The 55,787-nt window shown below is 61.6% G+C and carries 59 protein-coding genes and 1 tRNA gene (2 of these 60 only partly in view); 23 read left to right on the plus strand and 37 right to left on the minus strand.

Annotated elements, in window-relative coordinates:
- From hisS to trmJ, 16 genes are all read right to left on the minus strand, one after another.
- On the minus strand, window positions 1-605 hold the 5' end (the start) of the coding sequence (hisS, locus tag KHO49_RS23780) for a histidine--tRNA ligase (protein ID WP_102860401.1). 685 nt of this gene lie to the left of the window's left edge; only the first 605 of its 1,290 coding nucleotides appear in the window; the start codon lies at window positions 603-605; the stop codon falls past the left edge of the window.
- Between the two features lie 23 nt (window positions 606-628).
- On the minus strand, window positions 629-1,738 hold the full coding sequence (ispG, locus tag KHO49_RS23785; RefSeq protein WP_016968333.1) for a flavodoxin-dependent (E)-4-hydroxy-3-methylbut-2-enyl-diphosphate synthase: 1,110 nt from the start codon (window positions 1,736-1,738) through the stop codon (window positions 629-631).
- Window positions 1,739-1,741: 3 nt separating this feature from the next.
- Window positions 1,742-2,764, minus strand: a complete 1,023-nt coding sequence (locus tag KHO49_RS23790) for a RodZ domain-containing protein (RefSeq protein WP_213665900.1) — start codon at window positions 2,762-2,764, stop codon at window positions 1,742-1,744.
- Complete coding sequence (pilW, locus tag KHO49_RS23795) at window positions 2,764-3,522, minus strand: type IV pilus biogenesis/stability protein PilW (RefSeq protein WP_102860399.1); 759 nt, start codon at window positions 3,520-3,522, stop codon at window positions 2,764-2,766. Before pilW ends, KHO49_RS23790 begins: the two co-directional genes overlap by 1 nt.
- Before the next feature lie 12 nt (window positions 3,523-3,534).
- Window positions 3,535-4,683 carry a dual-specificity RNA methyltransferase RlmN gene (gene rlmN, locus KHO49_RS23800; protein ID WP_102860398.1) on the minus strand — a complete coding sequence of 383 codons (1,149 nt, stop codon included), beginning with the start codon at window positions 4,681-4,683 and terminating at the stop codon, window positions 3,535-3,537.
- A 28-nt stretch (window positions 4,684-4,711) separates the two neighbouring features.
- A complete protein-coding gene (gene ndk, locus KHO49_RS23805; RefSeq protein ID WP_025129556.1) occupies window positions 4,712-5,137 on the minus strand; it encodes a nucleoside-diphosphate kinase in 426 nt (141 codons plus the stop codon).
- Between the two features lie 94 nt (window positions 5,138-5,231).
- The gene (gene iscX, locus KHO49_RS23810) at window positions 5,232-5,432 is read right to left on the minus strand and encodes a Fe-S cluster assembly protein IscX (protein WP_102860397.1); all 201 of its coding nucleotides are present in this window, start codon (window positions 5,430-5,432) and stop codon (window positions 5,232-5,234) included.
- A gap of 14 nt (window positions 5,433-5,446) precedes the next feature.
- A complete protein-coding gene (gene fdx / locus KHO49_RS23815; protein WP_025129554.1) occupies window positions 5,447-5,788 on the minus strand; it encodes an ISC system 2Fe-2S type ferredoxin in 342 nt (113 codons plus the stop codon).
- Between the two features lie 3 nt (window positions 5,789-5,791).
- The gene (gene hscA, locus KHO49_RS23820; RefSeq protein WP_102860396.1) at window positions 5,792-7,654 is read right to left on the minus strand and encodes a Fe-S protein assembly chaperone HscA; all 1,863 of its coding nucleotides are present in this window, start codon (window positions 7,652-7,654) and stop codon (window positions 5,792-5,794) included.
- A gap of 51 nt (window positions 7,655-7,705) precedes the next feature.
- Window positions 7,706-8,227, minus strand: a complete 522-nt coding sequence (hscB, locus tag KHO49_RS23825; protein WP_011063215.1) for a co-chaperone HscB — start codon at window positions 8,225-8,227, stop codon at window positions 7,706-7,708.
- An 8-nt stretch (window positions 8,228-8,235) separates the two neighbouring features.
- Window positions 8,236-8,559: an iron-sulfur cluster assembly protein IscA gene (gene iscA, locus KHO49_RS23830; protein WP_007929524.1), complete on the minus strand. Its 324-nt coding sequence runs from the start codon at window positions 8,557-8,559 to the stop codon at window positions 8,236-8,238.
- 42 nt (window positions 8,560-8,601) lie between these two features.
- Entirely contained in the window at window positions 8,602-8,988 is a 387-nt protein-coding gene (iscU, locus tag KHO49_RS23835) for a Fe-S cluster assembly scaffold IscU (protein ID WP_007929523.1), read from the minus strand.
- Between the two features lie 94 nt (window positions 8,989-9,082).
- Window positions 9,083-10,297, minus strand: a complete 1,215-nt coding sequence (locus KHO49_RS23840) for an IscS subfamily cysteine desulfurase (RefSeq protein WP_102860394.1) — start codon at window positions 10,295-10,297, stop codon at window positions 9,083-9,085.
- 50 nt (window positions 10,298-10,347) lie between these two features.
- Window positions 10,348-10,839, minus strand: a complete 492-nt coding sequence (gene iscR / locus KHO49_RS23845; RefSeq protein ID WP_011063217.1) for a Fe-S cluster assembly transcriptional regulator IscR — start codon at window positions 10,837-10,839, stop codon at window positions 10,348-10,350.
- A gap of 235 nt (window positions 10,840-11,074) precedes the next feature.
- Window positions 11,075-11,851: a serine O-acetyltransferase gene (gene cysE / locus KHO49_RS31315; RefSeq protein WP_102880807.1), complete on the minus strand. Its 777-nt coding sequence runs from the start codon at window positions 11,849-11,851 to the stop codon at window positions 11,075-11,077.
- On the minus strand, window positions 11,851-12,624 hold the full coding sequence (gene trmJ / locus KHO49_RS23855) for a tRNA (cytosine(32)/uridine(32)-2'-O)-methyltransferase TrmJ (RefSeq protein ID WP_213665901.1): 774 nt from the start codon (window positions 12,622-12,624) through the stop codon (window positions 11,851-11,853). Before trmJ ends, cysE begins: the two co-directional genes overlap by 1 nt.
- A gap of 245 nt (window positions 12,625-12,869) precedes the next feature.
- On the opposite strand from trmJ, the gene suhB reads away from it, so the two are divergent.
- The gene (suhB, locus tag KHO49_RS23860; protein WP_011063220.1) at window positions 12,870-13,685 is read left to right on the plus strand and encodes a type III secretion system regulator SuhB; all 816 of its coding nucleotides are present in this window, start codon (window positions 12,870-12,872) and stop codon (window positions 13,683-13,685) included.
- A 132-nt stretch (window positions 13,686-13,817) separates the two neighbouring features.
- On the opposite strand, the gene KHO49_RS23865 is transcribed toward suhB, so the two are convergent.
- The 6 genes from KHO49_RS23865 to queA all read right to left on the minus strand — a co-directional run bounded on the left by KHO49_RS23865 (window position 13,818) and on the right by queA (window position 19,930).
- On the minus strand, window positions 13,818-14,372 hold the full coding sequence (locus KHO49_RS23865) for a glycine zipper 2TM domain-containing protein (protein ID WP_102880808.1): 555 nt from the start codon (window positions 14,370-14,372) through the stop codon (window positions 13,818-13,820).
- Between the two features lie 122 nt (window positions 14,373-14,494).
- A complete protein-coding gene (gene secF / locus KHO49_RS23870) occupies window positions 14,495-15,409 on the minus strand; it encodes a protein translocase subunit SecF (RefSeq protein WP_102860390.1) in 915 nt (304 codons plus the stop codon).
- A gap of 9 nt (window positions 15,410-15,418) precedes the next feature.
- Window positions 15,419-17,287 (minus strand): protein translocase subunit SecD, encoded by a 1,869-nt coding sequence (gene secD / locus KHO49_RS23875; protein WP_102860389.1) that lies wholly within the window; start codon window positions 17,285-17,287, stop codon window positions 15,419-15,421.
- Between the two features lie 62 nt (window positions 17,288-17,349).
- Complete coding sequence (gene yajC / locus KHO49_RS23880; RefSeq protein WP_102880809.1) at window positions 17,350-17,688, minus strand: preprotein translocase subunit YajC; 339 nt, start codon at window positions 17,686-17,688, stop codon at window positions 17,350-17,352.
- Window positions 17,689-17,735: 47 nt separating this feature from the next.
- Window positions 17,736-18,851, minus strand: coding sequence for a tRNA guanosine(34) transglycosylase Tgt (gene tgt / locus KHO49_RS23885; protein WP_161799191.1), 1,116 nt, complete (start codon window positions 18,849-18,851; stop codon window positions 17,736-17,738).
- A 14-nt stretch (window positions 18,852-18,865) separates the two neighbouring features.
- A complete protein-coding gene (queA, locus tag KHO49_RS23890) occupies window positions 18,866-19,930 on the minus strand; it encodes a tRNA preQ1(34) S-adenosylmethionine ribosyltransferase-isomerase QueA (protein ID WP_102860388.1) in 1,065 nt (354 codons plus the stop codon).
- Window positions 19,931-20,038: 108 nt separating this feature from the next.
- On the opposite strand from queA, the gene KHO49_RS23895 reads away from it, so the two are divergent.
- Window positions 20,039-20,123: transfer RNA gene (locus tag KHO49_RS23895), tRNA-Leu, on the plus strand.
- Between the two features lie 87 nt (window positions 20,124-20,210).
- On the opposite strand, the gene KHO49_RS23900 is transcribed toward KHO49_RS23895, so the two are convergent.
- Together KHO49_RS23900 and KHO49_RS23905 are read right to left on the minus strand one after the other, a co-directional pair.
- Entirely contained in the window at window positions 20,211-20,678 is a 468-nt protein-coding gene (locus KHO49_RS23900) for a hypothetical protein (RefSeq protein ID WP_102880822.1), read from the minus strand.
- Window positions 20,679-20,783: 105 nt separating this feature from the next.
- Complete coding sequence (locus KHO49_RS23905; protein WP_102860386.1) at window positions 20,784-21,668, minus strand: LysR substrate-binding domain-containing protein; 885 nt, start codon at window positions 21,666-21,668, stop codon at window positions 20,784-20,786.
- A gap of 104 nt (window positions 21,669-21,772) precedes the next feature.
- Between KHO49_RS23905 and KHO49_RS23910 the strand changes: the two genes are divergently transcribed.
- The 9 genes from KHO49_RS23910 (at window position 21,773) to KHO49_RS23950 (ending at window position 32,764) form a co-directional block, all read left to right on the plus strand.
- Window positions 21,773-23,017, plus strand: a complete 1,245-nt coding sequence (locus KHO49_RS23910; RefSeq protein ID WP_102880824.1) for an MFS transporter — start codon at window positions 21,773-21,775, stop codon at window positions 23,015-23,017.
- Window positions 23,018-23,157: 140 nt separating this feature from the next.
- On the plus strand, window positions 23,158-24,159 hold the full coding sequence (locus KHO49_RS23915; RefSeq protein ID WP_249735712.1) for a Fe(II)-2OG oxygenase family protein: 1,002 nt from the start codon (window positions 23,158-23,160) through the stop codon (window positions 24,157-24,159).
- Window positions 24,160-24,214: 55 nt separating this feature from the next.
- A complete protein-coding gene (locus tag KHO49_RS23920) occupies window positions 24,215-25,390 on the plus strand; it encodes a pyridoxal phosphate-dependent aminotransferase (RefSeq protein WP_213665902.1) in 1,176 nt (391 codons plus the stop codon).
- Window positions 25,391-25,434: 44 nt separating this feature from the next.
- Window positions 25,435-27,339 carry an FAD/NAD(P)-binding protein gene (locus KHO49_RS23925; RefSeq protein WP_213665903.1) on the plus strand — a complete coding sequence of 635 codons (1,905 nt, stop codon included), beginning with the start codon at window positions 25,435-25,437 and terminating at the stop codon, window positions 27,337-27,339.
- A gap of 27 nt (window positions 27,340-27,366) precedes the next feature.
- The gene (locus KHO49_RS23930) at window positions 27,367-27,957 is read left to right on the plus strand and encodes a cysteine hydrolase family protein (RefSeq protein WP_162884085.1); all 591 of its coding nucleotides are present in this window, start codon (window positions 27,367-27,369) and stop codon (window positions 27,955-27,957) included.
- Between the two features lie 13 nt (window positions 27,958-27,970).
- Window positions 27,971-28,396, plus strand: coding sequence for a cupin domain-containing protein (locus tag KHO49_RS23935; RefSeq protein ID WP_102860381.1), 426 nt, complete (start codon window positions 27,971-27,973; stop codon window positions 28,394-28,396).
- Window positions 28,397-28,480: 84 nt separating this feature from the next.
- On the plus strand, window positions 28,481-30,442 hold the full coding sequence (locus KHO49_RS23940) for an aconitase family protein (protein WP_268562061.1): 1,962 nt from the start codon (window positions 28,481-28,483) through the stop codon (window positions 30,440-30,442).
- Window positions 30,443-30,880: 438 nt separating this feature from the next.
- A complete protein-coding gene (gene ppk2, locus KHO49_RS23945) occupies window positions 30,881-31,777 on the plus strand; it encodes a polyphosphate kinase 2 (protein ID WP_181430861.1) in 897 nt (298 codons plus the stop codon).
- Window positions 31,778-32,026: 249 nt separating this feature from the next.
- The gene (locus KHO49_RS23950; RefSeq protein WP_110596403.1) at window positions 32,027-32,764 is read left to right on the plus strand and encodes a hypothetical protein; all 738 of its coding nucleotides are present in this window, start codon (window positions 32,027-32,029) and stop codon (window positions 32,762-32,764) included.
- Between the two features lie 100 nt (window positions 32,765-32,864).
- On the opposite strand, the gene KHO49_RS23955 is transcribed toward KHO49_RS23950, so the two are convergent.
- A complete protein-coding gene (locus KHO49_RS23955; protein WP_300242051.1) occupies window positions 32,865-34,205 on the minus strand; it encodes a sensor histidine kinase in 1,341 nt (446 codons plus the stop codon).
- Window positions 34,202-34,912, minus strand: a complete 711-nt coding sequence (locus KHO49_RS23960) for a response regulator (RefSeq protein ID WP_047305971.1) — start codon at window positions 34,910-34,912, stop codon at window positions 34,202-34,204. Before KHO49_RS23960 ends, KHO49_RS23955 begins: the two co-directional genes overlap by 4 nt.
- 167 nt (window positions 34,913-35,079) lie before the next feature.
- On the opposite strand from KHO49_RS23960, the gene KHO49_RS23965 reads away from it, so the two are divergent.
- Entirely contained in the window at window positions 35,080-35,403 is a 324-nt protein-coding gene (locus tag KHO49_RS23965) for a hypothetical protein (protein ID WP_016968355.1), read from the plus strand.
- Window positions 35,404-35,472: 69 nt separating this feature from the next.
- Here the strand turns inward: KHO49_RS23965 and KHO49_RS23970 are convergent, their stop codons facing one another.
- Entirely contained in the window at window positions 35,473-35,670 is a 198-nt protein-coding gene (locus KHO49_RS23970; RefSeq protein WP_170001464.1) for a DUF3077 domain-containing protein, read from the minus strand.
- 96 nt (window positions 35,671-35,766) lie between these two features.
- Here KHO49_RS23970 and gcvA point away from each other — a divergent pair, with 96 nt between their 5' ends.
- The 4 genes from gcvA to KHO49_RS23990 all read left to right on the plus strand — a co-directional run bounded on the left by gcvA (window position 35,767) and on the right by KHO49_RS23990 (window position 39,877).
- Window positions 35,767-36,696, plus strand: coding sequence for a transcriptional regulator GcvA (gene gcvA, locus KHO49_RS23975; protein ID WP_110596400.1), 930 nt, complete (start codon window positions 35,767-35,769; stop codon window positions 36,694-36,696).
- 125 nt (window positions 36,697-36,821) lie between these two features.
- Window positions 36,822-37,430, plus strand: coding sequence for a LysE family translocator (locus KHO49_RS23980; protein WP_110596399.1), 609 nt, complete (start codon window positions 36,822-36,824; stop codon window positions 37,428-37,430).
- A gap of 103 nt (window positions 37,431-37,533) precedes the next feature.
- Complete coding sequence (locus KHO49_RS23985; protein ID WP_213665905.1) at window positions 37,534-39,462, plus strand: alkaline phosphatase D family protein; 1,929 nt, start codon at window positions 37,534-37,536, stop codon at window positions 39,460-39,462.
- A gap of 52 nt (window positions 39,463-39,514) precedes the next feature.
- Entirely contained in the window at window positions 39,515-39,877 is a 363-nt protein-coding gene (locus KHO49_RS23990; protein ID WP_170001467.1) for a DUF7079 family protein, read from the plus strand.
- A 9-nt stretch (window positions 39,878-39,886) separates the two neighbouring features.
- Here KHO49_RS23990 and KHO49_RS23995 read toward each other — a convergent pair whose 3' ends face one another.
- From KHO49_RS23995 to KHO49_RS24005, 3 genes are all read right to left on the minus strand, one after another.
- Window positions 39,887-40,456 (minus strand): hypothetical protein, encoded by a 570-nt coding sequence (locus KHO49_RS23995; RefSeq protein WP_213665906.1) that lies wholly within the window; start codon window positions 40,454-40,456, stop codon window positions 39,887-39,889.
- A 136-nt stretch (window positions 40,457-40,592) separates the two neighbouring features.
- Window positions 40,593-42,641: a c-type cytochrome gene (locus tag KHO49_RS24000; RefSeq protein ID WP_123394020.1), complete on the minus strand. Its 2,049-nt coding sequence runs from the start codon at window positions 42,639-42,641 to the stop codon at window positions 40,593-40,595.
- A gap of 214 nt (window positions 42,642-42,855) precedes the next feature.
- Window positions 42,856-43,521 (minus strand): ArsR/SmtB family transcription factor, encoded by a 666-nt coding sequence (locus KHO49_RS24005; RefSeq protein WP_102880838.1) that lies wholly within the window; start codon window positions 43,519-43,521, stop codon window positions 42,856-42,858.
- Window positions 43,522-43,630: 109 nt separating this feature from the next.
- Between KHO49_RS24005 and KHO49_RS24010 the strand changes: the two genes are divergently transcribed.
- Window positions 43,631-44,140: a DUF2938 domain-containing protein gene (locus tag KHO49_RS24010; RefSeq protein WP_102880839.1), complete on the plus strand. Its 510-nt coding sequence runs from the start codon at window positions 43,631-43,633 to the stop codon at window positions 44,138-44,140.
- Window positions 44,141-44,561: 421 nt separating this feature from the next.
- Entirely contained in the window at window positions 44,562-45,809 is a 1,248-nt protein-coding gene (locus KHO49_RS24015) for a 2-aminoadipate transaminase (RefSeq protein ID WP_213665907.1), read from the plus strand.
- A 24-nt stretch (window positions 45,810-45,833) separates the two neighbouring features.
- Here KHO49_RS24015 and KHO49_RS24020 read toward each other — a convergent pair whose 3' ends face one another.
- From KHO49_RS24020 to KHO49_RS24030, 3 genes are all read right to left on the minus strand, one after another.
- On the minus strand, window positions 45,834-46,418 hold the full coding sequence (locus tag KHO49_RS24020) for a hypothetical protein (protein ID WP_102880841.1): 585 nt from the start codon (window positions 46,416-46,418) through the stop codon (window positions 45,834-45,836).
- A gap of 4 nt (window positions 46,419-46,422) precedes the next feature.
- Window positions 46,423-46,863 (minus strand): DUF3592 domain-containing protein, encoded by a 441-nt coding sequence (locus KHO49_RS24025; protein ID WP_170001471.1) that lies wholly within the window; start codon window positions 46,861-46,863, stop codon window positions 46,423-46,425.
- Window positions 46,864-46,987: 124 nt separating this feature from the next.
- The gene (locus KHO49_RS24030) at window positions 46,988-47,818 is read right to left on the minus strand and encodes an amidohydrolase family protein (RefSeq protein WP_213665908.1); all 831 of its coding nucleotides are present in this window, start codon (window positions 47,816-47,818) and stop codon (window positions 46,988-46,990) included.
- A 152-nt stretch (window positions 47,819-47,970) separates the two neighbouring features.
- Here KHO49_RS24030 and KHO49_RS24035 point away from each other — a divergent pair, with 152 nt between their 5' ends.
- Entirely contained in the window at window positions 47,971-48,597 is a 627-nt protein-coding gene (locus KHO49_RS24035) for an SMI1/KNR4 family protein (protein WP_213665909.1), read from the plus strand.
- Window positions 48,598-48,675: 78 nt separating this feature from the next.
- Window positions 48,676-49,539: a DUF4087 domain-containing protein gene (locus KHO49_RS24040; RefSeq protein WP_213665910.1), complete on the plus strand. Its 864-nt coding sequence runs from the start codon at window positions 48,676-48,678 to the stop codon at window positions 49,537-49,539.
- Here KHO49_RS24040 and KHO49_RS24045 read toward each other — a convergent pair.
- The 4 genes from KHO49_RS24045 to KHO49_RS24060 form a co-directional block, all read right to left on the minus strand.
- Window positions 49,536-50,339: a GNAT family N-acetyltransferase gene (locus KHO49_RS24045; protein ID WP_213665911.1), complete on the minus strand. Its 804-nt coding sequence runs from the start codon at window positions 50,337-50,339 to the stop codon at window positions 49,536-49,538. The genes KHO49_RS24040 and KHO49_RS24045 overlap by 4 nt on opposite strands.
- 1 nt (window position 50,340) lies before the next feature.
- Window positions 50,341-50,817 (minus strand): HIT family protein, encoded by a 477-nt coding sequence (locus KHO49_RS24050; RefSeq protein WP_110652257.1) that lies wholly within the window; start codon window positions 50,815-50,817, stop codon window positions 50,341-50,343.
- Between the two features lie 126 nt (window positions 50,818-50,943).
- Window positions 50,944-52,551 (minus strand): 5-guanidino-2-oxopentanoate decarboxylase, encoded by a 1,608-nt coding sequence (locus KHO49_RS24055; RefSeq protein WP_213665912.1) that lies wholly within the window; start codon window positions 52,549-52,551, stop codon window positions 50,944-50,946.
- Window positions 52,552-52,675: 124 nt separating this feature from the next.
- The gene (locus KHO49_RS24060) at window positions 52,676-53,596 is read right to left on the minus strand and encodes a LysR substrate-binding domain-containing protein (RefSeq protein WP_170001477.1); all 921 of its coding nucleotides are present in this window, start codon (window positions 53,594-53,596) and stop codon (window positions 52,676-52,678) included.
- Between the two features lie 225 nt (window positions 53,597-53,821).
- Between KHO49_RS24060 and KHO49_RS24065 the strand changes: the two genes are divergently transcribed.
- The 3 genes in view from KHO49_RS24065 to KHO49_RS24075 are tightly spaced (at most 51 nt apart) and all read left to right on the plus strand, a layout consistent with a single transcriptional unit that may run on beyond the window.
- The gene (locus KHO49_RS24065; RefSeq protein ID WP_102860358.1) at window positions 53,822-54,616 is read left to right on the plus strand and encodes an ABC transporter ATP-binding protein; all 795 of its coding nucleotides are present in this window, start codon (window positions 53,822-53,824) and stop codon (window positions 54,614-54,616) included.
- Between the two features lie 49 nt (window positions 54,617-54,665).
- Window positions 54,666-55,439, plus strand: a complete 774-nt coding sequence (locus tag KHO49_RS24070) for a transporter substrate-binding domain-containing protein (protein ID WP_102880847.1) — start codon at window positions 54,666-54,668, stop codon at window positions 55,437-55,439.
- Between the two features lie 51 nt (window positions 55,440-55,490).
- Window positions 55,491-55,787 carry the beginning of an ABC transporter permease gene (locus tag KHO49_RS24075; RefSeq protein WP_047305985.1) on the plus strand. It continues 417 nt past the right edge of the window, so only the first 297 of its 714 coding nucleotides appear in the window; it begins with the start codon at window positions 55,491-55,493; the stop codon falls past the right edge of the window.

The raw sequence follows: 55,787 nt of genomic DNA on the forward strand, positions 1-55,787 counted from the left end.
TTCAGGCGACGCTGGCTGTCTTCGTCCAGCTTGTCCATGCGCGCCGACAGGAACGCCACCAGCGCGTCGCGATAACGTGCGCGAGCCTCAGCAGTGCCCAGGCTGTTCAGTTCGAGCTTGACCGCATCACGGATGCCCAGCTCGCCCCACAGGCGCCAGGTCAGCACGATCAGCTCAGCATCAATGTCCGGACCGTCGAGGTTGAAAACCTCGCAACCGATCTGGTGGAACTGGCGATAACGGCCTTTCTGCGGGCGCTCGTGACGGAACATCGGGCCGATGTACCAGAGCTTCTGCACCTGGCCACCGCCAGTGATGCCGTGCTCGAGTACAGCGCGGACGCACGCCGCAGTGCCTTCCGGACGCAGGGTCAGGGAATCACCGTTGCGGTCTTCGAAGGTGTACATCTCTTTTTCGACGATGTCGGTCACTTCACCGATGGAGCGCTTGAACAGCTCGGTGAATTCGACGATCGGCATGCGGATCTGCTTGTAGCCGTAGTTATCCAGCAGACGCGCCACAGTGCCCTCGAAATAACGCCACAGGGGCGTCTGCTCGGGCAGGATGTCATTCATGCCACGAATGGCTTGCAGAGACTTGCTCACAAAAAATCCTTAAATACGTTCGGTTAGCCGCGAGCGATAAGCGCTGCGTCGGCTTCAACCTTTTCGGCCGCCTTCTGCCGGATCAGCTTTTCAAGCTCGTCCACCAGATTGTCATTGGTCAGTTTCTGTGCAGGCTTGCCGTCGATGTAGATCAGATTCGGCGTACCACCGGTCAGGCCGATATGCGCCTCTTTGGCTTCACCCGGACCGTTGACCACACAACCGATCACTGCGACATCCAACGGCACCAGCAAGTCTTCCAGGCGCCCTTCCAGTTCGTTCATGGTTTTCACCACATCGAAATTCTGCCGCGAGCAGCTCGGGCAAGCGATGAAGTTGATGCCACGGGAACGCAGGTGCAGGGACTTGAGAATGTCGTAGCCGACCTTCACTTCCTCGACCGGGTCGGCCGCCAACGAGATGCGAATGGTATCGCCAATGCCTTCGGCCAGCAGCATACCGAGGCCGACGGCGGATTTCACCGTGCCTGAACGCAATCCGCCGGCTTCGGTGATCCCCAGGTGCAGAGGCTGGATGATTTCCTTGGCCAGCAAGCGATAGGCTTCGACGGCCATAAACACGTCGGACGCCTTCACGCTGACCTTGAAGTCCTGGAAATTCAGGCGTTCAAGGTGCTCGACGTGGCGCAGTGCCGACTCAACCAACGCTGCTGGAGTCGGTTCGCCGTACTTTTTCTGCAGATCTTTTTCCAGGGAGCCGGCGTTGACCCCGATACGGATCGGAATTCCGCGGTCACGGGCGGCATCCACCACCGCACGCACCCGATCTTCGCGACCGATGTTGCCGGGGTTGATCCGCAGGCAATCGACACCCAGCTCGGCTACGCGCAGGGCGATCTTGTAGTCGAAGTGAATGTCGGCCACCAGCGGCACCTTGACCTGCTGCTTGATGCGACCGAACGCCTCGGCGGCGTCCATGTCCGGCACCGAGACCCGCACGATGTCGACACCGGCAGCTTCAAGGCGGTTGATCTGGGCGACGGTTGCGGCCACGTCGTTGGTGTCGCTGTTGGTCATGCTCTGCACTGCGATCGGGGCATCGCCACCGACCGGTACCGAGCCGACCCAGATCTTGCGGGACTCGCGACGTTTGATTGGAGATTCGCCGTGCATGACTTATTGACCTAACTTCAGGCGAGCGGTCTCGCCACTGGTGAACGGGGCGATATCCACCGCCTGACCGTTGTAAGAAATTTGTGCGCCACGGGCATACCCCAGACGTACGGCAAAAGGCGGCTTGCCGCTAACATCGACCGTTTCACCCTTGCGTTTTAAAGCACTGAGCAGAATCTTGCCATTGCCATCGATGACCTGGGCCCAGCAGTCGGCACTGAACTGGATCTGCACCTGGCCCGAACCGGCGACCGGAGTGGTTGGCGCCGCTGCGGTGGCAGGATTCGCTGGCGTAGCGGGTACGACAGCCGGAACCGGCGCCTGAACTGCTGGTGCGCTGACAACGGGCGCAACGGTCGGGGCGGTATGCGCAGGAGCGGTTGGGGCCGCAGGAGTCGCAACCGGAGCCGACGTTGCAGGCGCCACTGGATTGGCAGGCGCCTCAGCAGCAGCCAGGCTCTGAGTTTGCGCGGCGTTGTCCTGGGCTTCGCTCTGACCTTCGGCGACGGCCTGGTCTTCCGGCTCGTCGATTGGATGGATCTGCGTGGTGCCATCGGCACCCTCAACCTCAACGTGCTCGGGACTCAAGGAGATCGGCTCCTTGCCGCGCAAGGAGGACTGATCCTGCCACCAGATGAAACCGCCACCCACCACGGCCACCAACAGCAGCAAGCTGACGATGCGCAGGATGGTGTGGGAAACCCGTACCGGCTCTTCGATACGACCCAGAGCATGAACGCTGCTGCCTTGGGAGTCGGTACCGGTGTATTGATCGAATTCCTGTACCAGGATGGCCTGGTCCATGCCCAGCAATTTGGCGTAGGCACGGATATAGCCGCGAGCAAAGGTATGCCCTGGCAGTTTGTCGAACGCGCCGGCTTCCAGATTGCTCAGGGAGCTCACGGTGAGGTTGAGCTTGTGGGCCACTTCAGCCAGCGACCAACCATTGCTTTCGCGGGCCTGACGCAGGGTCTCACCGGGGTTTACGCGAGTCACTGCTTGAACTTCGGGATGCGCCGCTTTCATCATTGCTCCGACAGGTATTGCTGATATTCCGGCGTACCGGGATAAAGTCGTTTTAGTTGCAGGCCGTAACTGGCGGCCTTGTCGCGATCTTCGAACACCGTTGCCAGCCGAACGCCGAGCAATAGACTACGTGCATTTTGCTCGCCGAGCAGGCTAAAACGATCGTAATAGTCGCGCGCGGGCACATAATGCCTGTCTTCGTAAGACAACTCAGCCATTTCCAGCAATGCGCGGGGCTGTTGGTGATTCAGGCGCAGGGCTTTTTCCAGTTGCAGTTGGGCCAGCTCACGCTGGCCCAGCTTGGAAGCAGTCATACCGAGGTTTTCGAACACCCGGGAACGCTCGGGGTACAGAGTATCAGCAGCGGCCTGCTCGAAGCGCTGATAAGCCTCTTTGTAACGTTTTTCTTCGAACAGGAAGCTGCCGTAGTTGTTGAGGATACGCGCACTGTCCGGACGGGCCGCCAGGGCTTGGCGAAAGTGCTCATCGGCCAGCGCAGGTTCCATCTCGGCCTGGAACACCAGCGCCAGGGCGGCGTTGGCATCAGCATCGGCAGGCGCCAGCTCCAGGGCCTTTTTCAATGGCACCTTGGCCCTTTCGCTCATGCCCTGCTGCAAATACCCCAGGCCCAACTGTACGTAGGCCTCGCGCGCCTCATCACGGCCCTTGCTGGTGTTCATCGGACTGGAATCACCCGACAGAACACAGCCAGCACAGAGACTGGCAACAAGCAGGAGCAGCGCGAAGCGCAGGGTCATGGAGATCCTCTCTCAGGTACGGGTCGCGGCGCTTTGCGGCATATCGGCGTCGGCGCTCAGCTCACGCACGGCGATATAACGTTCGCTACGGCGGGTGCGATCCAGCACCTGCCCGACCAACTGACCGCAGGCGGCATCGATGTCTTCACCGCGAGTCGTGCGCACGGTGACATTGAAGCCGGCATGATGCAGTTGGTCCTGGAAACGACGAATGGCGTTGTTGCTCGGACGCTCGTAACCGGAATGAGGGAACGGGTTGAACGGGATCAGGTTGATCTTGCAAGGAATGTCCTTGAGCAACTCGATCATCTCAACCGCGTGTTCCAGCTTGTCGTTGACGTCCTTGAGCAGGGTGTACTCGATGGTCAGCACGCGCTTCTCGCCCAGGGAGGACATGTAGCGCTGGCAGGACTCCAGGAGCATCTTCAGCGGGTACTTCTTGTTGATTGGCACCAGCTGGTTGCGCAGCGCATCGTTGGGTGCGTGCAGGGACAACGCCAGGGACACGTCGATGTGCTTGGCCAGCTCATCGATCATCGGCACCACGCCGGAGGTGGACAGGGTCACACGGCGCTTGGAAATGCCGTAGCCCAGGTCGTCCATCATCAGGTGCATGGCGGCGATGACGTTGTCGAAGTTCAGCAGCGGCTCACCCATGCCCATCATCACCACGTTGGTGATGGCACGGTCGACGGTTGCCGGGACGCTGCCAAAGGATTTGTTGGCAATCCACACCTGGCCGATGACTTCGGCGGCGGTGAGGTTGCTATTGAAGCCTTGCTTGCCGGTGGAGCAGAAACTGCAATCCAGGGCACAGCCTGCCTGGGACGAAACGCACAGAGTGCCGCGCTTGCCCTGGGGAATGTACACGGTCTCGACGCAGCTGCCGGACGCCACGCGCACCACCCATTTGCGGGTGCCGTCGCTGGAGATGTCCTCGCTGACCACTTCCGGACCGCGAATCTCGGCAACGGCCTTGAGCTTCTCGCGCAAGGCCTTGCCGACATTCGTCATGGCGTCGAAATCATCGACGCCAAAGTGGTGAATCCATTTCATTACCTGACCGGCACGGAAACGCTTCTCCCCGATTGAGTCGAAGAATTTCTCCATTTCCGGTTGAGTCAACCCCAACAGGTTAGTTTTGCCGATCGATGTAGTCATGGTCTCACCCCTCACTCGCCAGCCTTACTCAGCGAGCGGTTACTTCAGTAGCTGCGAAGAAGTAAGCGATTTCGCGAGCAGCGGCAGCTTCGGAGTCCGAACCGTGAACGGCGTTGGCGTCGATGGACTCGGCGAAGTCAGCACGGATGGTGCCGGCAGCAGCTTCTTTAGGGTTGGTAGCGCCCATCAGCTCACGGTTGCGAGCAATGGCGTTTTCGCCTTCCAGAACCTGAACAACAACTGGACCGGAAGTCATGAAGGCAACCAGTTCGCCGAAGAAGCCACGCTCGCTGTGCTCAGCGTAGAAGCCTTCAGCTTCAGCCTTGGACAGTTGCTTCATTTTCGAAGCTACAACGCGCAGGCCGGCTTCTTCAAAACGGGAAACGATCTTGCCGATAACGTTTTTTGCAACAGCGTCAGGCTTGATGATGGAGAAAGTACGTTGAACAGCCATGGTGTAACTCCAGAAACGGTGATTAAAGCGAAAAATTAAACCCGCGAATTATACGCGGGTTTATAGGGATTGCCTAACTGCGTAGCCCGCGGATTCAGTCCGCTTCGTCGATCCAGGCGGCCTGAATTGCTTCAAGAACCTTCTCGCCTCCGCGAGCCGGATCGTCGCTGAACTCTGGCAGTGCCAGAACCCATTGGTGCAAGTCGACAAAGTTCACATAACGCGGATCCACATCCGGCTTGGAATCAGCCAGCTGGATCGCGATTTCCAGTACATCAACCCACTTCAGACTCATGACGACTCCTTGAATCAGTGCGGCGCTTCGGCGGCATGGTTGAGTGAGTACTTGGGAATTTCAACGGTCAGGTCTTCATCACCAACGATAGCCTGGCACGACAGGCGCGACTGTGCTTCCAGGCCCCAGGCCTTGTCCAGCAAGTCTTCTTCCAGCTCGTCGGCTTCGTTCAGCGAGTCAAACCCTTCACGAATGATGCAGTGGCAGGTAGTGCAGGCGCAGACGCCGCCGCAGGCGCTCTCGATCTCGATGTGGTTGTCGTGGGCCACGTCGAGCACCGAAACACCAGGCTCGACCTCGACAACCAGACCGTCCGGGCAGAACACGGCGTGTGGCAGAAAAATGATCTGCGGCATCAGTTATTCCTCGATTTCATTCAGGTTGCGCCCCGCCAAAGCGGCTTTCACCGTCGAATCCAGGCGGCGGGCAGCAAAGGCATCGGTCACTTGCGACAGACGCTTGGTCTGCTGCTCGATGGCGTAACCATCGGTGCCACGCATCAATTCACTCAGTTCCTGCATCTGCAGCTCGATGACCATGCGCTCTTCAGCATCCAGAAGACGGTCACCATCAGCGTCCAGGGCGCCCTGCACAGCCTCGATCAGCCGCTGGGCATCAACCTGCTGCTCACGCAGCACGCGGGCCACCTTGTCGTCACCGGCGTACTGGAAGGAGTCCTTGAGCATCTTGGCGATTTCACCGTCAGTCAGGCCGTAGGACGGCTTGACCTGAATGCTGGCTTCAACCCCCGAACCCAGCTCTCGGGCAGAGACACTGAGCAGGCCATCGGCGTCGACCTGGAAGGTCACGCGAATCTTCGCCGCACCGGCCACCATCGGCGGGATGCCACGCAGCTCGAAGCGCGCCAGGGAGCGGCAGTCACTGATCAGCTCGCGCTCGCCCTGCAGCACATGAATCATCATGGCCGTCTGGCCATCCTTGTAGGTGGTGAAGTCCTGGGCACGGGCAACCGGGATGGTGGTGTTACGCGGAATCACCTTCTCCATCAGCCCGCCCATGGTTTCCAACCCCAAAGACAGCGGAATCACGTCCAGCAGCAGCAATTCACCCCCTTCGCGCTTGTTGCCCGCCAGGGTATCGGCCTGGATCGCGGCACCAATGGCCACCACTTGATCCGGATCGATCTCGGTCAACGGCTGGCGACCAAACATTTCAGCCACCGCTTCACGCACACGCGGCACGCGGGTCGAACCACCCACCATGACCACTGCCTGCACTTCGTCCAGCTCGACATTGGAGTCGCGAACGGCACGACGGCAGGCCTTGAGGCTGCGGGCAACCATAGGCTCGATCAGGGCGTCGAAGGCCTCGCGAGTCAGGGCGGCGCGCCAATCGCCATGCACCACTTCCACGGATGCAGCACTGGTCAGGGCTTCCTTGGCCGCACAGGCGGTTTGCAACAGATTGCGCTGGGTGCCTGGGTCCAGGTCGGCGGACAGGCCCGCGCCCTCGATGATCCAGCCGGCAATGGCGTGATCGAAGTCGTCGCCACCCAGGGCGGTATCGCCACCAGTAGCCAGCACTTCGAAGACGCCGCCAGTCAGGCGCAGGATGGAAATATCGAAGGTACCGCCGCCCAAGTCATAGATCGCCACCACACCCTCGGCGTGCTGGTCCAGACCGTAAGCCACGGCAGCTGCGGTCGGCTCGTTGAGCAGGCGCAGCACATTCAGGCCAGCCAATTTGGCCGCATCCTTGGTGGCTTGACGCTGGGCATCATCGAAATAGGCCGGAACGGTAATCACCGCACCTACCAACTCGCCCCCCAGGGCCGCCTCAGCACGCTGACGCAAGACCTTGAGCACTTCAGCCGATACCTCCACCGGGCTTTTCGGCCCCTGGATGGTCTCGATGAACGGCATATGCGACTCACCATCAACGAAGCGATAAGGCAGTTGCTCACCCAATTGCTTGACGTCGGACAGGCCGCGCCCCATCAGGCGCTTGACCGAGAGCACGGTGTTCAGGGGATCGCTGGACGCAGCCAGGCGGGCGGATTCACCCACTTCGACGCGGTCGGCGTGATAACGCACGGCCGACGGCAGAATCACCTGACCCTGCGCGTCAGCCAGAGGCTCGGAAAGACCACTGCGCAAGGCAGCAACCAGCGAATTGGTGGTACCCAAGTCGATCCCCACAGCCAGACGACGCTGGTGCGGTTGAGGACTTTGGCCGGGTTCGGCGATCTGCAGTAGGGCCATGCTTATCTGGACTTATCTGTATATCAGGCGTGCGACCGGAGCGGCACTGGGTTAATCGTCGAGGCGCTCTTCTAACTGGCGCACTTCGTAGGTGAGCTTGTCGAGGAACTGCATGCGCCGCATCAGGCGTTCGGCCTGCTCGCGTTGCGCTGCATCATCCCAACAGGCTGCGAAGCTTTCGTTCAGTTCATCCTGTGCAGTCTTGAGTCGACGCTTGAATGCTGCCACTCCAGCCAGGTCGGCGCTGTCCTGCAAGTCTTCGAGTTCTTCGCGCCACTGCATCTGCTGCAGAAGAAACTCCGGATCATGCACCGTGACTTCCAGCGGCAACTCACCGCCATTCAAGGCCAGAAGATAACGAGCACGCTTTGGCGGACTCTTGAGGGTCTGGTAAGCCTCGTTGAGGCTCGCCGACTGCTCCAGGGCCAGACGTTGCTCGCGCTCGGAAGCATCGGCAAAACGGTCGGGATGAACCCCACGCGCCAACTCACGGTAGCGCGCAGCCAACTGCTCGAGATCCAGACGGAAGCTCGGTTGCAGTTCAAATAAAGCGAAATGACAAGGAGTACCCACAAGAAGCCTCAGATGTTGAAGCTTTCGCCGCAGCCACATTCACCGCGCACGTTGGGGTTGTTGAACTTGAAGCCTTCGTTCAACCCTTCCTTGACGAAATCAAGCTCGGTGCCGTCCAGATAGGTCAGGCTCTTCGGGTCGATGATCACTTTCTCGCCGTGACTTTCGAACACCTGATCGTCCTCGCCGATCTCGTCGACGAACTCCAGCACATAGGCAAGGCCGGAACAGCCTGTGGTGCGAACACCCAGACGAATCCCATCACCCTTGCCGCGCCCATTGAGGGAGCGTCGCACGTGTTGAGCAGCCGCTTCTGTCATGCTGATAGCCATCGTGACTCCTTACTTGTCGCCAAATCTGTGAAAGCCGATCGATCAGATCAGGCCTTTCTTCTGCTTGTAATCGCGAACGGCGGCCTTGATGGCGTCTTCGGCGAGAACCGAGCAGTGGATCTTCACTGGAGGCAGGGCCAGCTCTTCAGCCAGCTGGGTGTTCTTGATGGTTTCGGCTTCATCCAGCGTCTTGCCCTTCATCCACTCAGTGGCCAGGGAGCTGGAAGCAATGGCGGAACCGCAGCCATAAGTCTTGAACTTGGCGTCTTCAATGATGCCCTGCTCGTTGACCTTGATTTGCAGGCGCATCACGTCGCCGCAGGCTGGAGCGCCGACCATGCCGGTGCCGACATCCGGATCTTCCGCGTTCATCTTGCCGACGTTGCGCGGGTTCTCGTAGTGGTCGATGACCTTTTCGCTGTAAGCCATGATTCTTAATCCTCACTCATCAGAGAGTCGCTCTTGGGTTCTGCAAATCGCCGTTATCGGGACGCTCTACAGAACCCTGTGCGGCGACTTATATTCAGTGCGCCGCCCACTCGATCTTCGAGATATCGACGCCATCTTTGTACATGTCCCACAGCGGCGACAGAGCGCGCAGCTTGGTAACGGCTTCGCAGACTTTCTGCGCCGCGTAATCGATTTCTTCTTCGGTGGTGAAGCGGCCGAAGGTGAAGCGGATCGAGCTGTGAGCCAACTCGTCGTTACGGCCCAGGGCACGCAGCACGTACGAAGGCTCGAGCGAAGCCGAAGTACAGGCCGAACCGGAAGACACTGCCAGATCCTTAAGGGCCATGATCAGCGACTCGCCTTCAACGTAGTTGAAGCTCAGGTTCAGGTTGTGCGGTACACGAGCCGTCATGCTGCCGTTGATGTACAGCTCTTCCAGGTGTTCAACCTGCTTGTAGAAGCGATCGCTCAGGGCCTTGATGCGAGCATTTTCGGCGACCATGTCTTCCTTGGCGACGCGGAAGGCTTCGCCCATGCCGACGATCTGGTGAGTGGCCAGGGTGCCAGAACGCATGCCGCGCTCGTGACCGCCGCCGTGCATGGTGGCCTCCAGGCGCACGCGAGGCTTGCGGCTGACGTACAGCGCGCCAATGCCTTTAGGGCCGTAGGTCTTGTGGGCAGAGAAGGACATCAGGTCGACTTTCAGGGCCTGCAGGTCGATTTCGACCTTGCCGGTGGACTGAGCACCGTCGACGTGGAACAGAATACCTTTGGAGCGGGTCAACTCGCCGATGGCGGCAATGTCGTTGATGGTGCCGATTTCGTTGTTCACATGCATGATCGAAACCAGGATGGTGTCGTCACGCAGGGCCGCTTCAACCATGGCCGGAGTGATCAAGCCATCTTCGCCCGGCTCGATGTAAGTCACTTCAAAGCCTTCACGCTCGAGTTGGCGCATGGTGTCCAGGACAGCCTTGTGCTCGATTTTCGAGGTGATCAGGTGCTTGCCCTTGGTGTGATAGAAATGCGCGACACCCTTGATTGCCAGGTTGTCGGACTCGGTTGCACCGGAGGTCCAGACGATTTCACGCGGATCAGCGTTAACCAGGTCGGCCACTTGGCGACGGGCATTCTCCACCGACTCTTCGGCCTTCCAGCCGAACACGTGAGAGCGGGACGCCGGGTTACCGAAGTTTCCGTCGACCAGCAGGCATTCACTCATTTTTTGCGCAACACGCGGATCGACCGGCGTGGTCGCTGAGTAATCAAGGTAAATCGGCAATTTCATGGACTCTCTCCTAAATCAGGCTGGCTGGCGTGCCGCTAGCTCTTTGGCTGTCATTCGACGGCGGACGCTTCAATCTTGTCCAGGCGCGGCGCCTTACCATTACAACGGCGCTGGTCCTGACGCTGGGCTACTTCTTGTACCTCACGGCGAGTAACAAGATCAGCCAAGCTGATACCGCTCAGAAATTCGTGAATCTGCAGGCTCAAGTCGCACCACAGGTGATGGGTCAGGCAGGTGTCGCCGGCATGGCAATCACCCAGCCCCTGGCATTTGGTTGCATCGACCGATTCATTCACCGCATCGATCACCTGAGCCACCTGAATCCCCTGCATGTCACGGGACAGCTGGTAGCCGCCACCAGGACCACGGACGCTGGACACCAGGTTACTGCGGCGCAGTTTGGCGAAAAGCTGTTCGAGGTAGGACAGGGAGATGCCTTGGCGCTCAGAGATATCGGCCAGGGAGACCGGGCCATGTTGCGCGTGCAACGCCAGATCAAGCATGGCGGTCACGGCGTATCGGCCTTTAGTAGTCAGTCGCATGGACAAGTACCACGGAGTTTCGGAATGGACGCGAGTATGCAATACCCGAGTAATCGAGTCAACTATAAGACCAACTACTTTAGTCGGGTTTACCCGCAAAAGAGCGCGCGAATCATAGCAAAGTCTGCGACGTAATGGCACAGCAGTATGGCAACACCTGACCTGCGGGTCACTCAAAGGATATTAGGGCCTTTCGCTAGCAAGCCGACCCCGCAGAGGGGCCGGTTTTGCGCCATCAGCCGACCTGACTGCCGTCCTTGCCTTTGACTTCAGCGAAGTCTTCTTCACGCAATTGAGGCAGATCCTTGGCACAGTAGTCACTGCCCAGATCCTTCAGCGCGCCACACATATCCTCCAGACGACCGTCAACTGCCTGCAGGTGATCCAGCAACTGCCCGATAGCACGAGCCACCGGATCCGGCATGTCCTCGCCGACACCGTAGGCATCGAAACCGAGTTTTTCCGCCATAGCCTTGCGCTTGGCCGCCTGCTCGTCGCTGGACTTCATGATGATCCGCCCAGGAATGCCCACCACCGTCGCTCCGGCCGGCACCGCCTTGGTCACCACCGCATTGGAACCGACCTTGGCCCCCGCGCCCACAATGAAGGGACCCAGCACCTTGGCGCCCGCCCCCACCACCACACCGTCTTCCAGGGTCGGATGGCGCTTGCCCTTGTTCCAACTGGTGCCACCCAGCGTCACCCCTTGATAGAGGGTCACGTCATCACCGATCTCGGCGGTCTCGCCAATGACAATGCCCATGCCATGGTCGATAAAGAAGCGACGGCCGACTTTGGCTCCCGGATGAATTTCGATCCCGGTCAACCAACGACCGAAGTTCGACACCAGCCGCGCCAGCCATTTCCAACCCATGCCCCACAAGGCGCCGGACAAACGATGAATCCAGATCGCGTGCATACCTGGGTAGCAGGTCAACACCTCGAAGGCATTGCGCGCCGCCGGGTCACGATGAAACACGCTTTGGATATCTTCACGCAGACGCTCGAACATCACTGATCCTTCCGCTTTTGTAGCTCTCCACGGGCCGCTTTCTGGGTTTCCGTGAGAATGCCACGCAATATATTCATTTCCGCCCGGCTGACCGAGCTGCGACCGTATAACCGACGCAGGCGTGCCATCAAGTGCCGCGGCTTTTCCGGATCGAGGAAGTCGATGACCACCAGCGTCTGCTGCAGATGCTCGTAGAACCGCTCCAACTCATCCATGGTCGCCAGCTCTTCACTGCGCGGCGAAGCCACTTCATCCTTCTCTACCTTGGTTGGCCGGCCTTGGGCCGCCAGCCAGGACATGCGCACTTCATAAGTCAGCACCTGCACCGCCGTGGCCAGGTTCAGCGAGCTGAACTCCGGGTCCGACGGGATATGCACGTGGAAATGACATCGCTGCAGCTCATCATTGGTCAGGCCGGAATCTTCACGACCGAACACCAGGGCGATCTGCGCCCCCTGCCCGGCTTCCTCTACCACCTTGAGACCGGACTCACGCGGATCAAGCAAGGGCCAGGGAATGCGCCGGTCGCGAGCACTGGTGCCAAACACCAGCGTGCAACCCGCCAATGCCTCCTCAAGGGTGGCAACTACCTGGGCATTGGCCAGGATATCGGTGGCACCGGAAGCACGCGCATCCGCCTCGTGAGACGGAAATACCCGGGGCTCCACCAGCACCAGCCGCGACAAGCCCATGTTCTTCATGGCACGCGCAGCCCCGCCGATATTGCCCGGATGACTGGTATTGACCAGGACGACACGAATGTTCTGCAGCAAGGGATGCGCTCTCGGACACGATAAGGGGGAGCAAATCTTACCGAACAGGCAAGACTCCCGCCTCAAAAATAACCACTCGACAGATTCCAGCGCTCTATAAAGGCGCCCAGCAACCGGCTCAAACACTCGCCACCGGAGAACGCCACACAGCGGATCAATGCAATCAAAGCGAACACCAGCCTTCATCTGCAAAAGTTTTCTGCTAGAATGCTCGGCTTTCTTTAACAACCTTAGGTGACCTATCCATGCAGCCAATGCTGAATATCGCGCTGCGCGCCGCCCGCAGCGCCAGTGAATTGATTTTCCGCTCCATCGAGCGCCTGGATACCATCAAGGTCGACGAAAAAGACGCCAAAGACTACGTATCCGAAGTTGATCGCGCTGCCGAGCAGAAGATCATCGACGCGCTGCGCAAGGCCTACCCGACCCACGCCATCCTCGGCGAAGAAACCGGCCTGCACGCTGGCAGCGGCGAAGGCGAAGACTACCTGTGGATCATCGACCCACTGGACGGCACCACCAACTTCCTGCGCGGCATCCCGCACTTTGCCGTGAGCATCGCCTGCAAATACCGCGGCCGCCTGGAACACGCCGTGGTCCTGGACCCGGTTCGCCAGGAAGAATTCACCGCCAGCCGTGGCCGTGGCGCCCAGCTGAACGGTCGCCGCCTGCGCGTGAGCGGCCGCACCAGCCTCGACGGCGCCCTGCTGGGCACCGGTTTCCCATTCCGTGACGACCAGATGGACAACCTGGACAACTACCTGGGCATGTTCCGCGCCCTGGTTGGCCAGACCGCCGGCATCCGCCGCGCTGGTGCTGCAAGCCTGGACCTGGCCTACGTGGCCGCCGGTCGTTTCGACGCTTTCTGGGAGTCGGGCCTGTCCGAATGGGACATGGCAGCTGGCGCCCTGCTGATTCAAGAAGCCGGCGGCCTGGTGAGCGACTTCACCGGCGGTCACGACTTCCTGGAAAAAGGCCACGTGGTAGCTGGCAACACCAAATGCTTCAAAGCGGTCCTGACCGCCATCCAGCCGCACCTGCCGGCTTCGCTGAAGCGCTAAGCGCCAGCGACAAAAAAGCACCCCGAGGGGTGCTTTTTTTATGTCCGCAAGACCCGACCTGTAGGAGCCGGCTTGCCGGCGAAGGCGATCTCAAAGCCCATTCGCCGGCAAGCCAACCCCTACAAGCGAGGGTTATTGGCCGGGTTGATTCTGGTTCTGACCCAGAATCAGACGCCCCTCTTTATCCACCGGAATCTGGTTGCCCGGGTCACGATCCATGCGCACCTGGCCTTGCTTGCCGCCCAGGTCGTACTTCACGTCATAACCCACGACCTTCTCACTGATGTCATTGACTGTATTACAGCGAGTCTGGGTGGTGGTGTAGGTGTCACGTTCCTGCATGCCTTCCTGCACCTTGTTGCCGGCATAGCCACCGCCAACCGCACCCGCCACGGTGGCGATCTTCTTGCCATTACCACCACCAATCATGCTGCCCAGCAGACCGCCGCCCACCGCGCCCGCCACGGTGCCCAGGATCTGATGCTCATCCTTGACCGGGCGCTGGCGAGTCACGGCGACGTCCTTGCAGACTTCACGAGGAGTCTTGATCTGTTGTTTGACCGGCTGTACGGCCAGCACTTGCGCATACTCAGGGCCGCTTTTAACCAGGCTGTAGGTGGCAACAGCACCCCCGGCGGTGACACCGACAGCACCCAATACCGCACCAACCAGCAACGACTTGTTCACGTGAACCTCCTGACCATACAAACGGGACTTGGCCCGCGCTTCTCCCAGCGTTGGAGCAATAAAAAAGGCGCGAGTTCAACACTCGCGCCTTTTTAACTGACAGCCGGAAAAGGGCTAGATCCTCATGGACGGTCGTCCACTTCCTTCTCGGTATTGGCCGGAGGAATCAGATCCTCGCTGTTCAGGTTCAGCCAGATCAGCACCACGTTGGCGATGTAGATCGACGAGTAGGTACCCGCCAGAACACCGACAAACAGGGCGATGGAGAAGCCCCACAGGTTGTCGCCACCAAAGAACAGCAGCGCGATGATCGCCAGCAAGGTGGAGATCGAAGTCGCCATGGTCCGTAGCAGGGTCTGAGTGGTCGAGATGTTGATGTTCTCGATCAGGCTGGCCTTGCGCAGCACACGGAAGTTCTCACGCACCCGGTCGAACACCACGATGGTGTCGTTGAGGGAGTAACCGATGATCGCCAGCACCGCCGCCAGCACCGTCAGGTCAAAGGTGATCTGGAAGAACGAGAGGATGCCCACCGTCACGATCACGTCGTGGATCAGCGAAACGATCGCGCCCACCGCGAACTTCCACTGAAAGCGAAAGGCCAGGTAGATCAGGATGCCGCCCAGGGCCATGAGCATGCCGAGGCCGCCCTGGTCCCGCAGCTCTTCACCCACTTGCGGACCGACAAACTCGACGCGCTTGACCTGCGCCGGGTTGTCACCGCCAACCTTCTGCAGCGCCTCGGCCACCTGGTGGCCCAGTTGCGGGTCTTCACCCGGCATCCGCACCAGCAGATCAGTGGTCGCACCGAAGCTCTGCACGATGGCTTCGTGATAACCGGCATCGTTCAGTTGCGAACGCACCTTCATCACATCCGCCGGACGCTCGTAGGTCAGCTCAATGAGCGTACCGCCGGTGAAGTCCAGACCGTAGTTCAAGCCTTTGTGGAACCAGCTGAACAACGCCAGGATGGTGAGCAGCACAGTGACGCCGAACGCAACGTTGCGCACGCCCATGAAGTTAATAGTACGTAACATGGCAGCCCCTTAAATCCACAACTTCTTGAAGTCACGACCGCCGAAGATCAGGTTGACCATCGCACGGGTCAGCCAGATGGCCGTGAACATCGAGGTAAAGATCCCGAGGGACATGGTCACCGCAAAGCCTTTGACCGGACCGGTACCCATGGCGAACAGAATGCCGCCCACCAGCAAGGTGGTCAGGTTGGAGTCCAGGATCGCGGTGAATGCCCGGCCGAAGCCTTCGTTGATTGCCCGCTGCACACTCATGCCGGCGGCGAGCTCTTCACGTATCCGCGAGAAGATCAGTACGTTGGCGTCCACCGCCATACCCATGGTCAAGACGATACCGGCGATACCCGGCAGGGTCAGCGTCGCCCCCAGCAGGGACATCAGGGCCAGCAGCAGCACCATGTTCAATGCCAGTGCCACAGTGGCGATGACACCGAAGAAACGGTAGATGGCGATAATGAACAGCGACACGAACAGCATGCCCCACAGAGACGCATCGATACCCTTGGTGATGTTGTCAGCACCCAGGCTTGGACCGATTGTGCGCTCTTCGGCGAAGTACATCGGCGCCGCCAGACCACCGGCACGCAGCAACAGCGCCAGCTCGGAAGACTCGCCCTGGCCGTTCAGGCCGGTGATGCGGAACTGGCTGCCCAGCGGCGACTGGATAGTCGCCAGGCTGATGATCTTCTTCTCTTCCTTGAAGGTCTGCACCGCCACGTCTTTCTCGACACCGTTCACCACTTGTTTGGTGTAGGTGGTGGTCGGCTTCTGCTCGATGAAGATCACCGCCATGCTGCGACCGACATTGCTGCGAGTCGAACGGTTCATCAGCTCGCCACCGTGACCATCAAGCTTGATGTTCACCTGTGGACGGCCGTGTTCGTCGTAACCGGCCTGGGCATCGGTCACCTGGTCACCGGTGATGATCAGGCCACGCTCGATCAGTGCAGGAGGACGGTTGCCCTCACGGAATTCGAAGGACTCGGAAGTCGCCTTGGAAGCACCCGGCTCGGCGGCCAGACGGAACTCCAGGTTGGCGGTCTTGCCCAGGATCCGCTTGGCTTCAGCGGTGTCCTGCACGCCCGGCAGCTCAACCACGATACGGTTGGCACCCTGACGCTGAACCAGAGGCTCGGCCACACCCAGCTCGTTGACCCGGTTACGCACGGTGGTCAAGTTCTGCTTGATGGAGTATTCACGGATTTCCGCCAGCTTGGCCGGGGTCATCGCCAGACGCAGCACCGGTTGGCCATTGAGGTCGGCCGGTACGATATCGAAATCGTTGAAGTTCTTGCGGATCAGCGAACGAGCCTGTTCACGGCTGTCTTCATCGCTGAAGCCCAGCTGGATGGCGCCATTGAGCTGCGGCAGGCTGCGATAGCGCAGGCGCTCTTTGCGCAGCAGGCTCTTGACGTCGCCTTCATAGACTTTCAGGCGGGCGTCGAGGGCTTTGTCCATGTCCACTTCCAGCAGGAAGTGCACACCACCGGACAAGTCCAGACCCAGTTTCATCGGGTGCGCACCCAGGTTGCGCAGCCATTGCGGAGTGGTTTGCGCCAGGTTCAACGCCACCACATAGTCATCGCCCAGCGCCTTGCGCACTACATCCTTGGCCGGAAGCTGGTCTTCCTTGTTGGTCAAGCGCAGCAGACCGCCCTTGCCGTTGGCAGCAATGGAAGCAGCCTTGACCTTGATACCGGCGTCGGTGAGCGCTTTGCTCGCACGATCCAGATCCGCCTGAGTGACCTGCAACGCAGTGCTCGCACCGCTGACCTGAATGGCCGGATCATCAGGGTATAGATTGGGAGCGGAATAAATAAAACCGATCGCCAGCACCGCCAGGATCAGTAGGTACTTCCACAGAGGATATTTGTTCAGCATCACGCCGCCCGTTTATGACGCGGGGCGCCTTGCGCGCCCCGTCGATTGGTAAAAGATGAAACTTAGATGGCTTTCAGCGTGCCTTTTGGCAGCGTGGCAGCGATCGCGCCCTTCTGGAACTTCAGCTCAACGGAGTCCGACACTTCCAGAACCACGAAGTCGTCGGTCACCTTGTTGATCTTGCCGGCGATACCGCCAGTGGTAACAACTTCGTCGCCTTTCTGCAGGCTGCTCAGCAGGTTTTTCTGCTCTTTGGCGCGCTTGGCCTGCGGGCGCCAGATCATCAGATAGAAGATGACCAGGAAGCCAACCAGGAAAATCCACTCGAAACCAGTGCCAGCAGGACCGGCAGCGGCAGGTGCAGCGGCGTCCGCATACGCGGCAGGGATCAAAAAGCTCATTTAACACTCCGATAATTGCAAAATTAGTGGCTTAACGTCTTTAGAACTTATTCTAAAGGCGGCACGGGTAACCCGCGTTTGGCATAGAAGGAATCGACAAAGGCGGCCAATGTACCTTGTTGAATAGCCTCGCGCAAACCAGCCATAAGACGCTGGTAATGGCGCAAATTATGGATGGTATTGAGCATACTCCCGAGCATTTCCCCGCACTTGTCCAAGTGATGCAGATAGGCACGGGAGAAGTTCTGGCAGGTGTAGCAATCACAAGTTGGGTCCAGCGGCGAATCATCATGGCGATGGAACGCGTTACGGATTTTCAGCACGCCTGTATCGATGAACAGATGCCCATTGCGGGCATTGCGGGTTGGCATCACGCAATCGAACATGTCCACACCGCGGCGCACACCCTCAACCAGATCTTCCGGCTTGCCAACTCCCATAAGGTAACGAGGTTTGTCGGCAGGCATCTGGCCCGGCAGGTAGTCCAGGACCTTGATCATTTCATGCTTGGGCTCGCCCACCGACAGGCCACCGATGGCCAGGCCGTCGAAGCCGATCTTGTCCAGGCCTTCCAGGGAACGCATGCGCAGGTCCTGATGCATGCCACCCTGAACGATGCCAAACAGCGCCGCCGTGTTGTCACCATGGGCATTCTTGGAACGCTGGGCCCAGCGCAGGGACAGCTCCATGGAAATCCGCGCCACGTCCTCATCGGCCGGGTACGGGGTGCACTCGTCGAAGATCATCACGATGTCCGAACCCAGGTCGCGCTGCACTTGCATCGACTCTTCCGGGCCCATGAACACCTTGGCACCGTCCACCGGCGAGGCGAAGGTCACGCCCTCTTCCTTGATCTTGCGCATGGCGCCCAGGCTGAACACCTGGAAACCACCGGAGTCGGTGAGGATCGGGCCGTTCCACTGCATGAAGTCATGCAGGTCACCGTGAGCCTTGATCACCTCGGTGCCCGGACGCAGCCACAGGTGGAAGGTGTTGCCGAGGATGATCTCGGCGCCGGTGGCGACGATATCCCGCGGCAGCATGCCCTTGACCGTGCCGTAGGTGCCCACCGGCATGAAGGCCGGGGTTTCCACCGTACCGCGGGGGAAGGTCAGGCGACCGCGTCGAGCCTTGCCATCAGTGGCCAGAAGCTCGAAGGACATACGACAAGTGCGACTCATACAGTTTCCTCGGGGGCCAGATCCTTGGGAGCGGTCGGCGCAGGATTACGGGTGATGAACATCGCATCACCGTAGCTGAAAAAGCGGTACCCATTTTCCACCGCGGCGCGATAGGCGGCCATGGTCTCGGGATAACCGGCGAACGCCGAAACCAGCATCAACAGCGTGGATTCCGGCAGATGGAAGTTGGTCACCAGGGCATCGACCACATGGAACGGCCGGCCCGGGTAGATAAAGATATCGGTGTCGCCGCTGAACGGCTTGAGCACACCATCGCGCGCGGCACTTTCCAGGGAACGCACACTGGTGGTGCCCACCGCCACCACCCGACCACCGCGAGCACGGCATGCGGCAACCGCATCCACCACGTCCTGGCCGACTTCCAGCCACTCGTGATGCATATGGTGATCTTCAATACGCTCGACCCGCACTGGCTGGAAAGTGCCGGCGCCGACATGCAGGGTCACGAACGCAGTCTCCACGCCCTTGGCGGCAATGGCCTCCAGCAGCGGCTGGTCGAAATGCAGCCCCGCCGTGGGCGCCGCGACAGCCCCAAGACGCTGGGCGTACACGGTCTGATAACGCTCACGGTCCGCGCCTTCATCCGGGCGGTCTATATAAGGAGGCAACGGCATGTGCCCGACCCGATCCAGCAGCGGCAGCACCTCCTCGGCAAAACCCAGCTCGAACAGCGTGTCGTGGCGCGCCAGCATCTCGGCCTCGCCACCGCCGTCGATCAGGATCTTCGACCCAGGCTTGGGCGACTTGCTGGAGCGCACATGGGCCAGCACACGATGGCTGTCCAGCACCCGCTCGATGAGGATCTCCAGCTTGCCGCCGGAGGCCTTCTGGCCAAACAGACGGGCCGGAATCACCCGGGTATTGTTGAACACCATCAGATCGCCCGGACGCAAATGCTCCAGCAGATCGGTGAATTGACGGTGGGCCAAGGCGCCGGTTGGCCCATCCAGGGTCAACAGACGGCTGCCGCGACGCTCGGCCAAAGGATGGCGGGCGATCAGCGAATCAGGAAGCTCGAAGGTAAAGTCAGCAACGCGCATGATGGGGTTCGTCTAGCAGGGCCGGAAAGTTTAGCGGAATAACTAAAAATTGACCACGAAAGCCGATTGACCAACGGTAACTGCCTCTCTATACTTCGCCGCCATTGAGCCCTGATGGCGGAATTGGTAGACGCGGCGGATTCAAAATCCGTTTTCGCAAGAAGTGGGAGTTCGAGTCTCCCTCGGGGCACCAAGTACATATCTCAAGATGCCGCTCAATGCATCTTGAACCCAAAAAAACCGGCCACTTGAGCCGGTTTTTTTGTGCCTGTCCGAATACCTATTCGCTCTGAATCGGCCCCTTGGTTCCGGCATCGGTATCCATCCACACATCTTCATTCTTCAGGCGTCGATCACCTTGAATGGTGAACAGCAGCGTGCCCTGACGAAATTGCAGGGCACCATCCGTGCGTTTGGCTTTGACCTCTTTGCCGTTCACCCACACATGCTCTTTGGCATCAATACGAATGGTGGCGACTGTCGCGCCAGTATCGCTTTTGGCCGTCCACTGTCCGGCGTAGGGGGTTTGTTCCTTGGCGCTGTCAGCAGCAGCGGCGGGTGTGTAAGGGTCGGCAAATCCGGCCTTGGCGTTTTCCGCCTTGCTCTTGTGGATATCGCATCCCTGAAGCTCGGTCATTTGGGTACAGCCCGATTGCTCAAGCTGCTGGCGATACTTTTCATTGATGGCATGGGCCGGGGACTGGACGAACAGCAAAGCCATCAGTGCCGGCCAAACGAACTTGTTCATTGTGTGCTCTCTTCTGATCAAATCTCTGTGCTTAACAATAGTCCGGCTGCAAACACCTGTTAGGCAAAATCGGTCTGGCAAGGCTTGTGCTCAAGCCGTCCCTCGTCAGTAAACAATCTCACTGCGGATGGCCTGTATCACGATGTTCGACAGCCGCTCGGTCAGCGGGTCCGGGGTTGCCTCGCGGCGATGCAACGTGAGGGCTATCGAGGGCAAGGCTGGCAAGCCGCGGTCGCCGGCCTGCAGCAGCTCGGTACCTGGCTGCAGGCCCAGGGCCGTGCGAATGGTGTAGCCCAGGCCGGCTTCGGTCGCCGCGGATAGGCCATTGAGGCTGGAGCTGGTGAACGACAGTAACCAGGGAATCCCTTCGCGGTTGAGCGCTTCGGTGGCCATCGAATGAAAGGGACAAGGCGCGTCGAACGCGATAATCGGCAACGGTGTGCCGGACTCGGCGCGCCAGTCGAGGTACTGGTGCGATGAGCCGATCCACTGCATGGGCAGGTCCGCCACCACTTCCTGATACCCGGTGGTCCGCTCTGCCCCCCAGGCCACGGCGAGATCCAGGGAGCCGTTTTCGATGCGGCTGAGCAGATCGCCATTGCGCGCGATGCGGGCTTCGACCCGAACATCGGGATGGGCCCTGGCGAAGCGGCCCAGCACCGTGGGCAGGAAGCTGCCCAGGTCTTCCTGAAGCCCCAGACGCACCCAGCCTTTGAGCTTGAGCTCGGACACCGCGGTGATGGTTTCATCGTTGAGGCTTAAAAGCCGCCGGGAGTAATTCAGTAGCACTTCCCCGGTGTCCGTGAGTGCCAGCCTGCGACCGGCCTTCTTGAACAAGGGCGAACCCGCCTGGGCTTCGAGTTTCTTCAACTGGGCGCTGATGGCCGATGTCGAACGAGCGAGCTTTTGCGCCGCCTTGGCAAAACTGCCCAATTCGACCCCTGTGACGAAACTGCGCATGACATCCAAATCGAAATTTACTGGTCTCATGACAATCCTGTTTTTTGGGACTAACACGCAAAATTATTTGATATTCGAGACGATACTCCCATGAGAGTCTTTTGACCCACAACTATTTAACTAGTGGGATTCTTATGCCTGTAGATAACGGTCACCGTTGGAAAGTGCTCGGCGTCGGCGTTGCGGCCAACGCCAGCTTTTCCAGTGTGGTGGGTGGACTGCCCGCTACAGCGGTCTATATGCGCGCCACCTATCAGCTGGACAACGCGGAGCTGGGGCTGGTCCTGGGGGTGCTCGGACTGGGCATCGCCATCAGCGAAATTCCCTGGGGGCTGCTCACCGATCGCTGGGGGGATCGTCCGGTTCTGCTGACCGGGCTTTTGACCTCCGGCATAGCCTTGCTGATCCTGGCCATGCTGGCCTTTTATGCCCCCACGGTGGTCCTGCTGGCGGCGGGGCTGTTCACCGTGGGCCTGCTGGGCAGCAGCGTCAACGGCGCCAGCGGCCGGGCCATCATGGCCTGGTTCAAGGAAGGCGAGCGCGGGCTGGCCATGAGCATCCGGCAAACCGCTGTACCCGGGGGTTATGCCTTGGGCGCGGTGGTGTTGCCCTACCTGGCTCATACCTACGGTTTTATCGAAGTATTCACGGCATCGGCGCTGTTCTGCCTGGTGGCCGCCCTGTTTGCCTGGTTATGGCTGTATGAGCCGGACTTCTCCAGCAGCGCGGCAAAAAAACAGAGCCTGGAGAGCAGCAACAGCCCCTTGAAAGACCCGAGAATCTGGCGAATCGTCCTGGCCATCGGCCTGCTCTGCGCCCCGCAATTTGCCATTCTCACTTATGCGGCGGTGTTCTTTCATGACTTCGGCAACATCAACATCACCCTGGTTTCCGCGACTCTGGCAGTCATCCAGATTGGCGCGATCGTCAGCAGGATCTGGAGCGGACGCTGGACCGACAAAAACAAGAACCGCCGCAGCTACCTCAAGGCCTGCGCCTGGTTGAGCACCCTGACCTTCCTGGCCTTGAGCGGGACGGTATCGGCCGCCAGCTTCTATGGCATCAGCCAAACCCCGCTGGCCAGCGCCGTGATCATCGGTGTGATGGTCGTCGCCGGGATCAGCGTGTCCGCCTGGCACGGTGTTGCCTACACCGAACTGGCCACACTGGCCGGCGCCAGTCGCGCCGGTACCGCCCTGGCCATGGGCAATACCTGCGTGTTTGTGGTGCTGTTCGCGACCCCCATCGCGGCCTCCGCCCTGATGACTCATTTTTCCTGGAGCCTGGTGTGGTTGGCAGCCGCCTTCTGCGCCCTGTTGACCGTACCGCTGTTTCCTCGTGTTGAAAAAAACTACGCGCTGGAACTTGGCTCGGCTTGAAGTTGCTGTTCATAAAAGTTTCACAACTATAACGCGTGCCATACAACTTTAAGAACGGCACGCGTCGCGCACTGACTTATATACGCCAACTGCCTAACCATTCGATTAACTAGTCCGATCTTATTCCATGGAGGAAACCAATGATCCCGCTATTTATTTTTGAAGCCGGTGAAAAGTCGCAACTACTGAGTCTTCTTGAACAAGTCCAGCTATCGCCCTACAAGAACTACAGCGACTTCTCAGAAGCAATAAAAGAGCTGCACTCCCAGGTTCCACAGCGTTTTGTAAAGGCCTGCCAACTCATCAGCGATGAACGCGCTCGCCATCAGCAGAAGATCCACGTGATCCGCAACTGCCCCATGGACCAAGTCATCCCCGAGTTGGACCCGGACGATCCAGTCAGTGACAAACACCTGAAAAAGAACAAGTTCATCAGCGAAGCCTTTCTCGAACTGTTCGCCCAACTGACAGGCACTCCGCTGCTGTCCTACGAAACCAGAAACCAGGGTGACTTCTTTACCGATGTCATCGCGATCAAGAAATACAGCGGACAACTCACCGGCTTCAGCGACAGCGAACTGGTGTTTCACAATGACCGCACCGCCCATAAAGTCCGGGCCGACTACATCACCCTGCTGGGCATGCGCTGCCCCGATGATGACCTGATCTACACCGGCTACATCGACGGCGCGGACATCGTGAACAACCTGGAACCCAAGCACATCGCCTACTTGCGTGAACCACACTTCTATACGGTTTTCGATGTCTTCTCACGGGACATGAACAAACAACTGAGCACCTCCGAGAAACACCCGATCCTGAGTAACCTTCACTCCATTCGCTTCCTCGACACCATGACCTGCGTGGCTGAAGAAGCACCGCTCGAAGCGCGGGATGCCTTCATTGCTTTCAAAAGTGCAATGACCCGCTCTCAATGCAAGCGCCATCGCATTCTCACTGGCGACCTGCTGACGTTCGCCAATCAGGATGGCCTGCATAACCGGGAAAAGATCGACATCCTCAATCCTGAGAGTGCTGCTGCGCGCTGGCTGTTGAAGACCTATGCCTTCAAAGACTCCCGCACTGCCGAAAGTTACGAAGCGTACTGGGCCAATAACCGGGCCGGCTGCGTCATCGACTAAGTTCACCGCTAAAACAATAACTTCATTATCAGCATGACCAGTCAGGGTGATTTAAATGCGCCTACACGCATTCTCCAAACGGGTTGAAAACCTTGAGCTTTCGGAAACTTACGCCATTTTGGATATGGTGCGCAGCCTGCGTGAGCAGGGGGAAGATATCGTCGATCTCGGCGGTGGTGAACCTGACTTCAGGACGCCCAATCATGTCGTAGATGCTGCCGTTGAAGCACTGTCAGACGGTGACACTCATTACACACCCAGCCGTGGCACCAAGGCACTGCTGGACGCCGTAGCCCATAAATACAAGACCGAACATGGGCTCGATCTGGCCGCCGACAAGAACATCATTGTCACGCCATCGGCAAAGCACGCGCTGTTCATCACATTGATGACCTTGCTGGACCAGGGCGATGAAATCATCATCCCAACCCCCAGCTGGGTGAGCTACAAGGCCATGGCGGCCATGGCCGGTGCCACCGTCAAGGCCGTGCCGCTGGACGGCAAAAACGGCTTCATGCTCGAAGCCGACGCCCTGGAACAGGCGATCACGCCACGCACCAAAGCCATTCTGATCAACAACCCCAACAACCCCACCGGCCGCGTGCTGACCCGCGAAGAGGTCACCGGGGTGGTGCAGGTGGCGTTGAAACACAGGCTGTACATCATTTCCGATGAGATCTACGAAAAGGTCATCTACGGCCAGGCCCGACATATCAGCATCGCCAGCATCGAAGGCGCCCAGGACATCACCGTTACCATCAGCGGCTTTTCCAAAGCCTACGCGATGACCGGATGGCGCCTGGGGTACGTCGTCAGCTGCGAGCGCATTTCCAATGAGCTGCTCAAAGTCCATCAGCACACCGTCGGCTGTGCGGGCTCCTTTATTCAACGCGGCGGCGTTGCGGCCCTCAAAGGTTGCCAACACCGAATAGCCGACATGGTGACCTCCTATCAAAAGCGCCGCGACCGGCTGATTGAAGGCCTTCAGAGCATTGCCGGCATCCAGTGCGTAGCCCCCGAGGGCGCACTGTATCTGTTTGCCTCCATCGCCGACCTGGGCTTTGAAAACTCCCTGGCGTTTACCCGCTGGCTGCTCAGCACCGCGAAAGTCGCCGTCACCCCAGGCACCGCCTTTGGTGAGGGGGGCGAAGGCTATATCCGACTGTCCTTTGCCGGTAGCGATGAAGCCATAGACGAAGCCATCAGGCGCTTTCATCAAGCCTTCAAATAATTGCCCGCCCTTTGAACCGTCATCACATACAAACAGGAGTCAGTATGTCTCTACGACACATCACGCCTTCGTCGCCTGCACACCGTATCGCTATCATCGGCAGCGGCCCCCGTGGTCTGTCTGTGCTGGAGCGCCTGGCCGCGCTCATGCTCATGGACGCCCCGCTCAAACAAGTCATGGTCTATCTGATCGACAGCGCGCAAATGGGCTCCGGCCGGGTTTGGCGCACCGATCAACCACGCCACTACGTGATGAATACCGTCGCCGAGGAGGTTTCGTCCTTCTCCGGGCCCTTGGACGACGGCCCGATCAGGCCGGGCGCCGGGCCGTCGCTGGCACAGTGGTGGAGCTCCGTAGACCCGGCCTACCCGGGCCCCAATGCCTATGCGCCGCGCGCGGTACATGGCGAGTACATGCAATTCGTCCTGTCGACCATCGAGGCCAGCTTCACGCCGAACATTTCGCTGCAGCGCGTACCGGCGGTGGTCGTCGATCTGCTCAACGAGGAAAACGTCCAAACCCTGGAGCTGGATAACGGGGCTTTTCTCCAGGTCGACAAGGTGGTCATCGCCACCGGGCACCCAACCCCCGAGTTGATCGGCTGGGAAAGGGAGCTGCAACAGTTCGCCCAGCAGACGACCGGGCTGGAGTTCTTTCGCGGCGACTCCGCAGCCGACATGCCGCTGTCGCGAATCCAGTCTGAGCAGCAGGTGGGAATCGTCGGCCTGGGCCTGGCGTTCCACGACATCGTCGCCGCCCTGACGGTCGGTCGTGGAGGTCGCTTCAGCGTTGTTGACGGTGTCACCACCTACATCCCGTCGCACCGTGAACCCAAGCTGTTCGCCGGCTCCCGCAGCGGCATGCTGATCCCCGCCAGGGGCCGCAACCAGAAAGGCCCGAACTTTCAGTACCAACCGCTGTGCATCACCCGCGACAAGATCGACGCGCTGCAAAAACGCGGTCACATCGAGTTCGCTACCGAAGTGCTCCCGCTGTTGCTGGTGGAAATCAACATCGTCTACTTCGCCACCGCCATACGGGCCCAGGCGGGGCAGGCAGCCGAACAGCAGTTCAAGCATCGCGTGGCGCAACAGCAACTGTTCTCGTTGCCAGCCCTGGTCGCCGCGGCTGCCGATTTCGGCGTGAGCGACCTTCCGGTCCTGGAACTGGACCGACTGGCCAAGCCGTTCCGCGCCCAAGAGTTCCACAGCCCGGCAGACTTTGCCCTAGCCCTTGATCGGGTGCTGGAAGACGACTTGTGCAGCGCCCGCGAGGGCAACGTCGACAACCCGATGAAAGCCGCCCTGGATACCATTCGCGATACCCGCGCCCTGATCAGGAGCGTGGTGGATTTCGGCCGGCTGACTCCCCGCTCGCATCAAGAAGATTTCCTGCAGTACTACGCCCCTACCAGCCTGTTTCTCACCGCGGGGCCGCCCCTTTACCGCACCGAGCAAATCCGCGCCCTGATCGCTGCGGGGGTACTGACGCTGGTGGGACCTGAAACGGTCTATGGCATCGATACCCAGCACCGCAAGTTCAGCATCGAATCCCCTCGGGTCCGTCACTCCAGGCAATTGATCGATGTGGTCATCGACGGCCGAATCCCTTCGCCGGACTTGCTCCGAGACCCATCACCGCTGACCAGAAACCTGGTGCGGCGCGGGTACTGGACCAACTACATCAACCAGGGGGTCGACGAGGCCTTCGTCACCGGCGGCGTTGCCGTCACCCCCGGCCCTTATCACCCGATCGACCGCGCGGGCCAGCCCATCAAGGGGCTCTACGTCCTGGGCCTGCCTTCCGAGCACACCCGCTGGTTCATGCAGGCCGGCAGTAGCCGCCCGGGCTTCTGGACCGACTTTGCCCAGGATGCCCACTACGTGGCGTCCGATGCACTGCAGTTGGCCTACGCCCAAGCGCCTGTGGCAATCACTGAAGTGGCCTGATCGGCCCCTCATTTAAAGGAATGAATGATGTCTGCAAACAAAGCACTGCTGGTCATGGACTTCATCAATGAAATTGTCCATCCCGAAGGGGTTTATGCCCGTGAAGGCTATTACCAACAGACCCAGGAACGTCGGGTGCTGGAAAAGGCCGCGTCGGCCCTGAACTACGCCCGCAGCAATCACCTGCCGATCATCTTTATCGTCGTCGGTTTCAACGCCCACTATGAAGGCTTCCCCCCGCACTCCCGAGTCTTCGCTCCCGCCAAGGAGCATGGCGTCTTGAAGTTGCAGACCTGGTCGACCCAGGTGCACGACGACCTGCGCCCCCGCGAGGACGAAATCGTGATCGCCAAGAGCCGGGTCAGCCCGTTCTATCAAACCAACCTGGAATTGATACTCCGCACCCAAGGCATTGAAGAGTTGGTTCTGACAGGGGTGTCGACCGAACACGTCATCCTCGCCACCACCCTCGACGGGCATGACAGGGACTTCAAGATCACCGTTCTGGAAGATGCCTGCGCGGCGGTGACCCAGGAGCGTCACCTGGCGGCGATAGAAAGAATCTCCCGCACGGCAAACATCAGCTCGACCTTCAGCTTCATCACCTCTTCTCTATAACAGGCGCACATCCATGAACCCGACAGTTTTCAATCTGCTGAATGTATCCAGCGAGCCGGATTCGATCCAATGGTCGACTCATCAACAACTGGGTCGCAGCGGCGCCAGTATTCACACGCTGTTCGAGTGCCAGGAGAGTGCCCAGCGCATTGCCCTGATCCGTTGCGAAGCAGGCGCCAGCGCCCAATCTCACCACCACCACGGCCATGAAACCTTTCTGATCCTCGACGGTGACTTTGAGGATGAAAACGGGATTTACCTCAAGGGCGACCTGGTGATTTACCCGCCAGGCAGCACCCACGCCTGGAAGTCCTCCAAGGGCGCGTTGATCTATGCCACCTGGGGAGGCGCCGTGACCGCGAAACCAGCGCCAGCCGCCGAGGCCGCCAAGCATGCCGCCTACGACAACAGCGTCTATGACGGTCGGCACTTGATCTGAAACCGTCGGCCATTTCTTTTGGGGTAAATCATGGGTTTCAAGCTTGACGCAAAGTTGCTTTTTCTAAGCAGCGATCCTTTGAAAGTGTCACGGCAGTTGGGGGGGCAAACACTGACCCTCGAGGAGGCACAGCCCCTGCGCGATGACATTTCAACGGATGAAATAACGCCGATTCCGGTGCTGGCTTTCTTTGACCAGCGGCTGGGTTCATACCCTTATGTCGGCCTCAAGACGGGCCCGGTGCTGCCTATCGGCAAGGACGATGTCGCCTCCGGAGGCTTTACAGTGAGCGTGGCGGGCACCCGCTACGGCAAAGGTTCTTCCCGCGAGCACAGCCCGCTGGCGGAGAAAAAAGCCGGCATCCGCCTGGTCATCGCCGAAAGCTTCGAGCGCATCTACCGACAGAACGCCGACAACATCGGGCTGCTGACCTCCACCGACTTGTCCTTGGTGCCGCGCTTGCAGGCTGGCGAGGAGCTGGCGCTGGAGGAGCTGATCGGCAACAGGGATGCGCTGTCCACGGCCATTCTGCGCAGCGGCGGGCTGCTCAACTACGGGCGCGAACATTTGCGTCAGCAGCCGGACCAGCCCGCAGAAGCATCGCCGCAGCAGCCCACCGGGCCCCTGACTTTTGCCGAGAAGATCATTCATCGGCATTTGCTCAAGGCCCCCGGCGCCGAACGCGTCGAGCAGGGCGCCGGCATTCTGCTGAAGGCCGACTGGCGCTTTATCCACGAGTACTACACCGGGCTTTGCGCCCATTTGCTCCACGATGCCTTCGGCGAACGCTTCTCTGTGTACCAGCCGGAATCGATCCTGGCGTTTGAGGACCACTTGTCCTACAAGCACCGCAGCCCGGCGCACCTGCAACAGAGCCTGGTGGGCGAACTCGATGGCTTGTCTCAAGCCCATCGGGACTTCGTCGCCAAGCATCGACTCAGCGCCCACGGCTATCTGCCGGCCGAAGGCAGCGAGGGCATCTCCCACGCGATGATGGCCGAGCACTATGCCCTGCCCGGACAAGTCGTGGTCGGCACCGACTCCCATACCCCCCACAGCGGCGCACTCGGCTGCCTGGCGTTTGGCGTGGGCACCACCGACATGGCCAACGCCTTCATGACCGGCTCGGTCAGGACCGTGTATCCACAGGTGCTGCGCATTTCCCTGGTCGGCCGCTTGTCCGCCGGCGTGACCGCCAAGGACCTGGTGCTGGCCCTGCTGGCCGATAGCCGGATCAAAGCCGGCCACGGCGTCGGCAAGATCTTCGAATTCGGTGGCCCGGCCCTGGCGTTCCTGTCTACCGACGAACGCACCACCCTCACCAACATGACAGCGGAGCTGGGTGGTTTCAGCGGGATCGTCGTGCCCGATCAAGAGACCGTTCGTTTTCTCAAGGAGCGACGCCAGCTCGACTTCGTGCTCGAACCCTGGATGACCAGCGACCCCGAGGCGAAGTACGCCGACACGATCGTCCTCGACTGCGATCAGATCCTGCCGATGATTGCCGCTCCGGGCGACCCCGGCAACGGACAGCGCCTCACCGACCTGACCGAGCGGGTCAGGGTCGATATCGCCTATGGCGGTTCCTGCACCGCCGGCAAGCGCGATGACTTCGATCATTATTTCGAGGTGATCAACTGGGCGCTGGAAAACGACCTGCGGCTGCATCCCGAGGTCAAACTCTATTTGCAATTCGGCACCGTGGATGTTCGCGACTACTGCGAGGAGCAGGGTTACCTGCCGGCCTTCGAAACCTTTGGCGCGCAACTGCTGCAGCCGGCCTGCGGCGCCTGCGCTAACTGCGGCCCTGGTTCATCGACCCACCAGGAGCAGGTCACCGTCAGCGCCATCAACCGGAATTTTCCGGGGCGCTCCGGTCCAGGTCAGGTCTGGCTGGCCAGCCCGCCGACCGTGGTCGCCAGCGCCATTGCCGGTTACATCACCTCGTTCGGCGCCCTGCAAACCCGACACAGTGCCGCCACCTCGGCAGCCTCCAAGCCCGGCCAGCGCGATCCCGCGGACCGGCGACCGGCTCTGGCTCACTGAAAACGACAGGAGGCGGATTGATATCCGCCGTCCTTTCACCGCTGCGCGCACCAAGATCCTGCGGCGCCATCGTCAGCCGTTATGGCCAGCGCCCCAGGTCAGATAGCTCCCGAATGAGCCGCCGAAAAAATCTCAACTGATTACCGACTTTTCCTTATTACAAACTTGATCGAGATCAACGGCCGCCAACTGCCCAGCCCTAAAAATGACCGGAGGACATTGAACGCAACTACAGGCCCCCCTCCCATGAGTGAAGAATCCACCGCCCTGCCCGTGCCTCCCGCCCCAGCGCAAAACGCTCCGGCCACAACCAGCCCTGCCAGCACCAAGGCTGCTCCACGCAAAGCGGCTACGCCGCGCCCTCGCCGCCCACGCACAACCAAGACCGCCCCGGTGAAAGCCGCCGAAGCCGAAATCAACGCCATCAGCCAGAAGCCCATGGCCCTGCAAGTGGCCAGCGCGCCTCGCGGTTCCAATGAAGACAGCGTGTCCGCTGCGCTGCCGGGCAACTATCCGTATCGCAACCGCATGCGCCGCGCCGAGTACGAAAAGGCCAAGAACGAGCTGCAGATCGAGCTGCTCAAGGTGCAGAGCTGGGTCAAGGAAACCGGGCAGCGCATCGTGGTGCTGTTCGAAGGCCGTGATGCGGCCGGTAAAGGCGGCACCATCAAGCGCTTCATGGAACACCTCAACCCCCGTGGCGCGCGGATCGTGGCCCTGGAAAAGCCCTCGGAACAGGAAAAGGGCCAGTGGTACTTCCAGCGCTACATCCAGCATTTGCCCACCGCCGGGGAAATGGTCTTCTTCGACCGCTCCTGGTACAACCGCGCCGGGGTCGAACGCGTGATGGAGTTCTGCTCGCCCCTGCAATACCTGGAGTTCATGCGCCAGACCCCGGAGCTGGAACGCATGCTGTGCAACAGCGGCATCCTGATGTTCAAGTTCTGGTTCTCGGTGAACCGCGAAGAACAGTTGCGGCGCTTCATCTCACGCCGGGACGACCCGCTCAAGCACTGGAAGCTCTCCCCCATCGACATCAAGTCCCTGGACAAGTGGGACGAATACACCGCCGCCAAGCAGGCGATGTTCTTCCACACCGACACCGCCGATGCACCGTGGACGGTGATCAAGTCCGACGACAAGAAGCGCGCGCGGATCAACTGCATCCGCCATTTCCTGCATGAGCTGGACTACCCGGGCAAGGACCTGAAAGTCGCCCACGCCCCGGACCCACTGCTGGTGGGCCGCGCCTCCCGGGGGCTGGAAGAAGATGAGCGCACCCAGGCCCAGGCGACGGCGGACGTCGGCGCTACAAAACTGGCCCTGTCAGCCTGAGCATCACTGCAACACGCTACGGGGCGCCAACCTTGAGGTTTACGCCCCGTTCGCCACCTCCCCTCCTTCAAACGGTTTGATCACCCCACCTCCACTGAAACCGCCTACACACCGCGGCCCCCATGACCGAACCGTGCAGACAAACGCTGTCCTTGCGCGCCGCCAACGGATTGTTCATTCGTCAGCAACCCCGCAAAATCGCGACCGCGCTTGCGCGCCATACATGCCCAATCATCAAGGACTCGATCAATGCCCACCGTTGCCACCGCGCACTACACCCAACTGCCTCCCGGCGCCATGGCCTTTCCCGACGCCAAGGACGTGTTCGTCGCCGACCAGCAAGAGCTGGCCGAACACCTGCTGCCGCTGCTGTCCATAGACGCCAGCCTGATCAACCCCGAATGGTCCGGGCGCCTGCACCTGTTAAGCCCCATCGAACCTCACGAGGGGTTGGTGGGCGAGTTGACGGAACACTGCGGCTTTGGCAGCGAGCTGCTGAAAACCAACTGGATCGGCTTCAAGATCGAGCACGGTCGCTACCGCCTGTGCGGCGACCCGCGCTACTTCTTTCTGCACCCGGACAACGCCCAGTTGCCCGAACCACAGCGTAACTTGCGCAGCGAGCTGCAACGCCATTACGCCGAGCAGCATGCCGCCTACCAGACCGCGCGCCAGCGCTACCAGCAATTGGGCTACCTGACCTGGCCGGAAGATGACGAGCAGCGCCTGACCTTTATCGATGAGATCGGCGGTGTCGCCGAGGGTTACGGCAATTGGGTGGAAACCGTGGAGTTCCCCATGGATATCGTCGAGGCCACCGATGACAGCGGCGACATCGACGTCTGGCCTTTGAGCCCCGCGGGCCGGCGCTTCCAGCACGTACTCGGGGCTCCGGCTTACCACTATGGCATCAGCGGCGCCGACCTGATCGTGATGTTCTATGAGCCGGTGGAAGGCCTGGTGCTGTTCTGCTTCGACTGGTCCTGAGCCGCAACGGATTCAGTGTTCCCAGGCTGGGATCGGCCGGCCTGGGCGCTCGAAGGACTTCGCAAGGCCCTTCGGGCCTTGTCGCAGCCTGCGGCAGCGGCTACAGCGGCAACTCCACCCGCGCTTCCAACCCACCGCCTTCACGATTGAACAGGCGCAACTCGCCGCCATGCTCGCGGACGATGGCCCGCGCCGCCGACAGCCCCAGGCCCACGCCACCGGTGCTCTTGTTGCGCGAACTCTCCAGCCGGTAGAACGGCGCAAATACCTGCTCCAGCGCCTCGGGCGCAATTCCCGGGCCACGGTCCAGCACCCGCACCCGCAATTGATCGGCGCCCTGCTCCAGCACGATGGCCGGCTCGCCCCCGTACTTGATCGCGTTATCCAGCAGGTTGGTCATCACCCGCTTGAGCCCCAGGGGCCGGCCGCAATACACCAGGCGCGGCGGGCCGCTGAAAAGGATCTCCATGGACTGGTCGCGATAGTCGTCCACCAGGGTCTGCAGCAGCTCGGCCAGATCGAAATGGGTGGCCTGTTCCAGCCGTGCATCGTCGCGAAAGAACTCCAGGGCCGAATTGATCATGGCCTGCATTTCGTCCACATCACGAAACAGGCGCTGCTGCTGATCGGCATCTTCGATGAACTCGCCGCGCAGGCGCATGCGGGTCAGCGGTGTGCGCAGGTCATGGGAGATGGCCGCGAGCATCTGCGTGCGGTCCTTGATGAAGTGCTGCAACTGCGCCTGCATGGCGTTAAAGGCGAGGATGGCCTGGCGGATTTCGTGGGGGCCCACCGGATCGATGGGCGGCGCGCGAAAGTCCACGGCAAAGCGCCGCGCACCCTGGGCGAACTGCTGCAGCGGCTTGGCCAGCCGGCGCGTGGCGATCAAGGCCACAAGGCCAGTGGAGATCAGCACCAGGGCGATCACGATCAGGTTGCGCGTGCCCTCCTCCAGGCCCCAACTGCGCGACGCCGAGGAAAACATCACCCAACTCTGATCAGTCAGTTGCACCAGCAACGCGTAACGCCCATCCGGGCCCGGCCAGTCACTGGGCTGGTAGGCCTCGATATGTCGCTGGGGCGGTTGCAGCATGGCGCGGATACCTTCCGAGCCGACCCGATACTCCGGGTCGTCCAGCTCAGGCAGGGCAAAGCCCTGGCGAGTCGGCTGCCAGCGGATACTCAGGTGATCACTGCTGACCGCCGCCGCCAGTTGCGGGCGCTGGCCCGGCTCCGAGGCTTCGATCATGCGCACGATGGCCGCGGACTTTTCCAGCAACCCGGTTTCCGCCAGCGGTGGATAGGCCCAGACCCCGGCCAACTGCACGAACAGCGCATTGAACGCCAGGGCGGTGAGCATGGCCATGATGATGGTCAGGGCAATCCAGCGCGCCACGGTGTCGCGCAGTCGATAGCGCCACAGGGGCTTGATCAGCTTCACTGGCGGGTCACGCTGGGGGTGAACAGGTAACCGCCGTTGCGCACGGTGCGAATCATCGCCGGGCGCTTGGTGTCGAACTCCAGCTTGCGCCGCAGACGGCTGACCTGCACATCGATGCTGCGATCAAAGGCGTCATGGGCCTGGCCCCGGGCCAGGTCCAGCAACTGCTCGCGGGTGAGGATGCGCTGCGGGTGCTCGACAAACACCAGCAGCAGGTCGAACTCCCCCGCCGACAACGGAATCATCACCTGGTCCGGCGAGCGCAGCTCGCGGCGGGTCAGGTCCAGTTGCCAGTCGGCGAACTTGATCAAGGGCCGTGGCACCTCGCCGCTCACCGGCCGGCTCTCCCCAGCCCGGCGCAGCACCGCCCGCACCCGGGCCAGCAGCTCACGGGCATCGAAAGGCTTGCTCAGGTAATCGTCGGCGCCCATCTCCAGCCCCACCACCCGGTCGCTCAACTCGCCCATGGCGGTGAGCATGATCACCGGCGTGGCGTGCTGCTGGCGCAGACGCTGGCACAGGGTCAGGCCGTTGTCGCCGGGGAGCATCAGATCGAGGATGATCAGGTCCGGCACCTCGCGCTCCAGCGCCGCCCACAGCGACGCACCATCGGTGGCCACGGCCACCTGATAGCCCTGTTGGACAAAGAATTTCTTCAGCAGCGCGAGGACTTCAATGTCGTCGTCCACGATCAAGAGACGGCTCACCAGCGGACATCACTTCAAGTCGGAGTAAGCGGTTATCTAAAACCATTCGCCGCCCGGCGTCATATATTTCAACGCAGTAACAAACCTTCAGCGGCGCAATAAAGCAGACATCTTTGCGCAAGGTTTGCCTGCCAGCATCGGCTTCCCCTTGCTGGAGAACCCTGACCATGCGCCTGATCAACCCCGCCCCGGCCCCTCTCGTCGCGCAGGATCTGCCCCTGCCGACCTCCGATCAACACGCCCTGATGCTGCTGCAACGGGTGACCAAACTCGCCGACGCCAGCCTGCATTGCCGCGAAGTCAGCCTGCGCCTGTCCGACGACCAGCACTACCTGGTGCTGACCCGCTACAGCGAGCACTACAGCCCCGAAGGCATGGAATGGGTGGAACGCAAGCACCGGGTGTCGGTGACCGAGCTGCTGCGCTGGGTGATCGAACAAGGCCAGCCGCAGAGCATTGAACGCGGCGAAGAGCATAAGGCCTCGGCCTGAGAGAATCGCAGGCGGGGAGCAACTCACCTCCGGGCTCCCTGCGCCTGCACAGACCTTTAAAGCTTCACCTCAACCCGCGCGCTGCCCTTCCCCGGCAGCCGGCCAGCTCCCCAGGCACAAATCATCGACAATCGCCTTGCCCATCTCGCTGAAGTAATGAGCGGCCCAGGCATAGCGGTCATCCCGCTCCAGCGCCGCGTCCCGAGCCAGATGCTTGGCGTGGAACAGCAATTGCGACACCTGCTCCAGGGCTTCGCGCAGCGGCACGTCTGGATGTAGGAGCGAGCTTGCTCGCGATGGACGTTAACGATGTGGCACTGACAAACGCTTTTATTGCGCCGCATAGGTGACTAAATTAGACACATGATCACTGACCTTCCCCCCTTGAACGCCGTCCGCGCCTTTGCCGCCGCCGCTCGCCATGAGAGTTTCAGCCGCGCGGCTGAAGAACTGCACGTGAGCCACAGCGCGGTAAGCCGCCATATCAAACTGCTGGAAGAGCACCTGGGTGTGTTGCTGTTCGAACGGCGCATTCGCCAGTCGGTGCTGACCCCCGCCGGGCAAGCCTTCTATGAACAGGTCAGCGTGGCCCTGACCCAGATCGCCGCGGCCGCGGTGTCACTGCGCCGCGGCGCGGCCCTGCGCAAGGTGACTGTCAATGTGCGGCCGTCCTTCGCGGTGCGCTGGCTGATTCCGCGCTTGCCGCAGTTCATGGCGCTGTACCCGCAGATCCAGCCGGAAGTGGTGACCAGCACCCTGCTCCCCGACCCGGCCAAGGAAACCTTCGATCTGGTGATTCGCCGCGGGCGTTCGGGCTGGGCGCCATCGCTGCAGCCTCAGCGCTTGCTGGAGGATGAAATCCTGGTGGTGGCCGCGCCCTCGCTGTTGCAAAGCGCAGCGCTGAACAGCCCCAAGGATCTGGGACGCCATACCCTGCTGGTCAGTCGTACCCGCGCCAACGACTGGCAAAAATGGCTGGAACACTGCGGTCTGAAGCCACTGCGCCAGCCACCGACCTTGCATTTCGACCATCTGCACTTCGTGCTCCAGGCCTGTGTCGACGGCCTGGGGCTGGCGCTGTGCCCGGCCTCGTTGCTGGCCAAGGATCTGAGCAGCGGCCGGCTGGTCTGCCCGTTGCCGGAACTGCACCAGCCGCTGACCCGCTATTACTACGCGCTCGCCGCCGATGCCGCCCCCGAAGCCCAGGTGTTTATCGAGTGGATGCTGGCGCAGATTCAGCAGGACGCGGTGACTAATCGGACCCAGGTGCCCGCCCGGGCCAGCGGCGCCTGACACGCTTTGTAGAGCCTGTGCATGGATCTGATTTAGGCACATCAGCCGTGCAATTAAAGCGTTTGTCAGGCCGCCAACCGCGGAGCAGGCTGCGCCCCTTCAATGGCTCATTTCTGGAGTGCTCCATGGCAAGTTATGGACTGTTTTTACTGCTGGCCACCCTGACCATTCTCAGCCCCGGCCCCGGGGTGGTGCTGACCCTGTCCAACGCCCTGCGCCACGGCTGGAGCGGGGCACTGCCGGGTATTCTCGGTATCGCCCTGGGCGCCTTTGTGGTGGCGGGGATTTCCGCCAGCAGCCTGGGTCTGGTCCTGGCGGCCTCAACCACCGCCTTTACCCTGCTCAAGTACATCGGCGCCCTGTACTTGCTGTATCTGGGGGTGAAGATGTGGCGCACGCAGAGTTTCATTCCGCCACTCCAGGACACTAAAAGCCGCCCCGGACGGCGCTTTGTCGAGGCCCTGTCGATCCAGTTGCTCAACCCCAAGGCCGGTTTTTTCTTTCTCGCGGTGTTCCCGCAGTTCATCCAGCCGCAAGGCGATTACTACAGCCAGTTCTTTGTGCTGGTGGCGTCCTACAGCCTGTTGGTGATTGCGCTGCACAGCGGTTACGCGCTGATGGCCAACGGCGCCAGGGGCTGGCTGTCCAGTAGCCGAGGGGCCAGGATCGTCGGCAAACTGTCGGGGATGACCTTTCTCGGATTCGGTGTGATGCTGGCCAGCGCCCATAAATAATCGGATACAAAAGCCTTGACCCGGCGCCCGCAGCCGACGTTTCTTCGACATCGGCTGCGCTACCATTGCGCCCCCTTTGCTACCGCTAGAGACCCCGCAGCAGATGCCACTGACTAAGCCCGCCCCTGCCCTGCCCTCCGTTCTTGCCGGCCCGCTGCTGCGCCGCCTGGAGCCAACGCGGCTGGTGCTGTGGCTGGTGGGTTCAAGGGCGTTGCCGCTGACCCTGCGCCTGCAACCCACGGGCGGCCCGGCCCTGGAACGGCCCCTCGATCAGCAGCAATGCCAGGTCATCCCCGTCGGGCGCCAGGCCTTTATCCATCTGATCGATGTGCCCCTGGACGACGCCCTGCCCCAGGACGTGACGATTGCCTATGACCTCTTGATCAACGACGCCGAGGACGGCGCCCGATCCATTGCCGACTGGGCGCCGCACCTGCTGTATGGCGATGCCAGGACTCCGGAGTTCGTGCTCCACAGCCGCATCGACAACCTGCTCCACGGCTCCTGCCGCAAGCCCCATCACCCGTCCACTGATGGCCTGCTCTGCGTCGACCGCCTGCTGGCGCAACAGCCCGAGCCCGCACAGCGCCCCGCCTTGTTGATGATGAGCGGCGATCAGGTGTACGCCGACGATGTGGCCGGGCCCATGTTGCGGGCGGTTCACGCCCTGATCGAGCGCCTCGGGCTGTTCGATGAAGAGTTGGAGGGCGCGGTGGTGGCCGACAGCCAGGCGCTGTACCGCCATGGCGCCAGCTACTACCGACGAGCCGAATTGCTCCCGGCGCTGAAGAGCAATGAAACCCTGCGCGAGCGGTTTTTCGGCGGGGTGAAAAAGCCGATCTTCACCAGCAGCAATGCCGACAACCACCTGGTGACCTTCGCCGAGGTGCTGGCCATGTACCTGCTGGTGTGGTCACCGGTGCCCTGGACCCTGATCGCGCCACAGCCACCGCAACTGACACCGGAACAGCAAACGCGCTACACCCGGGAACAGCAGCGCATCGATGATTTTGTCCAGGGTCTGAAGGGTGCCGCGCGGGTCTTCGCCCACCTGTCGTGCCTGATGATCTTCGACGACCACGACATCACCGACGACTGGAACCTCAGCGCCCAGTGGGAAGAAACCGCCTACGGTCATCCCTTCTCCAAACGCATCATCGGCAACGCGCTGCTGGCGTACATGCTGTGCCAGGGCTGGGGCAACAACCCGGACGCCTTCACCCAACTGCTGGACCACACCCGCGCCTTGAGTGCCACGCCACAAGGCCCGAAACACCTGTTGCAACGTCAGGCCCAGGACGATTTGATCGACCAGTTGCTGCGCTTTGCACAGTGGCAGTACGTCTTGCCCAGCACCCCGGCCCTGGTGGTGCTGGACACCCGCACCCGGCGCTGGCGCAGCGAGTCCAACCTGGGCCAGCCCTCGGGCCTGCTGGACTGGGAGGCCCTGTGCGAACTGCAACACGAACTGCTGGATCACCCCTCGGCGATCATCGTTTCACCGGCGCCGATCTTCGGCGTCAAGCTGATCGAGACGGTGCAGAAAGTCTTCAGCTGGTGCGGTTACCCGCTGCTGGTGGACGCGGAAAACTGGATGGCCCATCGCGGTTCGGCCCAGGTGATCCTGAACATCTTCCGCCACTCGCGAACCCCGGGCAGCTACGTGATTCTCTCCGGCGATGTGCATTATTCCTTCGTCTACGAAGTGCTGATCCGTCACCGCCAGGGCGGCCCGCGCATCTGGCAGATCACCAGCAGCGGCATCAAGAACGAATTCCCCGACACCCTGCTGGAATGGTTCGACCGCCTCAACCGCTGGCTCTACTCGCCGCGCTCGCCGTTGAACTGGTTCACCAAGCGCCGGCGGATGAAGGTGATACCCCACGTGCCCGAGCATGCCGAAGCCGGGGAGCGACTGTGGAATTCGTCGGGGATCGGCCAGGTGTTTTTCAATCAGCAGGGCCAGCCGGTGACCATCCTCCAGCACAATGCCAATGGCGCGGCGCCGACGCGAATGATTGCGCCGAGATAGAATCCGCCAGCGCGCCAGACAGATCCCCGAAAGCCCAAGGAAGGAGCACCGCGTGTCATCAGACATCACCCCGAAGCAGCGGGACGATATTCGCTACGTGTTATCGGACGCCTTTGTCGATAACGAGGTGGACTACGCCTACATCGCCCGCGAAACCCAGGCCTATGACCGGGCCGAGGTGGAGCGCATTCTCTACGAAGAGGTGGCGCCGGTGTGCTACATCAACCTGATGGCAGTGATCCCGGAAATCTGGATGGGCTTTGCTCGCGAGCCCTTGCTGGAGGAGATCGAGGCAAGCCTGGCGCTTCGGCGCAGCAACCGCTGGCAGGCGTTTCGCGTGCGCTTGTTCATCCGTTGGATCCGCTTTCGCGGGGCCTATATCTGGGAGGAAATCTGCAAGCACTATGCGCCCTAGGTTCGAGCCCTAACGCGCATCAGCACTGCAGTAATCGGTAGGCCGCAGTGCCACCCGTTCCGGCAGCATCTCGCCCTGATCGTCGATCTTGCGCAGCATCGCTGTGCACATCTGGTCCTGGAGAAAGACCATCTGATAGGTCGCACCGGCCTCGGGAACGAAGGTCACGCTTTGTTCGCAGACAAAGCGGTAGTCCTTATCCATCCCGGGCTCGGTGTTGTAGAACATGAAGGCGAACGGACGATTGGCCGGGATCTTCAGCTCGTTGGCGCCAAAGCCTTCCTGACGGCGCATGCGGTCGGTGGCGGCCGTCATGGGGATGCCCAGGTTGCGGAAGTTGGGATGGGCAATACCACGATGGGGGCGAACCATCAGCCCGGAGCTCGGTTTGCGCCAGTCGATGCAATCGCTGTAAGGCACGCCACGCACCAGCCCCTGGGCAACGATGCGGATCAGCGCGGTGTCACCGGCATCGGCCGGCACCCGGTAGCTCACGGTGGTGGCCTTGAGGGTGGAGACAAAGGTACAGCCGCCGAGCCCCAGTGACAGGCTCAGCAACAGGATCGAATGCAGCCGCATGATTCATCCTTGATGGGACCGCCAGCGAAGGCTGAGGCAAAGGATGGCGATCTTACCTCGGCGCCAGGGAGCATCGGCAGATTTTTCTGCGGGGCCTGTAGCCGCAGCTCAAGGCGGCGGCTACAGGGTCAAGCCCTCAGTAACGAGCGTCCACCGGACGGCCACCGTTGGGCCAGTCCTTGACCTTGTCCGGGAAGTCCGGCCGCGGTTGGTGGGAGAAGTACTCGGCCACGTCCAGGGCTTCCTGATCCGAGAGGCCGCCCTGGCCCAGGGGGAATTTCTCGTGGAAGCCAATCGGCATGTTGCGTTTGACGAAGGCCGCTGCGGTGTAGGTGCGGGCCATGCCGGCGCCGATGTTGAAGGATTGATCGCCCCACAACGGCGGGAAGATCAGGCTGCCGTCGGCCCGTTTCAGACCTTCGCCGTCGACGCCGTGGCACACCGCGCATTGCTTGGCATAGACCTGCTTGCCATTGTCGGCGTTAGGCTTGAGGGCCGGGTCGATCTTGCCCACGCCGCGTCCGGCCACCTTGTCTTCGGGACGAGTGTTCATCTTCATCCACTCGAAGTAGGCCACCATGGCTTGCATGTCGGCGCCGTTCACCGGCAGCGGCTTGCCATGCATGGAACGGCGGAAGCAGCCGTTGATGCGCTCTTCCAAGGTGATGGTCTTGCCCGCCCGCGGCGCGTAGCCGGGGAAGAACGCCGAGACACCGACAAAGGGAGAACCGTCAGCCACGGTGCCAGCGTTGAGGTGGCAACTGGTGCAGTTCAGCGAGTTGCCGACGTTGTCCGGCAACAGGGCTTTGGTTTCCAGGTGCAGGCGCATGCCACGCACCACTTGCTCGGCATTCGGCGCCGCCAGCAGGTTGGCCAGGCGCGGGGTTTCGAACAGGGTGCTTTCCACTTGCGGGCTCAGTTGCGCACGCATCTTTTTCACTTGCTCGGCGCTGATGGCCGAACCGTTGTTGCCCCAACTGCTGCGGATAAAACTGAGGATCTCGGCGATCTCGCCGTCCGCCAGCTGAGCAAAACCAGGCATGGTGTAGACCCGCGGATGAGCCGCGGTCTGCGCGGTCTGCCAGCCGGTCAGGGTGATGTGCAGCAGGGAGGTCGGGTTGGCCGAAGCGACGCTGGGGTTGCCCGCCAGGGACGGGAACATCTGCGGCACGCCGGCGCCGTCCTGGCGGTGGCAGTCGGAACAGAATTGCGCGTAACCCAGGCCGCCACGGGAGGTGAACAGGTTGTTCGGCGGGGCCGCCGGGGTCAGGGCCACCGAAGGCATGGGCAGGTCATCCTTGCCGGCCGGCAGGGACTTGAGGTACGCGGCGATGGCGGTCAGGTCGGCGTCGGTGAAGTGCTGGGTGCTGTGGTGGATCACGTCGGCCATGTTACCGGACACCGTGGCGAAGCGGTTCTGCCCGGTCTTGAGCAGTTGCACCGTGTCTTCCACGGTCCACAGGTTGCGCAGGCTCAGGGCCCGCCACTCTTCCACCGTCTCGCCGGCCAGGTAGTGCTGGCCGCCGGACTCGGTGTCGCTCATGGCCTTCTCCTGGAAGGCAATGCCCCGTGGCGTATGGCAGGAACCGCAGTGACCCAACCCCTGGACCAGGTAGGCGCCGCGATTGAGCTGCTCGTCCTTGGCTGGATCGGGCTTGAACGGCTGCTTGTCGACGAAGGCCAGGTTCCAGAACCACAGGCCCCAGCGCTGGTTGAAGGGGAAGCCCATGTCGGCTTCCAGGTTGCCCTGGGCCACCGGTTCCACGCCGTGCATCAGGTAGGCGTAGAGAGCGCGCATGTCCTCTTCGGTCATCTTGGCGTAGGACGGATAGGGCATGGCCGGGTAAAGATGGCTGCCGTCAGGGGTGACGCCTTCGCGCATGGCGCGATCGAACTCTTCAAAACTGTAGCGGCCGATACCGGTGTTTTTATCCGGGGTGATGTTGCTGGAGTAGATGGTGCCCATGGGCGTCTTCAGCTCCAGGCCACCGGCCATGGTGGCCCCGCCCTTGGCGGTGTGACAGGCGATGCAGTCACCCAGCTGGGCCACGTACAGGCCACGCTGGATCAGCTCGGAGTCGGGTGGGGTAACCGCCGTTGCCGGGGTCGGCTCACTGGCTTGCAGAGGGGGTACGCAGAGCAACGCAGCGCCTAGCAGGCACAGGCGCGACAGAGAAAAAGCCATCAGGTTATTCCTTTAAAATCCGCCTGGGGTGGTCCCCTCGGCCGATATCCACAAAGGTTTTTATTGGTTATCCCGACCTTCACGGTGCAGGTCAGGGGCTCGATACCTCGTGAGTCCGAGCCTGGTGCCCTTGTATAGGATTTTTCTGAAAGCCCTGTTGATATGGATCATGGCGCCCTAGGCAATGTCCTGTATGCCCGCCTACGTGACGCTTTTACTCACTGGTTTCCACCTCCAATCCGACCGCTTGCCAATCGCTGAACCCCTCATCAAGGCGTCGCACCTTGAAGCCCTTGGCCCGTAGCAGGGCTGCGGCATTCTGTGACAGCACGCAGTACGGACCACGGCAGTAGGCCACCAGCTCTTGATCGGTGGACAGTTCGGCCAGACGCTGTTCCAGGTCCGCCATCGGGATGTTGATTGCCCCAGGCAAATGCCCTTGAGCGAACTCCTCCGGCGAACGTACGTCCAGCAGGGTCATGCCGCCTTCCTGCAAGCGTTGACGCAGTTCCTCACGGGATATGCCCTCCAGTCGCATCGGCTGTTGCTCGCTGTCGGCCAGCAGTTGGCGAATCTGCCCATGGTTGTAATCGACGTACTGACGCAAGGCGTCCAGCAGGCTCACCAGCGGCCCCGGGCTCAGGCTGTAGAGCACCCGTTTGCCATCACGCCGGGTCTGTACGAACCCGCCTCGCCTCAGCTGCTGCAGGTGTTGCGAGGTGTTAGCCACCGAGAGCCCCGAGGCTTCCACCAAGCGCTCCACCGGCTGCTCGTCGCGGGCGATGTGCTCCAGCAGGATCAGGCGATGGTGGTGGCCGAGAATACGTGCCAGCTCAGCCATCTCGGCCAGGGGCTGCTGGGGGGAAATCGAATCGCTCATTGACAGCTCCTGCTGTTTTATTGATCATTCAATCACTTAATTGAATGAAAACCTATCACACCCATGCACAAGGCTGAAGCACAGCCCGTCGCACTTCAAGGAGTCCTTAATGCATGAGTTCGTCGCGTTGATTTCACAGGCGCTGCTGTTGGGCATAGGCGCTACCTTGATCCTTGATCTTTGGACGCTGCTTCTGGCGCGGGGGCTGAACATTCCTGGTGCCAACTGGGCCATGGTCGGCCGCTGGATAGGGCATTTTCCTCGCGGGCGCTTCGTGCATCCAAGCATCGCCCAAGCCGCCGCGGTACCCGGGGAGCATGCGCTGGGCTGGCTGGCGCACTACCTGATCGGCGTCGGCTTTGCCGCCCTGTTGCTGCTGATCTGCGGCCTGGAGTGGGCGCGACAACCGACCCTGGCACCGGCCCTGATCATCGGCGTGGTGACGGTGGCTGCACCGTTCCTGCTGATGCAACCGGGCATGGGCGCCGGAATCGCGGCGAGCAAGATGCCCAAGCCGAATGTGGCCCGGCTGCGCAGCCTGATGGCGCATTCGGTGTTCGGGCTGGGGCTGTATGGCGCGGGGATGTTCTGGGCCTGGGTCCAAGAGCTGACCGCGTGATCGGCCATCCAGCCCGGGTCCACTAGGCTCCGTTCTCAAACCGTCACTCGGGAACAGGTGCCCCCGGCTGGTTTTCACTGATCAATGTCAGCCCCAAAGTAGGTTCTTTTCCGGAGTGGCAGATTTTTCTGCCCCCTGTATCAGCTCCATCAAGATGATGGAGCTGACGCACTCACCCCCCTCAGAAACAAGGCACTCACAGCCAAGATCACGACTCGACGTCGTTGCTGTGGTAGCACTGGTCGCCGTTGTCGCGCTGATCCGTCACCTGCGCAAACGGCGCAAGACCCGGGATCGTTGACACGGCACTTTGGGCACATCGGGAATTTTCATACTGAACCGACGACTTTATTTCGTTTGTCCCAAGCCCTCGCCAACGGCTTAGATAACGGCTCGTTTCCGGCACCCAGAGCCCGCATCCATGAGCCACGAGAACATCAGCCGTTCGCTTTCCACCGTCCACCCGATCCGCCTCAGCCACGGGCGCAACGCCGAAGTCTGGGACAGCGACGGCAAGCGCTACATCGACTTTGTCGGCGGTATCGGCGTGCTCAACCTGGGGCATTGCCATCCGCGGATCATCGCGGCCATCCAGCAGCAGGCCACCCGGCTCACCCACTACGCCTTCAACGCCGCGTACCACGAGCCCTACATCGAGTTCATGCAGCGCCTGGCGGACTTTATCCCGGTGCGTTACCCGGTCAGCGGCATGCTTACCAACAGCGGCGCCGAGGCCGCGGAAAATGCCCTGAAGATCGTCCGCGCAGCCACCGGGCGCAGTGCGGTCATCGCCTTCGACGGCGCCTTTCACGGGCGCACCCTGGCCACCCTCAACCTCAACGGCAAGGTAGCGCCCTACAAGCAGAAGGTCGGAGTGCTACCCGGGCCGGTGTACCACCTGCCCTTCCCCAGCGCCGACAACGGCGTCACCTGCGACGAAGCGCTGAAGGCCATGCAGCGCCTGTTCAGTGTGGAAATCGATGTCGAGGAAGTGGCCTGTTTCATCCTCGAACCGGTGCAGGGCGAAGGCGGCTTCCTGGCCCTGGACGCCACCTTCGCCCGGGCGTTACGCAGCTTCTGTGACGAACACGGAATTCTGCTGATCGCCGATGAAATCCAGTCTGGCTTCGGCCGCACCGGGCAGCGCTTTGCCTTCTCTCGCCTGGGCATCGAGCCGGACCTGATCCTGCTGGGCAAGAGCATTGGCGGTGGGCTTCCGCTGGGCGCGGTGGTAGGTCGCAGGGAGTTGCTGGACGTGCTGCCCAAGGGCGGCCTGGGCGGCACCTATTCAGGCAACCCGATTGCTTGCGCGGCCGCTCTTGCCACCCTGGAGGAAATGACCGATGCACATCTGCAAGCCTGGGGCGAACGCCAGGAACAGGCCATCGTGCAACGTTATGAGGGCTGGAAAGCCGATCGGCTGAGCCCGTATCTGGGACGCTTGACCGGCGTCGGCGCGATGCGCGGCATCGAGTTGGTCAATGCCCGCGGCGAACCGGCGCCGGAACAGTTGAGCGCCCTGCTCGGCAACGCCCGGGAGGCCGGGCTGCTGCTGATGCCCAGCGGCAAGTCGCGGCACATCATTCGCCTGCTGGCGCCCTTGACCACCGAGCCTGAAATCTTTGAGGAGGGCCTGGATATTCTCCAGGAGTGCCTGGCGCGCCTGTGATTCCCGGCGCGCCTCAGGGCGAGGCTAGAACAGGTAGCCCATGTAGGTGGCGATGCCGCCACCGGCCTGTGGTCCGACGTTCATGCCAGCCATGACCACTGCGCCCTTGGCCGAACGCAGCAGCTGCTCGTTGACCTTGATCGAAGCCATCATGGTCGCCGGGTTGCTTCCCAAAAAGACGGCCAGGGCCAGTAGCTTGGGGTCCAGGCCGAACAGCAGGGCCGTGGCCGAACCGCCCACCACCAGTCCGCCACCGACTTCGGTATAGAAGCAAGGCCCGGTGATGTCGTCCTCGGTCAGGTCCCGGCTGCGAAGGGCATCGCTGACAAAGACCTTGCCGGTGCTGGGAAAAGCCTCCGCCGCACCGGCACCACTGACGCTCTTGCCCTTGACCTGGATATTGACCTTGCCGAAACGCGGCAGGCGCCCACCAAAGCCGGCGCCCACCCCCAGACCGCCGTAGCGATAGCTGACGTCCTTGCCCTGAGGCGAACGCAGGGTGATCGATCCACCACCGCCGGCCACTAGGGCGATGGTCAGGCCGCCACCGCTGGCGGTCTGGTACAGCCATTTACTTTCGTTGACCGGAATCGGAATGCTGAGGTTCATGGGGTCAAAGTCCTTTTGCTCTTTGTGTGGCTCGTCCGCGCTGGCTGATGACACCCACCAGGCCGGCCAGGGTAAATACCAAACCGATCAGGCCGAGCACACCCGGGGTGGCCCAGAGTGCTGCCGGGTCGTCGATGACCGCGCTGTTGGCCGGCCGCTCAGGCTGGTAGTACACCCGCACGGGCTGATCTTTCTGGTAGCCGAAGATAAAGCCGCCCTGGGGGTAGGAAATTTTCTCACCGCTGCCGGTGGTAAAGGCGATCTCGGGGTGCGAACCACCGGCGTTCAGGTCGCTGACGATACCGTCGGCGATCTGGGCACTGGCGATGAATTCGCGACGATCGAGGGTGAGATTGACAGCAATGGCCAACAGGCCAATGCCGATCAGAACAAACAGCAGACCCTGGAGGATCTTGCCGAGGCGTGACGGGGTGGAGTTAGCCATGGGCTGTCTCGATATTCGTCCGTGAAAGAGGGAGGCCACGATAGCAAGAAACCTACCCCCAGAAAAACCGCCGCAGCGGCGTTCAGGCGCCCAGGAGATCCGCTTGAGCGCCTTTTGCCAGCGCTTACAAACCGAATACCCGACGGGCATTGCCCTGGAGGAATTTGTCCGCAATGGCCGGCGGAAGTTCCAGCACTCGCACCTGTTCCAGGCATTTTTTCAGCGACAGCTGGGGGAAGTTGCTGCCGAACAACACCTTGTCCTGGCCATAAGTGCGCATGAAGTGCAGCAACTGAGGGGGGTAATAGGCCGGCAGGTAGGCGGAGGTATCGATGTGGATGTTGTCGTGCTTCCAGGCCAGACCGATCATCTCGTCGGTCCAGGGATGCCCGATATGCCCGCCAACGATCACCAGTTCGGGAAAGTCCAGGGCCACCTCGTCCAGGTACGGCACGGGCCGCCCGGTTTCCGAGGGCATCAGCGGCCCCGTATGACCGACTTGGGTACAGAAGGGAATGCCCAATTCGATGCACTTCACATACAGCGGGTAATACCAGCGGTGATTGGGCGGCAGTTTCCATAACCAGGGCACGATGCGCAGAGCCTTGCAGCCCAGTTCCTTGACGGCCCGTTCCAACTCGGCCACCGCCGCCATCGGCCGGCTCAGGTCCACCGTGGCCACGCCGACGAAACGTTCGGGAAAGGCCCGGGTATAAGCCGCAATCTCATCGTTGCTGAACACCCATCCCTCGGGCCGGCACCAGGCCGAAAGCATGAGTTTCTCCACACCTGCCTGGTCCATCAGTTCCACCGTGTGTTCAATGCTCAGGGCCTGGTCCAGCAAATGCGCGGACCCGGACTTCTCGAACAACCGCGCCACTTCCGGCAACAGCGCCCGGGCACGGCCGTTGGCCGGCTGCGCCCAGGCATCGATGGCGCCCCGTTTCAAGGTCATTGAGCGGTCCCCCCTATGTATTCAAGATCGAAACCACAGGCTAGATCCGGACCTTGCCGCCAACAATGTCCGCAGCGCTCATCAGGCTTGACCCATGTGTTCAAGCCATGGATAAAGCTTTCCCCTTCCCGACACCCTCGCAAGGACGCTCCATGACCGATCAAACCACCCCCGAGCAATGGCCCCCTGCCGGCTGCCCGCCCCTGGCCTGGCCGGATCTGCCTAATCAAGCCGCGCGGCTGAGCTGGTACCTGGCGGTCATCGGTGCCTACGGTGCGCTGTGGGAAGGACACGTCAACCAGCCTGAATTAACCCCCGTCAGCGAGGAAGCGCTGGTGGCCCTGGAGCAGCGTCTGGGCTGTGCCTTGCCGCCCTCTCTGCGCGACTATCATCGGCAGCTGGGGGGCTTGTCCCTGGCGGAGATCCTTTGCAGCGTAGGACCCGGCCATACCCCGATCCAGCCTCTGCTGGAGGCCTACCCTGGCATTGTCGATATCCCCGAGAGCGATCTGGACCTGACACTGGCGCACCAGTTGGTTGCCTTTGGCGACTACCTGGGCAACGGCAACCTGTTCTGTTTCCACCGGGAAAGCGGCGCGGTCTACTACTTCGATCACGACACCGGCGTAGCGCTGACACGTTTCTTCGACTCCCCCGAGGAGTACCTGGATGCGCTGATGCTGCTGTGCCTGGCCGAGGTGTACGAGGACGACGACGGCGCCGAAGCGCTGATCAGCCAGCGTTACGGCGACGACTTGGTGCGCAAGTGGCGCTACTGAAGAACAAGGACCTCGGTCTCTACTAACGCCAATGCCGGCGCACAATCTGCGGTTCTCAACCCCGAACAAGGATGCTCCATGTTTCAGCGTGCCCTGATCTGCACACTCCTGACACTGCTTGCCTTACCCGCCAGCGCCGCTCCGGCCAAGGTCGAACGCCGATGCGGCTGGTTCGAGAACCCGACGCCGGCCAACGCCACCCTGACCGACCGCGACGGCGTCTGGGAAATTGCCAGCCAGGGCGGTTATCAGGCCGAGGGCGACTGGCCCACCTTCAACGACCAGCAATGGGTGCGCACCAACAACCACTACGGCTACGGCTGTGCCTGCGTCAGCGCCAGTGCTGATCCACAGACACATCGTCTCGACCAATTGCACAAGGCCAAGGCCCGCCCGCTGTCCGCCTGTCGCAACGATCCCAGCCTGTACGAACCCTTGCGCGAGGAAGCCGGAGTTCCGGTATTGCCCATGGATTCACCACGCTTCAAGGCCCAGGGCTTCAGCCTGCAATACCCCAAAGGCTGGAAGCTTGGCCAGGCGCAGAACTGCCTCACCCTGAACCACCCGAAAAAACGTCCCCAGGAGGAATACACCCTGCACCTGTGCCTGCAGCAGGGCAGCCTGGAACAGGCCGCCGAAGGTTTGTTTTTCTATCAGGAAAACGGCGTGTGGATGCGCAGCGCCGGAAGGGATGAACCCAGCCCGGTGCAAGAGATTTCAGGCCCCGGCTGGAAAGGCCTGCTGGCCTATCAGACCTGCGGCATCAGCGATGGGGACACCGGCTTTCACGCCTATGGCGGCACCTGCCTGATGGCGCTGATCGACAGCGGCCAGCGTCAGGTGGTGGCTGATAGCGTCGGGTTCTTTCAGGACTTCGCCACCCTGAGGGCGATTCTGTACTCGATCCGCTTCGACCCGGCGCCGACAACGCCACCCCACTAGCCCTGTGACTCGGCCCGATACAGGGTTTGCAGGTGGGACAGGCGCAAGCCGTAGTGCTCCAGGTTGCGCCGGCTTTGCGAGTTCACCAGGGCCGTGGCCGCGACACTCCGGGCGCCAAGAGCGGCGGCCTGCTGCACGCGATGGCCGATCAGGGCCCGATGATGGCCCTGCCCCCGGGCGGCCCGGGTGGTAAAGGCAGTGCCCAGGTAGGCCACGCCATTGTCAGCGATGAACAGCGCTGCGCCAGCCACTGCAACACCCCGGTCCCGCAGCAGGTACAAATGCCCGCGCCCATCGTTGAGCAAGCCGCTGAAAGCCGCCTGGTTGATCGGCCGCGCCGCCGCAGGGGTATTGAAGCCTTCGCTGTGCAGCGCGCAGAACCTTTCAAGGTTCAAGGCCGTCACCGGCTCGATATCCAGCGCGGAAGACGGCGGCGCCAGTTCGTCGATCGAAGCGAACAACTGCCCGTGGGTCCAACCCTTGAGGCGCTGCAATGGCTGCCCCTCCAGTTCCAGGGTGCCCGCCACCTTGGCTGACTCAGCGATCAAGGCGATCGCCGGGGCGCAGGCCGCGCAGGTCTGTAACAGCTCGACGAGGCGGCAGGCCTGTTGCGCCCAGTCGCCATGTACCCGGTTCATCATCGGACTGGGATTACCAGCGACGACGAAGGCGCCACACCCCGGCTCGCCCAGCAGGCTGGCCCCATGGGGGTTGCCTGCCAAGTTCGCCAAGCCCTGAACCCGGGCCCGCAGGTATTGGTGCTCCGCGTATTCAAGCGCCAGGGCGCGGCGGCGATCCATATCAGCGACCGCCCATCGGGGTTTCGCTGACCCAGGGCACGCGCACTTGTTCGGCGATGCTGGCAGCCTGCTGCTGCAGGACCTCGAGTTTGGCGCGACGCCCAAACAACCCGCTGAAATGCAGCAGCAGGCGCCCGGCAAAGCCCAGGGCATCGCCACGCTTGCGCGGGATCAGGTGCAGATGGGCATGGGGGATGTGCTGGTTGGTGGCCCGACCATCATTGACCAGCAGGTGGGTGCCTTCGACGCCGTAGCCGGCACGCCGCTGCGCGGCCAGCAATCCATCGAACACCTGATACAGGTGCTGACGGACGAAGCCGGGTAATTGATCGAGCTTTTCCACATGGGGCTGGGGAATCAGCAGGACATGACCCGCCCCCAGGGGATGCACGTCCATGAAGGCCATGCAGTGTTCATCGCGGTAAACCACGGCCGCCGGCAGGGTGCCGGCGACAATCTGGCAGAAAATGCAGTTCATCCATGAATCCTCAAGTGACAAGGTGCGTCCTGGCGGGCTACGTCAATGTAACCCACCTTATCCCTCGAAGGCCTGTCCCTTGAAGACTCATTCTTGGAGAGCCTGTCCGCGAAACAGGCCTGCGGATCAGTCCAGGGCCAGATAGGCGCCGGCGTCGACTTCGATCATCACCGGCTGGCGGATATCCCTGAGGCTCTGCAGCAGTTCCTGCAACTGCGCCGGGGTGTCGGCGCGATGGTGCGCCACATGGAAGCTCTGGGCCATGGCCCGGAAGTCCGGAGTGAGGATGTCCACCCCCAGCGGCGCGATGTCCCGGGCCTGCATGTAGTCGCGGATCTCGCCGTAGCACTGGTTGTTCCACACCAGCAGAATCACCCCGATCTGCGCTTCCTTGGCGGCGATCAGTTCGCTGCTGGCGAACTGCAAGCCGCCGTCCCCCACCAGCGCCACCACCGGACGCTCGGGCCGTGCCAGCTTGGCGCCCATGGCTGCCGGCAGGCCGTAGCCCAGGGTGCCGTAACCGCTGCCGGCGTTGAACCAGCTGGCCGGGGCCGGTGCCTGGTAGCCGCAGGCGCCCTGGTACACCGGTTGGGTCGAGTCGCCCACCAGGATCGGACTGCCCAGAGTGTCGCGCAGCAGGTCGAGCAAGCCTTGCAGGCCTTGTTGCTTGGGCGTCCAGCCCATGCGTTCGGCCTGGTTGACCCTCTGTACGCTGTCCACGGCCCAACGACCGCGAGAGCTGGGTTGCAGCACTTTGCCAAGCAAGGCTTGCAAGCCTTCCAGGGCATCGCCTACCAGGCCGACATGGGCCCGCTGCACGCCCATGACCTGCATCGGGTCGATGTCCAGGCGGATCAACGAGCCTTTGAAACGCAGCGGGCCCAGGCCAAAGAAGTCGTAGTCGGTTTCCCCCAGTTCAGTGCCCACGGCCAGCACCACGTCGGCTTCGTCGATCAGCGCCCGGCCATGGGCCGATGACTGCACGCCGTCGAGCAACAGCGGGTGCGCGCAGGGCAACAGGCCCCGGGCGTTGGTGGTCAGGGCCACCGGCGCTTGCAGGCGTTCGGCCAACTGGCGCAACGTCTCGGCGCAACCCCGGGCGCCGCCGCCGGCCAGGATCAACGGCCGGTGAGCGCTGTTGAGCAAGGTCGCGGCCGCTTCGATCGAGGCTCCGGCCGGGGCCGGAGCACCGGGCAGGCTGCGGGGCATCAGGTTGAGGTCGGTGGCGGGCATGTCCAGCACATCCAGGGGAATCTCGATGTGCACCGGCCGTGGTCGCGCGCACTTGAACACGGCAAAGGCCCGGGCCAGGAGCTCCGGCAGTTCCGCAGGCGACTGCAGGGTATGACTGAAAGCGCAGACCCCGGCCACCATCGCCCGCTGGTCCGGCAGTTCATGCAGATGGCCGTGGCCCAGGCGCAGGTGCTCGCGACGGTTGACCGTGGAGATCACCAGCATCGGCACCGAATCGGCGTAGGCCTGGCCCATGGCGGTGAGGATGTTGGTCATGCCGGGGCCGGTGATGATGAAGCACACCCCGGGCTTGCCGCTGGCCCGGGCATAACCGTCGGCCATGAACCCGGCGCCCTGTTCATGCCGCGGGCTGACATGGCGCAGGCGGCTGCCGTGCAGGCCGCGATACAGCTCGACGGTGTGCACGCCGGGAATCCCGAACACCGTGTCCACGCCATAACCTTCCAGCAAACGAACCAGCGACTGGGCACAGGTGGTCATCGACTACTCCTCTTGTTCTTATGCGTCCGGACGACACCCTGCGCCCGGCTGATGTCGAGGGACATTAGTCGCTGCACCCGAGGCGCAACAATCGAAAAAAATCGCGACGATTGCTCAATAAAATTCACGCTTTGCCGTTGCGGCGCGGCTCCGGGTGCAAGCGGGTGATGCCCTGCAACTGGGATTTGACCCATTCGCTGAAGGCCAGCACCACCGGACGCTCGGCCTTGAGCAGATCGGCCACCAGGTAGTAACCGCGGTTGGATTCGATCTCGGTGCCGAAGGGCTGCACCAGTTGCCCCCGGGCCAGGGCCTCGCCGCTGATCAGGTTGTCGCCCATGGCGATGCCCTGGCCGGCGATGCAGGCCGATTGAACGAAGTGCGCGTCGGCGAAGATGATGCCCCGGCGCACATCGACATTCGGCGCCCCGGCCGCCGCCAGCCAGACCCGCCAATCGGAGTAGTCGATCATGTGCAGGAGCAAGGCGTGATCGAGCCCGTCGAGGGTTTTCAGGCCGCCCATGGCATTCACCAGGCTCGGGCTGCACACCGGGAAGTAACGCAGGGAGACGATCTTCTGCACATGCTGGTTGGGCCAGTCACCCATGCCATAGGCGACGAACAGATCGACGCTGCTGTCGCTGGTATCGCCCGGAGTGCGGGGTGACACCAACTGCAGTTCCACCTGGGGATACAGCGCCTGGAACTCGGCGATATGGGTGCACAGCCAGTAGGTGGCGAACCCCGGCGGGCTGCTGATGCACAGCCGGCCACTGACCTGCTGGCCATCGGAACGCTGCCCGGCCTCGAGGATATTGGCCAAAAGCAGGTGAATGTCCCGAGCGTAGCGCTCGCCCTGATAGGTGATGCGAATGCTGCGGCCCTGGCGCTCGGTCAGCGCAAACCCCAGGGTCTGCTCCAGGCTCTTGATCTGGTGGCTGATGGCACTGGGGGTCAGGTTCAGCTCATTGGCGGCTTCGGCGACACTGCCCAGGCGGGCCACCGCGTCCAGCGCGCGCAGGGCGGTCATGGAGGGATAACGCATACCGATCAGGCCTCGACTGCAAAAAAACGAGTGGCAGCACCATAGCTGCAAACGTGGTCCGGCAATAGCCTTGTCCGTCGCCGGAAAAACCGTCCATTGCTGAAAAAAATTACCGGGTCCAGCTAAAAAAGCTCGATTGACCCCAGGCCATCGATGGCTAATTCTCCAGCCCTACCCTGTGCCGGGTACTGCCCGGCCATCGCACAATAACAAGAGGGTCGACCCTTGCAATCGCAGCCCAACTCCGTCAATCCCGTGGTGGCGATCGATGATCTGCACAAGAGCTACGCCGATCACCACGTGCTCAAGGGCATCGCCCTGCGCGCCAATGAAGGTGAAGTGGTCTCGCTGATCGGCTCCAGCGGCTCGGGCAAAAGCACCCTGCTGCGCTGCATCAACCTGTTGGAAATTCCCTGCAGCGGCAGCTTGCGCATCAATGGCGAAGAGGTGCGCATCAAGACCGATCGCGCCGGCAACCCCCAGGTCGCCGACCCGGCCCAGGTGGCACGCCTGCGCACCCAACTGAGCATGGTGTTCCAGAGCTTCAACCTGTGGCCCCATCGCACCGTGCTGGAAAACGTTATCGAGGCGCCGGTGTATGTCCTCGGTGAAGATCGCAAGGATGCCATCGCCCACGCCGAGCACCTGCTGGAAAAAGTCGGCCTGGCCAACAAACGTGACACCTTCCCGTCCTTTCTGTCCGGTGGCCAGCAGCAGCGTGTGGCCATCGCCCGGGCCCTGGCCATGCGCCCCCAGGTGCTGTTGATGGACGAACCGACCTCGGCCCTGGACCCTGAGCTAGTGGGCGAAGTGCTCAAGGTCATCCAGGGCATCGCCGAGGAAGGCCGCACCATGATCCTGGTGACCCACGAGATGGCCTTTGCCCGGGATGTGTCGAGCAAGGTGATGTTCCTCCACCAGGGGCTGGTGGAAGAGGAAGGCCCACCGCAGCAAGTGTTCCTCAACCCGGTCAGCGAACGCTGCCGGCAATTCGTCATGGCTCAGGAAAACCGCGTCTGACGTCCCGCTTCAATCCTTGAAAACAACAACTTCGATAAAGGGTAAAGCCATGAAAAACCTGCTCAAGGTGCTTGCCACCGGTTGCCTGTTCAGTGCATTGGCCAGCCACGCCGTGGCCGCCGACAAGATCGTCTTCGGCATCGCCCTGGAACCCTACCCGCCGTTCTCGATGAAAAGCGGCAACGGCAACTGGAGCGGCTTCGAGCCGGAGCTGATCCAGGCGCTGTGCGAGCGCATGCAGGCCCAGTGCCCGCTCAAGGAAGTGGCCTGGGACGGGCTGATTCCGGCCCTGCAATCGAGCCAGATCGACGCCATCCTCAATTCCCTGAGTATCACCGAGGAGCGCGAGAAGGTCATCGATTTCTCCGCGCCCTACTACCAGACCCCGGCCATGTGGGTCGCCGACCAGAGCCTGGAGCTTGCGACCACTCCCGAAGGCCTCAAGGGCAAGCTGATCGGCGTGCAGGGTTCGACCTCCAACGCCACCTTCGCCAAGACCTACTACGGCAAGACCTCGACCCTGCGCTACTACACCACCCAGGACGACATGATCGCCGACCTGCAGAGCGGGCGCATCGACGTGATGCTGGCCGACGCCCTGACCATCGAGCCGATCCTCAAGACCGCGGCCGGTGCCGGCCTCGCGGACAAGGGCCTGGCGCCGAAAGACCCGCTGTTTGGCTCGGGCATCGGCGTCGGCCTGCGCAAGGGTGACAGCGCCCTGCAACAGCGGATCAACACCGCCCTGGCCTCGCTCAAGGCCGACGGCACCTACGACAAGATCCGCAGCCGCTACTTCAGCGTCGACATCTCTGCCAACTAAGCCGTCCGGCGCGCCCGTTTGCGCGGGCCGCCGGCGTTGACTGGATACGTCATGATTTCTCTGTCCGACCTTTCCCAACTGTTCGTCGCCGACGGCTGGCTCGGCGCCCTGGCCCAGGGCGCGCTGGTGTCCCTGCAGATTTCCGCCGGGGCCTTCGTCCTCGGCCTGGGCATCGGCCTGCTGGTGGCGATGATCAAGCTCAAGGGCCCGCGCTGGCTGGTGAAACTGGCCAACGTCTACACCACCCTATACCGGGCCATGCCCGAGCTGCTGCTGATTCTGTTGCTGTACTACGCCGGCACTGACCTGTTGAACATGGCCATGGCCGCCATGGACCGTCCGAGTGTC

The sequence above is a fragment of the Pseudomonas sp. RC4D1 genome (genome assembly GCF_018390395.1).
GTDB lineage: Bacteria > Pseudomonadota > Gammaproteobacteria > Pseudomonadales > Pseudomonadaceae > Aquipseudomonas > Aquipseudomonas danubii.

Excerpts from the sequence above, each read along its gene's own strand:
- KHO49_RS24040 (WP_213665910.1), top strand. The coding sequence starts at position 48,676 with ATGTTTCAGCGTGCCCTGATCTGCACACTCCTGACACTGCTTGCCTTA.
- yajC (WP_102880809.1), bottom strand. The coding sequence starts at position 17,688 with ATGAGCTTTTTGATCCCTGCCGCGTATGCGGACGCCGCTGCACCTGCC.
- secD (WP_102860389.1), bottom strand. The coding sequence starts at position 17,287 with ATGCTGAACAAATATCCTCTGTGGAAGTACCTACTGATCCTGGCGGTG.
- KHO49_RS24005 (WP_102880838.1), bottom strand. The coding sequence starts at position 43,521 with ATGAGCGATTCGATTTCCCCCCAGCAGCCCCTGGCCGAGATGGCTGAG.
- queA (WP_102860388.1), bottom strand. The coding sequence starts at position 19,930 with ATGCGCGTTGCTGACTTTACCTTCGAGCTTCCTGATTCGCTGATCGCC.
- KHO49_RS23920 (WP_213665902.1), top strand. The coding sequence starts at position 24,215 with ATGCGCCTACACGCATTCTCCAAACGGGTTGAAAACCTTGAGCTTTCG.
- iscR (WP_011063217.1), bottom strand. The coding sequence starts at position 10,839 with ATGCGACTGACTACTAAAGGCCGATACGCCGTGACCGCCATGCTTGAT.
- KHO49_RS23840 (WP_102860394.1), bottom strand. The coding sequence starts at position 10,297 with ATGAAATTGCCGATTTACCTTGATTACTCAGCGACCACGCCGGTCGAT.
- iscX (WP_102860397.1), bottom strand. The coding sequence starts at position 5,432 with ATGAGTCTGAAGTGGGTTGATGTACTGGAAATCGCGATCCAGCTGGCT.
- KHO49_RS23910 (WP_102880824.1), top strand. The coding sequence starts at position 21,773 with ATGCCTGTAGATAACGGTCACCGTTGGAAAGTGCTCGGCGTCGGCGTT.
- KHO49_RS23925 (WP_213665903.1), top strand. The coding sequence starts at position 25,435 with ATGTCTCTACGACACATCACGCCTTCGTCGCCTGCACACCGTATCGCT.
- KHO49_RS23905 (WP_102860386.1), bottom strand. The coding sequence starts at position 21,668 with ATGAGACCAGTAAATTTCGATTTGGATGTCATGCGCAGTTTCGTCACA.
- KHO49_RS24035 (WP_213665909.1), top strand. The coding sequence starts at position 47,971 with ATGACCGATCAAACCACCCCCGAGCAATGGCCCCCTGCCGGCTGCCCG.
- KHO49_RS24060 (WP_170001477.1), bottom strand. The coding sequence starts at position 53,596 with ATGCGTTATCCCTCCATGACCGCCCTGCGCGCGCTGGACGCGGTGGCC.
- KHO49_RS24010 (WP_102880839.1), top strand. The coding sequence starts at position 43,631 with ATGCATGAGTTCGTCGCGTTGATTTCACAGGCGCTGCTGTTGGGCATA.
- KHO49_RS23995 (WP_213665906.1), bottom strand. The coding sequence starts at position 40,456 with ATGCGGCTGCATTCGATCCTGTTGCTGAGCCTGTCACTGGGGCTCGGC.
- cysE (WP_102880807.1), bottom strand. The coding sequence starts at position 11,851 with ATGTTCGAGCGTCTGCGTGAAGATATCCAAAGCGTGTTTCATCGTGAC.
- KHO49_RS23900 (WP_102880822.1), bottom strand. The coding sequence starts at position 20,678 with ATGAACAAGTTCGTTTGGCCGGCACTGATGGCTTTGCTGTTCGTCCAG.
- suhB (WP_011063220.1), top strand. The coding sequence starts at position 12,870 with ATGCAGCCAATGCTGAATATCGCGCTGCGCGCCGCCCGCAGCGCCAGT.
- KHO49_RS24000 (WP_123394020.1), bottom strand. The coding sequence starts at position 42,641 with ATGGCTTTTTCTCTGTCGCGCCTGTGCCTGCTAGGCGCTGCGTTGCTC.
- ispG (WP_016968333.1), bottom strand. The coding sequence starts at position 1,738 with ATGCACGGCGAATCTCCAATCAAACGTCGCGAGTCCCGCAAGATCTGG.
- rlmN (WP_102860398.1), bottom strand. The coding sequence starts at position 4,683 with ATGACTACATCGATCGGCAAAACTAACCTGTTGGGGTTGACTCAACCG.
- KHO49_RS23790 (WP_213665900.1), bottom strand. The coding sequence starts at position 2,764 with ATGAAAGCGGCGCATCCCGAAGTTCAAGCAGTGACTCGCGTAAACCCC.
- gcvA (WP_110596400.1), top strand. The coding sequence starts at position 35,767 with ATGATCACTGACCTTCCCCCCTTGAACGCCGTCCGCGCCTTTGCCGCC.
- pilW (WP_102860399.1), bottom strand. The coding sequence starts at position 3,522 with ATGACCCTGCGCTTCGCGCTGCTCCTGCTTGTTGCCAGTCTCTGTGCT.
- KHO49_RS23985 (WP_213665905.1), top strand. The coding sequence starts at position 37,534 with ATGCCACTGACTAAGCCCGCCCCTGCCCTGCCCTCCGTTCTTGCCGGC.
- KHO49_RS23980 (WP_110596399.1), top strand. The coding sequence starts at position 36,822 with ATGGCAAGTTATGGACTGTTTTTACTGCTGGCCACCCTGACCATTCTC.
- ndk (WP_025129556.1), bottom strand. The coding sequence starts at position 5,137 with ATGGCTGTTCAACGTACTTTCTCCATCATCAAGCCTGACGCTGTTGCA.
- KHO49_RS24045 (WP_213665911.1), bottom strand. The coding sequence starts at position 50,339 with ATGGATCGCCGCCGCGCCCTGGCGCTTGAATACGCGGAGCACCAATAC.
- ppk2 (WP_181430861.1), top strand. The coding sequence starts at position 30,881 with ATGGCCCTGCAAGTGGCCAGCGCGCCTCGCGGTTCCAATGAAGACAGC.
- KHO49_RS24050 (WP_110652257.1), bottom strand. The coding sequence starts at position 50,817 with ATGAACTGCATTTTCTGCCAGATTGTCGCCGGCACCCTGCCGGCGGCC.
- KHO49_RS23915 (WP_249735712.1), top strand. The coding sequence starts at position 23,158 with ATGATCCCGCTATTTATTTTTGAAGCCGGTGAAAAGTCGCAACTACTG.
- KHO49_RS24070 (WP_102880847.1), top strand. The coding sequence starts at position 54,666 with ATGAAAAACCTGCTCAAGGTGCTTGCCACCGGTTGCCTGTTCAGTGCA.
- fdx (WP_025129554.1), bottom strand. The coding sequence starts at position 5,788 with ATGCCGCAGATCATTTTTCTGCCACACGCCGTGTTCTGCCCGGACGGT.
- secF (WP_102860390.1), bottom strand. The coding sequence starts at position 15,409 with ATGTTACGTACTATTAACTTCATGGGCGTGCGCAACGTTGCGTTCGGC.
- KHO49_RS23930 (WP_162884085.1), top strand. The coding sequence starts at position 27,367 with ATGTCTGCAAACAAAGCACTGCTGGTCATGGACTTCATCAATGAAATT.
- hscA (WP_102860396.1), bottom strand. The coding sequence starts at position 7,654 with ATGGCCCTACTGCAGATCGCCGAACCCGGCCAAAGTCCTCAACCGCAC.
- tgt (WP_161799191.1), bottom strand. The coding sequence starts at position 18,851 with ATGTCCTTCGAGCTTCTGGCCACTGATGGCAAGGCTCGACGCGGTCGC.
- KHO49_RS24055 (WP_213665912.1), bottom strand. The coding sequence starts at position 52,551 with ATGACCACCTGTGCCCAGTCGCTGGTTCGTTTGCTGGAAGGTTATGGC.
- iscU (WP_007929523.1), bottom strand. The coding sequence starts at position 8,988 with ATGGCTTACAGCGAAAAGGTCATCGACCACTACGAGAACCCGCGCAAC.
- KHO49_RS24020 (WP_102880841.1), bottom strand. The coding sequence starts at position 46,418 with ATGAACCTCAGCATTCCGATTCCGGTCAACGAAAGTAAATGGCTGTAC.
- KHO49_RS23965 (WP_016968355.1), top strand. The coding sequence starts at position 35,080 with ATGCGCCTGATCAACCCCGCCCCGGCCCCTCTCGTCGCGCAGGATCTG.
- KHO49_RS24015 (WP_213665907.1), top strand. The coding sequence starts at position 44,562 with ATGAGCCACGAGAACATCAGCCGTTCGCTTTCCACCGTCCACCCGATC.
- KHO49_RS24030 (WP_213665908.1), bottom strand. The coding sequence starts at position 47,818 with ATGACCTTGAAACGGGGCGCCATCGATGCCTGGGCGCAGCCGGCCAAC.
- KHO49_RS23950 (WP_110596403.1), top strand. The coding sequence starts at position 32,027 with ATGCCCACCGTTGCCACCGCGCACTACACCCAACTGCCTCCCGGCGCC.
- iscA (WP_007929524.1), bottom strand. The coding sequence starts at position 8,559 with ATGGCTATCAGCATGACAGAAGCGGCTGCTCAACACGTGCGACGCTCC.
- KHO49_RS23935 (WP_102860381.1), top strand. The coding sequence starts at position 27,971 with ATGAACCCGACAGTTTTCAATCTGCTGAATGTATCCAGCGAGCCGGAT.
- KHO49_RS24025 (WP_170001471.1), bottom strand. The coding sequence starts at position 46,863 with ATGGCTAACTCCACCCCGTCACGCCTCGGCAAGATCCTCCAGGGTCTG.